Origin of the sequence: Salinivibrio proteolyticus (assembly GCF_001996165.1) — a bacterium.
GTDB lineage: Bacteria > Pseudomonadota > Gammaproteobacteria > Enterobacterales > Vibrionaceae > Salinivibrio > Salinivibrio proteolyticus.
On the sequence record NZ_MUFP01000009.1, the window covers coordinates 1 to 57,671 of the forward strand.

General features: G+C 49.4%; 53 protein-coding genes (1 of these 53 running past the window's edge). 20 read left to right on the forward strand and 33 right to left on the reverse strand.

The genetic code is table 11. The annotated features are described in order from the left end of the window. The first annotated feature begins 142 nt into the window (after nucleotides 1-142). Nucleotides 143-568, forward strand: coding sequence for an H-NS family histone-like protein (locus BZJ19_RS08550; RefSeq protein WP_077675313.1), 426 nt, complete (start codon nucleotides 143-145; stop codon nucleotides 566-568). 76 nt (nucleotides 569-644) lie between these two features. On the opposite strand, the gene BZJ19_RS08555 is transcribed toward BZJ19_RS08550, so the two are convergent. Beyond that, nucleotides 645-1,619 carry a lytic murein transglycosylase gene (locus BZJ19_RS08555; RefSeq protein WP_077675314.1) on the reverse strand — a complete coding sequence of 325 codons (975 nt, stop codon included), beginning with the start codon at nucleotides 1,617-1,619 and terminating at the stop codon, nucleotides 645-647. A 12-nt stretch (nucleotides 1,620-1,631) separates the two neighbouring features. Continuing rightward, on the reverse strand, nucleotides 1,632-1,907 hold the full coding sequence (locus tag BZJ19_RS08560) for a YcgL domain-containing protein (RefSeq protein WP_069588792.1): 276 nt from the start codon (nucleotides 1,905-1,907) through the stop codon (nucleotides 1,632-1,634). Nucleotides 1,908-2,181: 274 nt separating this feature from the next. Here BZJ19_RS08560 and minC point away from each other — a divergent pair, with 274 nt between their 5' ends. Genes minC through minE form a run of 3 tightly spaced genes read left to right on the forward strand, consistent with a single transcriptional unit; the run spans nucleotide 2,182 to nucleotide 3,945 of the window. Next, nucleotides 2,182-2,844, forward strand: a complete 663-nt coding sequence (gene minC / locus BZJ19_RS08565; protein ID WP_077675315.1) for a septum site-determining protein MinC — start codon at nucleotides 2,182-2,184, stop codon at nucleotides 2,842-2,844. Nucleotides 2,845-2,861: 17 nt separating this feature from the next. Beyond that, nucleotides 2,862-3,674, forward strand: a complete 813-nt coding sequence (gene minD / locus BZJ19_RS08570; protein WP_077455195.1) for a septum site-determining protein MinD — start codon at nucleotides 2,862-2,864, stop codon at nucleotides 3,672-3,674. 1 nt (nucleotide 3,675) lies between these two features. Continuing rightward, complete coding sequence (gene minE, locus BZJ19_RS08575; RefSeq protein ID WP_069588784.1) at nucleotides 3,676-3,945, forward strand: cell division topological specificity factor MinE; 270 nt, start codon at nucleotides 3,676-3,678, stop codon at nucleotides 3,943-3,945. Nucleotides 3,946-3,997: 52 nt separating this feature from the next. Here minE and rnd read toward each other — a convergent pair whose 3' ends face one another. From rnd to BZJ19_RS08610, 7 genes are all read right to left on the reverse strand, one after another. Continuing rightward, entirely contained in the window at nucleotides 3,998-5,134 is a 1,137-nt protein-coding gene (gene rnd / locus BZJ19_RS08580) for a ribonuclease D (protein ID WP_077675316.1), read from the reverse strand. An 86-nt stretch (nucleotides 5,135-5,220) separates the two neighbouring features. Next, nucleotides 5,221-6,912, reverse strand: coding sequence for a long-chain-fatty-acid--CoA ligase FadD (gene fadD, locus BZJ19_RS08585; RefSeq protein ID WP_077675317.1), 1,692 nt, complete (start codon nucleotides 6,910-6,912; stop codon nucleotides 5,221-5,223). A 121-nt stretch (nucleotides 6,913-7,033) separates the two neighbouring features. After that, nucleotides 7,034-7,978, reverse strand: coding sequence for an alpha/beta fold hydrolase (locus BZJ19_RS08590; RefSeq protein ID WP_235608175.1), 945 nt, complete (start codon nucleotides 7,976-7,978; stop codon nucleotides 7,034-7,036). A 3-nt stretch (nucleotides 7,979-7,981) separates the two neighbouring features. Continuing rightward, nucleotides 7,982-8,530, reverse strand: coding sequence for a Slp family lipoprotein (locus BZJ19_RS08595; RefSeq protein WP_235608181.1), 549 nt, complete (start codon nucleotides 8,528-8,530; stop codon nucleotides 7,982-7,984). 22 nt (nucleotides 8,531-8,552) lie between these two features. Beyond that, entirely contained in the window at nucleotides 8,553-8,852 is a 300-nt protein-coding gene (locus tag BZJ19_RS08600) for a hypothetical protein (protein ID WP_077675319.1), read from the reverse strand. Nucleotides 8,853-8,892: 40 nt separating this feature from the next. Further along, on the reverse strand, nucleotides 8,893-9,588 hold the full coding sequence (gene tsaB / locus BZJ19_RS08605; protein WP_077675320.1) for a tRNA (adenosine(37)-N6)-threonylcarbamoyltransferase complex dimerization subunit type 1 TsaB: 696 nt from the start codon (nucleotides 9,586-9,588) through the stop codon (nucleotides 8,893-8,895). After that, entirely contained in the window at nucleotides 9,589-11,553 is a 1,965-nt protein-coding gene (locus tag BZJ19_RS08610) for a DNA repair helicase YoaA (protein ID WP_077675321.1), read from the reverse strand. A 156-nt stretch (nucleotides 11,554-11,709) separates the two neighbouring features. Here BZJ19_RS08610 and purU point away from each other — a divergent pair, with 156 nt between their 5' ends. Continuing rightward, entirely contained in the window at nucleotides 11,710-12,543 is an 834-nt protein-coding gene (gene purU, locus BZJ19_RS08615; protein WP_077675322.1) for a formyltetrahydrofolate deformylase, read from the forward strand. A 39-nt stretch (nucleotides 12,544-12,582) separates the two neighbouring features. Here purU and BZJ19_RS08620 read toward each other — a convergent pair whose 3' ends face one another. Continuing rightward, nucleotides 12,583-13,158, reverse strand: a complete 576-nt coding sequence (locus tag BZJ19_RS08620) for a VOC family protein (RefSeq protein WP_157891171.1) — start codon at nucleotides 13,156-13,158, stop codon at nucleotides 12,583-12,585. Nucleotides 13,159-13,439: 281 nt separating this feature from the next. On the opposite strand from BZJ19_RS08620, the gene argS reads away from it, so the two are divergent. Next, the gene (gene argS, locus BZJ19_RS08625; protein WP_077675324.1) at nucleotides 13,440-15,170 is read left to right on the forward strand and encodes an arginine--tRNA ligase; all 1,731 of its coding nucleotides are present in this window, start codon (nucleotides 13,440-13,442) and stop codon (nucleotides 15,168-15,170) included. A gap of 63 nt (nucleotides 15,171-15,233) precedes the next feature. On the opposite strand, the gene BZJ19_RS08630 is transcribed toward argS, so the two are convergent. After that, entirely contained in the window at nucleotides 15,234-15,830 is a 597-nt protein-coding gene (locus BZJ19_RS08630) for a DUF924 family protein (RefSeq protein ID WP_077675325.1), read from the reverse strand. Nucleotides 15,831-16,010: 180 nt separating this feature from the next. On the opposite strand from BZJ19_RS08630, the gene BZJ19_RS08635 reads away from it, so the two are divergent. Continuing rightward, entirely contained in the window at nucleotides 16,011-16,442 is a 432-nt protein-coding gene (locus tag BZJ19_RS08635; RefSeq protein ID WP_077675326.1) for an HIT domain-containing protein, read from the forward strand. 327 nt (nucleotides 16,443-16,769) lie between these two features. Here the strand turns inward: BZJ19_RS08635 and BZJ19_RS08640 are convergent, their stop codons facing one another. From BZJ19_RS08640 to znuA, 3 genes are all read right to left on the reverse strand, one after another. Continuing rightward, entirely contained in the window at nucleotides 16,770-19,478 is a 2,709-nt protein-coding gene (locus tag BZJ19_RS08640) for an AraC family transcriptional regulator (RefSeq protein WP_077675327.1), read from the reverse strand. A gap of 116 nt (nucleotides 19,479-19,594) precedes the next feature. Continuing rightward, complete coding sequence (gene mepM / locus BZJ19_RS08645) at nucleotides 19,595-20,932, reverse strand: murein DD-endopeptidase MepM (RefSeq protein ID WP_077675328.1); 1,338 nt, start codon at nucleotides 20,930-20,932, stop codon at nucleotides 19,595-19,597. Then, on the reverse strand, nucleotides 20,916-21,815 hold the full coding sequence (gene znuA / locus BZJ19_RS08650; RefSeq protein WP_077675329.1) for a zinc ABC transporter substrate-binding protein ZnuA: 900 nt from the start codon (nucleotides 21,813-21,815) through the stop codon (nucleotides 20,916-20,918). The genes mepM and znuA overlap by 17 nt, the downstream gene beginning before the upstream one ends. Nucleotides 21,816-21,896: 81 nt before the next feature. Between znuA and znuC the strand changes: the two genes are divergently transcribed. Further along, a complete protein-coding gene (gene znuC, locus BZJ19_RS08655) occupies nucleotides 21,897-22,664 on the forward strand; it encodes a zinc ABC transporter ATP-binding protein ZnuC (RefSeq protein WP_077675330.1) in 768 nt (255 codons plus the stop codon). After that, nucleotides 22,657-23,445, forward strand: a complete 789-nt coding sequence (gene znuB / locus BZJ19_RS08660) for a zinc ABC transporter permease subunit ZnuB (protein ID WP_077675331.1) — start codon at nucleotides 22,657-22,659, stop codon at nucleotides 23,443-23,445. Before znuC ends, znuB begins: the two co-directional genes overlap by 8 nt. Nucleotides 23,446-23,539: 94 nt before the next feature. Here znuB and sucD read toward each other — a convergent pair whose 3' ends face one another. The 8 genes from sucD to sdhC all read right to left on the reverse strand — a co-directional run bounded on the left by sucD (nucleotide 23,540) and on the right by sdhC (nucleotide 33,080). Beyond that, nucleotides 23,540-24,412, reverse strand: coding sequence for a succinate--CoA ligase subunit alpha (gene sucD, locus BZJ19_RS08665; protein WP_077455210.1), 873 nt, complete (start codon nucleotides 24,410-24,412; stop codon nucleotides 23,540-23,542). 2 nt (nucleotides 24,413-24,414) lie between these two features. Continuing rightward, complete coding sequence (gene sucC / locus BZJ19_RS08670) at nucleotides 24,415-25,581, reverse strand: ADP-forming succinate--CoA ligase subunit beta (RefSeq protein ID WP_077675332.1); 1,167 nt, start codon at nucleotides 25,579-25,581, stop codon at nucleotides 24,415-24,417. 106 nt (nucleotides 25,582-25,687) lie between these two features. Further along, nucleotides 25,688-26,896, reverse strand: coding sequence for a 2-oxoglutarate dehydrogenase complex dihydrolipoyllysine-residue succinyltransferase (gene odhB / locus BZJ19_RS08675; RefSeq protein WP_077661742.1), 1,209 nt, complete (start codon nucleotides 26,894-26,896; stop codon nucleotides 25,688-25,690). Nucleotides 26,897-26,924: 28 nt separating this feature from the next. Continuing rightward, entirely contained in the window at nucleotides 26,925-29,735 is a 2,811-nt protein-coding gene (gene sucA / locus BZJ19_RS08680) for a 2-oxoglutarate dehydrogenase E1 component (RefSeq protein ID WP_077675333.1), read from the reverse strand. A gap of 116 nt (nucleotides 29,736-29,851) precedes the next feature. Beyond that, on the reverse strand, nucleotides 29,852-30,562 hold the full coding sequence (locus BZJ19_RS08685) for a succinate dehydrogenase iron-sulfur subunit (protein ID WP_069588383.1): 711 nt from the start codon (nucleotides 30,560-30,562) through the stop codon (nucleotides 29,852-29,854). Between the two features lie 14 nt (nucleotides 30,563-30,576). Continuing rightward, nucleotides 30,577-32,343: a succinate dehydrogenase flavoprotein subunit gene (sdhA, locus tag BZJ19_RS08690; protein ID WP_077675334.1), complete on the reverse strand. Its 1,767-nt coding sequence runs from the start codon at nucleotides 32,341-32,343 to the stop codon at nucleotides 30,577-30,579. Continuing rightward, nucleotides 32,344-32,694 carry a succinate dehydrogenase, hydrophobic membrane anchor protein gene (gene sdhD, locus BZJ19_RS08695; RefSeq protein WP_077455214.1) on the reverse strand — a complete coding sequence of 117 codons (351 nt, stop codon included), beginning with the start codon at nucleotides 32,692-32,694 and terminating at the stop codon, nucleotides 32,344-32,346. It lies immediately after the preceding gene. Then, a complete protein-coding gene (gene sdhC / locus BZJ19_RS08700; protein WP_077455215.1) occupies nucleotides 32,688-33,080 on the reverse strand; it encodes a succinate dehydrogenase cytochrome b556 subunit in 393 nt (130 codons plus the stop codon). The genes sdhD and sdhC overlap by 7 nt, the downstream gene beginning before the upstream one ends. A 400-nt stretch (nucleotides 33,081-33,480) precedes the next feature. On the opposite strand from sdhC, the gene BZJ19_RS08705 reads away from it, so the two are divergent. After that, the gene (locus BZJ19_RS08705; RefSeq protein WP_069588389.1) at nucleotides 33,481-34,770 is read left to right on the forward strand and encodes a citrate synthase; all 1,290 of its coding nucleotides are present in this window, start codon (nucleotides 33,481-33,483) and stop codon (nucleotides 34,768-34,770) included. Between the two features lie 60 nt (nucleotides 34,771-34,830). Here the strand turns inward: BZJ19_RS08705 and BZJ19_RS08710 are convergent, their stop codons facing one another. Continuing rightward, entirely contained in the window at nucleotides 34,831-35,589 is a 759-nt protein-coding gene (locus tag BZJ19_RS08710) for a Nif3-like dinuclear metal center hexameric protein (RefSeq protein ID WP_077675335.1), read from the reverse strand. Between the two features lie 109 nt (nucleotides 35,590-35,698). Next, nucleotides 35,699-35,896, reverse strand: coding sequence for a DUF2517 family protein (locus tag BZJ19_RS08715; protein WP_077675336.1), 198 nt, complete (start codon nucleotides 35,894-35,896; stop codon nucleotides 35,699-35,701). A 127-nt stretch (nucleotides 35,897-36,023) separates the two neighbouring features. On the opposite strand from BZJ19_RS08715, the gene BZJ19_RS08720 reads away from it, so the two are divergent. After that, complete coding sequence (locus BZJ19_RS08720; protein WP_077675337.1) at nucleotides 36,024-36,821, forward strand: DUF1853 family protein; 798 nt, start codon at nucleotides 36,024-36,026, stop codon at nucleotides 36,819-36,821. A gap of 76 nt (nucleotides 36,822-36,897) precedes the next feature. Here the strand turns inward: BZJ19_RS08720 and pgm are convergent, their stop codons facing one another. Continuing rightward, nucleotides 36,898-38,544, reverse strand: coding sequence for a phosphoglucomutase (alpha-D-glucose-1,6-bisphosphate-dependent) (gene pgm / locus BZJ19_RS08725; RefSeq protein WP_077675338.1), 1,647 nt, complete (start codon nucleotides 38,542-38,544; stop codon nucleotides 36,898-36,900). 28 nt (nucleotides 38,545-38,572) lie between these two features. Continuing rightward, on the reverse strand, nucleotides 38,573-39,115 hold the full coding sequence (seqA, locus tag BZJ19_RS08730; protein WP_077455219.1) for a replication initiation negative regulator SeqA: 543 nt from the start codon (nucleotides 39,113-39,115) through the stop codon (nucleotides 38,573-38,575). A 99-nt stretch (nucleotides 39,116-39,214) separates the two neighbouring features. Between seqA and BZJ19_RS08735 the strand changes: the two genes are divergently transcribed. The 3 genes from BZJ19_RS08735 to fldA all read left to right on the forward strand — a co-directional run bounded on the left by BZJ19_RS08735 (nucleotide 39,215) and on the right by fldA (nucleotide 40,923). After that, nucleotides 39,215-39,988, forward strand: coding sequence for an alpha/beta fold hydrolase (locus BZJ19_RS08735; RefSeq protein ID WP_077675339.1), 774 nt, complete (start codon nucleotides 39,215-39,217; stop codon nucleotides 39,986-39,988). Nucleotides 39,989-40,048: 60 nt separating this feature from the next. Continuing rightward, nucleotides 40,049-40,270, forward strand: coding sequence for a DUF2788 domain-containing protein (locus BZJ19_RS08740; RefSeq protein WP_077479111.1), 222 nt, complete (start codon nucleotides 40,049-40,051; stop codon nucleotides 40,268-40,270). Between the two features lie 125 nt (nucleotides 40,271-40,395). Beyond that, the gene (gene fldA / locus BZJ19_RS08745; protein WP_077455221.1) at nucleotides 40,396-40,923 is read left to right on the forward strand and encodes a flavodoxin FldA; all 528 of its coding nucleotides are present in this window, start codon (nucleotides 40,396-40,398) and stop codon (nucleotides 40,921-40,923) included. 46 nt (nucleotides 40,924-40,969) lie between these two features. On the opposite strand, the gene BZJ19_RS08750 is transcribed toward fldA, so the two are convergent. Further along, nucleotides 40,970-41,455 (reverse strand): DUF4442 domain-containing protein, encoded by a 486-nt coding sequence (locus BZJ19_RS08750; protein ID WP_077455222.1) that lies wholly within the window; start codon nucleotides 41,453-41,455, stop codon nucleotides 40,970-40,972. A 196-nt stretch (nucleotides 41,456-41,651) separates the two neighbouring features. Between BZJ19_RS08750 and fcrX the strand changes: the two genes are divergently transcribed. Then, entirely contained in the window at nucleotides 41,652-42,098 is a 447-nt protein-coding gene (gene fcrX / locus BZJ19_RS08755; protein ID WP_069588691.1) for a ferric iron uptake transcriptional regulator FcrX, read from the forward strand. A gap of 134 nt (nucleotides 42,099-42,232) precedes the next feature. Here the strand turns inward: fcrX and glnS are convergent, their stop codons facing one another. Both glnS and nagE read right to left on the reverse strand, forming a co-directional pair. After that, a complete protein-coding gene (glnS, locus tag BZJ19_RS08760; RefSeq protein WP_077675340.1) occupies nucleotides 42,233-43,900 on the reverse strand; it encodes a glutamine--tRNA ligase in 1,668 nt (555 codons plus the stop codon). Nucleotides 43,901-44,110: 210 nt separating this feature from the next. After that, nucleotides 44,111-45,622: an N-acetylglucosamine-specific PTS transporter subunit IIBC gene (nagE, locus tag BZJ19_RS08765; RefSeq protein ID WP_077675341.1), complete on the reverse strand. Its 1,512-nt coding sequence runs from the start codon at nucleotides 45,620-45,622 to the stop codon at nucleotides 44,111-44,113. A 301-nt stretch (nucleotides 45,623-45,923) separates the two neighbouring features. Here nagE and nagB point away from each other — a divergent pair, with 301 nt between their 5' ends. The 5 genes from nagB to asnB all read left to right on the forward strand — a co-directional run bounded on the left by nagB (nucleotide 45,924) and on the right by asnB (nucleotide 52,963). After that, a complete protein-coding gene (gene nagB / locus BZJ19_RS08770; protein WP_077675342.1) occupies nucleotides 45,924-46,724 on the forward strand; it encodes a glucosamine-6-phosphate deaminase in 801 nt (266 codons plus the stop codon). 11 nt (nucleotides 46,725-46,735) lie between these two features. Further along, the gene (nagA, locus tag BZJ19_RS08775; RefSeq protein ID WP_077675343.1) at nucleotides 46,736-47,872 is read left to right on the forward strand and encodes an N-acetylglucosamine-6-phosphate deacetylase; all 1,137 of its coding nucleotides are present in this window, start codon (nucleotides 46,736-46,738) and stop codon (nucleotides 47,870-47,872) included. Nucleotides 47,873-47,879: 7 nt separating this feature from the next. Beyond that, nucleotides 47,880-49,094, forward strand: coding sequence for a DNA-binding transcriptional regulator NagC (gene nagC, locus BZJ19_RS08780; RefSeq protein WP_077675344.1), 1,215 nt, complete (start codon nucleotides 47,880-47,882; stop codon nucleotides 49,092-49,094). Nucleotides 49,095-49,457: 363 nt separating this feature from the next. Next, the gene (locus BZJ19_RS08785) at nucleotides 49,458-51,044 is read left to right on the forward strand and encodes a cation:proton antiporter family protein (RefSeq protein ID WP_077675345.1); all 1,587 of its coding nucleotides are present in this window, start codon (nucleotides 49,458-49,460) and stop codon (nucleotides 51,042-51,044) included. 251 nt (nucleotides 51,045-51,295) lie between these two features. Continuing rightward, the gene (gene asnB, locus BZJ19_RS08790; protein WP_077455228.1) at nucleotides 51,296-52,963 is read left to right on the forward strand and encodes an asparagine synthase B; all 1,668 of its coding nucleotides are present in this window, start codon (nucleotides 51,296-51,298) and stop codon (nucleotides 52,961-52,963) included. Nucleotides 52,964-53,034: 71 nt separating this feature from the next. Here the strand turns inward: asnB and BZJ19_RS08795 are convergent, their stop codons facing one another. From BZJ19_RS08795 to htpG, 4 genes are all read right to left on the reverse strand, one after another. Next, nucleotides 53,035-54,336: an inosine/guanosine kinase gene (locus BZJ19_RS08795; protein ID WP_077675346.1), complete on the reverse strand. Its 1,302-nt coding sequence runs from the start codon at nucleotides 54,334-54,336 to the stop codon at nucleotides 53,035-53,037. 87 nt (nucleotides 54,337-54,423) lie between these two features. Then, nucleotides 54,424-55,398: a ferrochelatase gene (gene hemH, locus BZJ19_RS08800; RefSeq protein ID WP_077661754.1), complete on the reverse strand. Its 975-nt coding sequence runs from the start codon at nucleotides 55,396-55,398 to the stop codon at nucleotides 54,424-54,426. Between the two features lie 181 nt (nucleotides 55,399-55,579). Further along, complete coding sequence (gene adk / locus BZJ19_RS08805) at nucleotides 55,580-56,224, reverse strand: adenylate kinase (RefSeq protein WP_069588681.1); 645 nt, start codon at nucleotides 56,222-56,224, stop codon at nucleotides 55,580-55,582. A gap of 155 nt (nucleotides 56,225-56,379) precedes the next feature. Next, nucleotides 56,380-57,671: the 3' portion of a molecular chaperone HtpG gene (htpG, locus tag BZJ19_RS08810; protein ID WP_077675347.1), read on the reverse strand. The gene runs 604 nt beyond the window's last position; only the last 1,292 of its 1,896 coding nucleotides appear in the window; its start codon lies beyond the right edge, outside the window — the gene reads right to left on this strand; the stop codon is at nucleotides 56,380-56,382.

Sequence of the window (57,671 nt, forward strand, 5' to 3'; positions counted from 1 at the left end):
CCCTTAAATATGGGTAACAAATATTGCGAACAGAAAATAAATAATGAAAAATAGGCTCTAATTATTTTATGTAATATTGTATATTTCACTTATACTGTTACCATCCGTTCAATTAACATATAAATCAAATAGGAACCCAATAATGTCTGATGCAATGAAAGCGTTACTTAACCTACGCAGCTTACGTGCTGTCGCTAAAGAAATGACCGCCGAGCAACTTCAAGAAGCGTTAGAAAAGCTGCAAACTGTCGTTGAAGAACGTGAAGAGATTGAGCGTCAAGCGCAAGAAGAAGAAAAAGCACGCCTAGCGAAACTGGAAAAATACCGTGAAATGTTAATCGCCGATGGTATTGAACCCGATGAACTCATGAAATTATTAGGTGGTGCGAGCAAGTCTAAATCAACAGGCAAGCGCGCGGCACGCCCCGCTAAATATCAATACACTGACAGCGACGGCTCGGTAAAAACATGGACCGGTCAAGGTCGTATGCCGAAAGTAATCCGTGAAGCAACCGAAAATGGTAGCGCGAAATTAGAAGACTTCTTGATCCCAGGTCAACAAGCCTAAGTGTTGCGCATAAAGATAAAAAAGAGGCCGTACGGCCTCTTTTTTTATCTGATTCGTAGAACTCTACCATCACCCATTAACCAAACTTTATCCGATCTGCCAAATGACTGACCGCTAACGCAAAGTAGTGTGAACGGTTCCATTTCAACAAGCTTTGATAGTTGTTATAAACCAAATAAGCTCGTCCAAGTTCATCATCAGGCTGAATCAACCAAGCTTGAATATCGACATTCGGCAGCGCTTGGCCATTAAGACGCGTTACACCAAACGCTTGCCATTGACTTAATGACAGCGCCTTATTACTTTCGACACCAAGTTTATTCCTATCTATATGCTTTGGTAATTTAACTTGGCGTCCCCATGTGTACGTATCGTCCCAGCCAGCTTGTTTTAGATAGTTAGCCGCAGAAGCAAAGACATCGGCTTCCGTTTGCCAAATATCTTTTTTACCATCTTGGTTCCCATCAACCGCATAATGAAGGAARGACGTCGGCATAAACTGACTTTGCCCCATTGCACCGGCCCATGAACCTTTCATGTTTTCAGGCGTAATATGCCCTTCTTGCAATATGGTCAGTGCTGCCATTGTTTGTTGGCGGAAAAAGGCTTCTCGACGCCCATCATAAGCCAGTGTGGCAAGTGCTTCGATAACATTATAGTTGCCTTGCAGTTTGCCAAAATTACTCTCTACGCCCCACAAGGCCACAATGAAACGAGGCTGAACCTGATATTGTTCACCGACTTTTTTTAGCGCCGAATAATGTTTTTTATACAGTGCTTTCGCCTGAGCGACTTTCCAATCCGGTACAGCGCGGGGAATGTATTCATCCAAGGTTAAACGCCGCTCAGGTTGATTTCGATCGGCACTGACTGCCCGTTCATGATACTCAATACCAGCAAACGCGCGCACCAATATATCGTCATCAATCCCTGCTTGACGCGCTTCCTCTTTCAATGATTCGACGTACTGATCAAACCCTTCTTTTGCAAATAGCGGCCCCGAGGTAAGAACTGAGGCTGCAACCAATGCTGAAATCAAACCTTTGCGCATACGCTTCCCTAATTACAATTTTTCATTCTTGTTTCGGATAGCCTGCAACGCCGCATCCGGTGGCGGTGGTAATTGTAGAAAGAACCCTTCGTTTTGCAGACTTTGTTTCACTTTCTCAATATCAACAACCGCGAGTTTTTCTCGCTTACCGAGATCAATCATCATGGCAAACTCTGGTTGTCCAAAACTGTTCATTAATGCTTCTGGCACATCATCGAATTTATCTCTCCCCGGTACATAAAGATAGGTGCCTTCTTTCTTTTTGCTACGATAAATTGCGCAATACATCTCAATGTCCTCATCAGCATGCCATAACGATGGCGAAATAGTGTCATCGACGAGTTAAGGTTTGTTAGGCTTTGCCGCAAAATGTGTCACACGATGTTCGCTAAACGCGGCTCACATCGCGCACCATGACAAGAAATCGCCAAAATTAGGGGGCAATGTCCGCCGAATATCAAACCCTGCTTGCCGCATCGATGCTGTGAATATACCATGCTATCCAACGTCTGATAATGCGCGTCTAACTCGCGTTTCAACGATATAACCGGAATCAAACAACATGCACAAACACCCGGAGTTGAAAGGCTCAACTTTTACTTTGTCTGTTCTTCATCTTGTGGATGACAATTTTACTGAAGCGGCCACCATTTTGGCTGATAAGGTTTCCCAAGCCCCCGCATTTTTTGAAGGCGCGCCTGTGGTGGCGGATGTCAGCCGTTTAAAGCAATGCCCAGATCTCACCGCTTTAAAGCACTGTTTAAGTGAAACTGGGATGATTTTAGTCGGCCTTACTGGCGTCACGCATAACGATACCCGCCAAAAAGCAAAATCAGTGGGGCTTGCTGTACTGAAATCAAGCAAGCAATCTCGTGTTGCCGATCCAATTCAACCCCCCACTAAAGTGGTCACGAACCCGGTACGATCGGGACAGCAAATCTATGCCAAAAATGCTGACTTGGTGGTATTGAATCATGTCAGTGCCGGGGCGGAAGTCATTGCTGATGGCAGTATTCATATCTACGGCGTGCTGCGCGGCAGAGCCATTGCGGGCGCCAGCGGCCAGCAACAAGCGCGTATTTATTGCCAGAATTTACAATCAGAATTATTGTCAGTAGCCGGTAGCTACTGGCTAAGCGACAAAATTCCATCTGAATTTATTGAGCGCCCCGTCATGGTCTCGCTCAATCAAGAAAGCTTACAAATAGACCCCCTCACGCTATAACAGAATAAGGACGAGGAATGGCACGAATTATTGTAATTACCTCCGGTAAAGGCGGTGTTGGTAAAACCACGTCGAGTGCAGCACTCGCGACGGGACTTGCCATGGCTGGCAAAAAAACCGCAGTGATTGATTTTGATATTGGTCTTCGTAATCTCGATTTAATTATGGGATGTGAGCGCCGCGTGGTGTATGACTTTGTCAACGTGATCAACGGTGAAGCCAACCTCAATCAGGCGCTGATCAAAGACAAACGGGTTGAAAATCTATTTATTCTTCCAGCCTCACAAACTCGTGATAAAGATGCACTCACCAAAGAGGGCGTCGAACGGGTGTTAAAAGAGATGGATGAGCTTGGGTTTGAATACATCATCTGCGATTCGCCTGCGGGTATCGAAGCTGGCGCCCTCATGGCCCTTTATTTTGCCGACGAAGCCATCGTCACGACCAACCCTGAAGTCTCTTCGGTGCGCGACTCTGATCGCATTCTGGGCATTCTCGATTCAAAATCTCGCCGCGCCGAAAACGGTGAGGAACCGGTTAAGCACCACTTGCTCCTCACCCGTTATAACCCAAGCCGCGTGACCAACGGCGAGATGCTCAGTGTATCGGACGTTGAGGAGATCTTACGTATTCCACTGTTAGGGGTCATCCCAGAAAGCCAGTCAGTGCTGCATGCCTCAAACAAAGGTGAGCCCGTGGTTCTCGATCAAGAATCGGATGCGGGACAAGCGTATGAAGATGCCATAGCAAGATTGCTTGGTGAAGAGCGCCCATTCCGCTTTATTGAGGAAGAGCGCAAAGGTTTTCTAAAACGCTTATTTGGAGGCTAATGTGGCATTGCTAGAGTTCTTTCGGCCAGCCAAGAAAAAATCCGCCAACATTGCAAAAGAGCGCCTGCAAATCATTGTTGCGGAGCGACGCAGTGCAGATAGCCCTGCCCCAACCTATTTGCCACAGCTCAAGCAGGATATCTTAGATGTGATCCGTAAATATGTGGATATCGGTCCCGAGCAAGTCTCCGTGAGTCTCGAGCAAGGGGACGACGATCTTTCCGTCTTAGAGTTGAATGTAACTTTGCCTGAAGAAGGGAAAGAGAGCTAAAGCGTGAGCCTCGTTCGCTGATAGCGTAAAAGCGGTGCTGAGCACCGCTTTTTTAATGCGTCACGGGCGCTCTGGGAATCATCTCTATCAGCCGCTTGCCAATCAGAGTATATCGCCACCCTTGAGCGAGGTCTGGGCGTTTTTCTTCCGCTTTATGCTCTCGCCATACCCAACTGATCAACTGATTCAATTGCTTCTTGGAGCCAATAAACTCCGGTACAAAACCCTGCTCATCCGCACACTGTTGAACGCTTTCTTTGAGCGTCTTAATCACGGCTTTGTAACCCGGCTCATCGACTAAACGCGTAATGGGTTTTGGCCACTTCGCTTTAGGAAGCTTCTCAGCTTGCTTCGCCAGCGTGATCAAGGTTTGAGCATGATAACGAATCTCAAATTTATCAAAATCATGCGCTTGCATTTGCTCAACGCTACGAATTGCAAATCGCGCCATTTTCCAAAGGTGAAGCTCTTTCACAATGAAATTAAGCGCGATATCGCGACGTCGTGCCTCTTTCGCTCGCCACTTTGCAAGCGATTGAAGTACTGCTAATTGATTCGGTTGCAGTTGCCACGCATATTTAATATCAAGATATGCCAGCGAATCCTCTTTAGCTTGGCGCTTTTTGTCACATAAGCGGGCACACTCTTCTTGCAACGCCGCTTGCCACTGTGTTTTTGCCAAGGCTTTCTCAAGCGCTTGGTACAGAGGCATCAGATAATACACATCCGCCGCCGCATAATGCTTTTGCTTATCAGTTAGTGGTCGCGCGCACCAATCAGTGCGTGATTCGCCTTTATCAAGCGCCACTCCCACATAGGTATTCACCAAACTCGCAAATCCTTCTGATACACCGTGCCCTAAAAAAGCAGCCATCAACTGGGTATCAATCATAGGAGTGGGTAAGGTACCAGCATAGTGTTGGAACACATCCAAGTCTTCACTACTTGCATGCAAGACTTTGGTTACATTGGTGTCAGCCAGCAATGCCCACAACGGGGAAAGATACTCGATTTCAATCGGATCGATGAGTACAAGTTGCTCACCATCATACAATTGCACCAACCCAAGTTGCGCGTAAAACGTACGAGTACGCACAAATTCGGTATCGACCATCACAGCAGGTTTCTGGCGCATTTTTGCGCACACGTCGACAAGTTGTTGATGTGATGTGATTTGTTGATAATTCACAAGTTAGCCTATAAAGAAAATGCCGGCAAAGCCGGCATTTCGTGATTCGTTACGCTCCAGTTTACCCTTTTCGCGGGCAGCGCGCATCAAGCAGACGCTTTTTGCGGCGCCTTAGGGGCTTCATCGCGTAACTCTCGGCGCAAGATTTTACCTACATTGGTTTTCGGTAGTTCATCGCGGAATTCAACCACGCGAGGCACTTTATAACCAGTTAGATGTTTACGACAATGTGCCACCAGATCATCACGGGTTAGCGATGGGTCCTTTTTCACCACACAAATCTTGACGACTTCGCCTGAGTTTTCGTCTGGCTGGCCAATCGCGGCCACTTCCAACACCTTATCATGCAGGGCGACCACATCTTCCACTTCATTGGGATAGACGTTAAAGCCTGACACAAGGATCATGTCTTTTTTACGATCGACGATGTGTAAGAAACCATCGTCATCAAACTGCACCACATCACCGGTTGCCAACCAACCGTCTTCATCGATACTTTCACGCGTCGCTTCTGGGCGGTTCCAGTAACCTTTCATCACTTGTGGGCCACGCACCAACAATTCGCCCGGTTGGTTATCGGCGACATCTTCACGATTTTCATCCACAATACGGACCTCCGTGGATGGGACGGGCAAACCGATCGAACCGTTGTAATCACGCAAGTCATAAGGATACGCCGCCACAAGCGGTGAGCACTCGGTTAAGCCATAGCCTTCTAGGAGGTGCTTACCGGTCAGTTTTTTCCAGTTTTCTGCGACAGCACGTTGTACTGCCATGCCGCCACCGACGGTGAGGCGCAGGTTGGAGAAATCTAACTCATGAAAATCTTCGTTGTGTAGCAAAGCGTTAAAGAGGGTGTTCACCCCTGTAATCGCTGTAAATGGATATTTTTGTAGCTCTTTGATAAAGCCCGGAATATCACGCGGGTTGGTGATCAACAGGTTCTGTCCACCCATTTCAATAAACAATAGGCAGTTTACGGTCAGCGCAAACACGTGATAAAGCGGTAGCGCGGTCACCACCAACTCTTCGCCTACGTTTAGCACGGGTTGATAGGTGCCTTTCGCTTGGTAGACGTTGGCCAACATGTTGCGGTGCGTCAAGATAGCGCCTTTCGCCAATCCAGTGGTACCACCCGTGTACTGGAGGAAAGCGACATCATCACCTTTTAAGAAAGGTTTTACATACTGCATACGGCGGCCACGGCGGAGCGCATTACGCATCGACGTTGCGTCCGGCAAATGGTATTTCGGTACCATTTTCTTGACGTACTTGACCACAAAGTTCACTAACGTGCCTTTCGCTCGAGGGAGCTGGTCTCCTAAACTCGTAAGGATCACGTGCTTAACGGGTGTATTCTCTACCACCTTTTCCAAGGTGTGAGCAAAGTTGCTGACAATCACAATCGCTTTTGCACCTGAGTCAGTCAACTGATGCTCTAACTCTCGCGGCGTATATAAAGGATTGACGTTAACCGCCACACAGCCCGCTCGCAAAATACCGAACAACGCAATCGGATACTGCAGCAAATTCGGCATCATGATCGCCACACGATCGCCTTTTTGTAATTTCAGCTCGTTTTGCAGATACGCCGCAAATGCACGGCTACGCTCTTCGAGCTTTCGGAAGGTCATGACCTGGCCCATGTTAATAAAGGCTGTTTGGTCAGCGAACTTTTGCACTGAGTGTTCAAACATCTCAATCAAAGAGCGATGGGCATCTGGATCTATTTCCGCCGGCACATCCGACGGGTAACGATTAAGCCAAACCTTTTCCACTGGCTTTCTCCTATGTTTTAGCTTGCAGGCTATACTGCCCGCTTCGATCGACGCGAGATTCTATTCAAACAGGTGTTTAACCCGTCCACCATAGCGTTAACATTATTTTTACACGAGCATTTTAAGTGCGCGTTTGAATTTTGGTCACAAAATCTGTTACCCACGATGCAGCCTGTTGCGGTTGTTGAAGGTGACAGTGATGCGTGCCAGGGAGATCCACCACTTGTAATTGGCGAAACCCATGCATCCGTTGCTGAGCATCCTGCGAACGCAATGCAGGATAGCCATCCGTTCCTCGAATGGCGAGAGCAGGACAGTGAATTGCCCGGATAATCGATTCACAGTGCGCGGGCGACATCCGGTAAAGCGCATCTCCGCGCAAATGAGGATCGTGCCGCCAAGTAATACCTTGAGGAGTCTCCACCAATCCGCGAGCGACTAATGGCAAAAGCGGTTCACTCGCCACTTTATTGATGGACGCGCGTAATTGTAGCGCCTGAAATGCAGAATCAAAGTAGCGTTGGCGCTTTTGACGCTGCTTTAAGCGTTGTTCTAGACATTTCGCCAATCGGTTGGTTATCTGTTGAGCAGGTTCAGCCATCGGGCCGAGCGCTTCTATCATTACCAGTGCATCAATACGGTCTGGAAAAGCAGCGGCATAGCAACTCGCCACCAGCCCACCGAGTGAGTGGCCAACCAAGATCAGTGAGCCGGAGAAGCGCTGTTGATGGAGCACTTGGTGTAAATCATCCAAGTAGTCGTAGAAGGGGTAGTAGTAGTCGCCCGGTTTATGTGCTGACAGACCGTGTCCGGGCCAATCAAACAATAATAATCCCCACTCGCTGGGTAAATAAGGCACCAGAGCATGAAAACTGGCTAGGTTATCTTGCCAGCCGTGAAGCATGACCAAAGTAGGCGCACCGCTTGCCGCCGGACGGGCAGCTCCCGCGACACGCGTTGAGGCCAGTGAGAGCGTGAGTGGTTCCAATCCGCTCGACAGGCCGATCATCGCTGGATTTGCCTGAAGTGCCTCATCAAGTTGCGCCGACAGTGGAGAATGCATCATTGGTTAGGGTAAAGTGATCACGCTTTGTACTCGCCCAGTCCCGACGCCTACCCGAACGCGCGAGCAATATAGCCCATAACAATAGGGGCGGTCGTCATCGATAACCTTTTGCTCAATGTTCCACAGCTGGTGCCCTTTGACTGACAATACAGGGTAAGCATATTCATAGTCCCCGACTTTACCCATTTGCTGTTCAACAAATTCACCCAATACCGTAATAGGACGCCCTTTCGCATAGTCTGCAGGATCGACAAAGCCGCTAAAAACCGCCTTAAATCGACCCAGTGATGACGCACCTATATCGGGACGTCCAGCACTGGAGGTAGGCAACGCGACGATTTCGACCACCGAGTCCGCTTCGCGATTTTCAACACTGGCAATCATGCCGCCCATGCGCACTTCTTCCCCCTGATTGGCTGCAGTCATACTGGCTACGACTGGGTACTCGGTTACCGGCTGATCCATACGACCTTTTAAACTGTCAGGCAAGGTGCTGCAACCGGTTAACAGTAGAGCCCCGATCATCAGCAATCCGGTTGGCATTAACTTCATCACACGTACTCCTCTCTCGACGTCATACATAGATATCGACCCCGACGAGGTTCAGCAGTTCCTCTCGCCGCGCATGGTTAAGCACCGCTAAGTAAGACGACATCGCCTGACGACCGCGGCCATCGGGTAAATCATACTGAATATGTTGTTTAGCTTGCTCTGCCTCTGATATAGAGACGTGTTGCACCTTCTGCCGCACTGCCTTGGCAACTTGGCTCGTTTGCGGGGTTTGTTTACGCGACGCTTTCTCCGAGGATGAAGGGCGCCGCGTTTGATTCGGCCGGTTAGGCGGTGAAGAAGGAATTCCGTTAATCGATACCATACTTGCTTCCTATGCGAGGCAAACCGACCCAAACAGACTCTTACTCGCGTCCGGGGAGCTTCTTCCACGTGACCTTGTCACGCRAGTAGGTGGGCGTCGCGAGCTCAGCGGCGACAGCCTCACCACGCTGGTAGGCGTGTTTAGCGATAGCCAGCATGTCTTGTGCTTGTGGATACAACACGCCCGATTCAGTGGTGGTCAGATCCAACCCTTTCGCTAATTCAGGATAGGCAGGCCAACCGGTTCCCGCCAGTGCCCACGTACCATCGGTCGATTCAAGACGTAATGCGTCAGGCGCGACAACCACTTCATCAGCCAACGCATGCCAATCGCCATTTTCTTGACGTTGATACTGGGCAAAGTATAGCTCTCCCATTCGCGCATCAATCGCCGTGAGTACTTGCGTTGCGCCATGAGTACGGTGCGCTTGCTCTGCCATCGCCGCTAGCGTCGATACACCCAGCACGGGTAACTCAGCACCAAACGCTAAACCTTGTGCAATCCCAATGCCAATTCGCACGCCAGTGAAGCTACCTGGACCGCGACCAAAGGCGAGAGCATCGAGTTGCGTGAGTGATACGCCCGCCTCCGCGAGTACCTCATCGACCATGGGTAAGATTTTATTGGTGTGTTCACGCGGCGCAATGTCACTGCGCACCATCATCTGATCGCCGATAGACAGCGCAACAGAGCAGTTTTCCGTGGCCGTATCCACGGCAAGCATTTTTAGCGTCATTTAACCCTCAATCGGTGATTGCAATGCAGTCACATCTGCATCGGTATGGTCAGCATTAATGGCTGACAAAAAGTCGTCAATATTATTTAGATCGCGCGTGCGCGGTATGGGCGGTAAGCTGCGCAAAAAGGTGGCGCCATAAGGGCGCGTCACTAAGCGGTTATCACAAATGATCAACGCGCCTTGATCGCGCTTGTCACGAATCAAACGCCCGACCCCTTGCTTGAGCGTAATTACCGCTTCTGGTATCTGCACTTGCGAGAAAGGGTCACCGCCTTGCAACTTACAATCTTCAATACGCGCTTTAAGTAAAGGATCATCGGGTGAGGCAAACGGCAGTTTGTCGATGATCACGCAACTGAGTGCCTGCCCACGCACATCTATCCCTTCCCAAAACGCGCCGGTTGCTACCAGCAGCGCGTTCCCCAGTGATAAATATTCTGCCAACAGGCGCTGTTTAGGCATTTCGCCTTGCATCAGCACCGGGATCTCGAGCTGGTCGCGAAACAACGCCGTTAGGTCTCGCACCATTTGATGCGACGTACATAAAAAGAAACAGCGTCCTTGGTTGCGCTCAATCACAGGCCCCAACAAGGTTGCCAGCTTATCGGCTCGCCGATAGCTATTGGTTTCAGGCACATGGCGTGGCACACATAGTCGCGCTTGTGTGGGGTAATCAAAGGGGCTTTCTAATGTCATCTGCCGTTGTGCGGAAATGCCAAGTCGGTGACTAAAGTGGCTAAAATCACCTTCCACGGCAAGTGTCGCCGAGGTAAAAATCCATGCCCCACCTTGTTCATCCATTTGTTCGCGGAAACGATCGGCCACTGAGAGCGGCGTAATATTGAGGCTGAAGTGATGGCGCGTGCACTCATACCAGTAAGAATAGCCTGTGATCGACGTATCACGCAGGCGCGATAAACGCGCCTTAAATAAGGTGATGCGATCAAACGCTGCATCCAACAGTTGGCAGCGACCCAGTGACAGTTTGACCACGTCATGGGCCAACTCCAGTGCATCGGTTAAGCACACTAACTCTTTCTCGACAGCCGGTGAGGCCTGAAGCTCTCGCCAATTGCCACGAAAGCCGGGCTCTCCCATCACTAAGCGCATATCCATCGCTGCTTGCGATAAACGATCGGCGACTTTTTCCAACTGTCGGGTATCGCGCAATTCAGTACGATAAGCAATGTGGATGTCTTTCGYGGCATCTTGTAGCTGGCGACTGGACAGCGACTGACCGAAATATTGGCTGGCAATATCAGGTAATTGATGCGCTTCATCGAACACCATGATATCCGCCTCTGGGATCAATTCCCCAAACCCAGTTTCTTTGATCGCCACATCAGCCAAGAACAAATGGTGGTTCACGACCACTACATCCGCCTCCATCGCACGACGGCGCGCCTTGACCACATAGCAGTCTTCATAGCTTGGGCAGTCTTTGCCAAGACAGTTATCGTTGGTCGAAGTGATCACAGGAATGAGCGGACTGTCTTCCGCCAACGCGTCACATTCACTCAAATCCCCCGACTCGGTATACGAAGACCATTCGCGGATTTTGACCAGTTGACTCAGTTGGCTCGGATCGCTATCTGGGCGATGACACTCACTGATTTGACGACTCAAACGCTCTGGGCATAAATAGTTTACTCGCCCTTTCAACAGCGCCGTGGTACCAGTAAACCCCAACGCCGATTTCATCAAAGGCAAATCGCGATGATAGAGCTGCTCTTGCAGGTTCTTTGAACCCGTGCTGATGATGGCTTTTTTACCACTCAACAATACAGGGGCAAGATACGCATACGTTTTCCCTGTTCCTGTCCCGGCCTCGACCACCAACTGCCCTTGCTCGCGGATCGCGACATCGACCGCCATAGCCATATCGGTTTGCGGCTGCCGAGGCACAAAGCCATCAATTGCTTTTGCCAGCGCACCGGCATCAGAGAAAACCTTTCGGATCATTGGATAAATACACAGGGGAAAGCGGGCATTATGCCAAAGCCCCCAAGAGGATGAAACCACTTCCCCTCGGATGTTCGGCTAACAGGATAAATTCACTTTGACCTTGGGGTGTAGACAGGGTAAAACCGAAGGACTATTAAGCAACATAACATCAACATGGAACGAAAAACATTACTCACGGATTGTCCCGATGCCCAAGGCCTGATCGCCAAAATCACCAATATTTGTTACAAGCACCAACTCAACATCGTCCATAATCGCGAATATGTCGACAATGCCACCGGTCGGTTTTACATGCGCACCGAATTGGAAGGGATTTTTAATGACCACACGCTGTTGTTAGACCTCGATCAAGCGCTTCCTGCTGGGAGTCACCGTCAGCTTATCAGCTCGCGACGAAAGCGCGTTGTGATCATGGTGACCAAAGAGTCGCACTGTTTGGGCGACATTTTAATGAAAGCCTACGATGGCTCTTTGGATATCGAGATTGCTGCCGTGGTGGGAAACTATGACAAGCTACAGACGCTAACTGAACGTTTCGATATTCCTTTCCACCATGTTTGCCATCAAGATTTATCACGTGAGGCACATGAGCAAGCGATGTTGAAGGCAATCCAGCCGTACCAACCCGACTACATCATACTGGCCAAGTATATGCGCGTGCTCACGCCAGACTTTGTCGCGCAATATCCACACAGAATCATTAATATTCACCATAGCTTCTTGCCAGCATTTATTGGCGCACGCCCCTATCATCAGGCTTTTGAACGCGGCGTCAAAATCATTGGTGCAACCGCGCACTTTGTTACCAATGACTTGGATGAAGGCCCTATTATTGGTCAAGATGTGATTCATGTTGACCACAGTTTTAATGCGCAAGATATGGCCAAAGCCGGACGTGATGTGGAAAAAAGCGTGCTAAGCCAAGCGATTGCCCGAGTGGTGGATGACAAGGTATTTGTTCACGGCAATAAAACCGTGATCCTATAATCACATATCGCACTCCCGACAGCCCCATGAAGCCAGTGCTTAGTCACTGGCTTCGCTTGCAATAATCTCAGCCAGCGGAAAAGGGTGAAACTTCACGCAAACATCTTGATACTTAAAGGCGATGGTCGGATTAGGTAACCGCTCGCCTTTAACACAAGGTTCGCTGCTCTTCACCGTGATGGCATGTTGCTGTTCCGCGCGTTCAAATATACCCGGAAACGCTCGCTGCAATGCTTGCTTAAGTCCTACCATGTCAGGGTTAGCGCAGGGCAGCACAAACTCAACATGCTCCCAGCTTTGCCGCGGATAGCGTTTGTAGCTAGGAAACGGAAGCTCAACCCAATGCGTTTGCCATTGGCCAATGGTTAATGCCCGGTCCAGTGCATAAATGTGGATTGGCCGACCATTGACGATCGCCTCAGAGCACAATTTACCTTGCGACGCGAGCTCAATTGCCAAAGATGCGGTTACCGCAACCTCGTGGGTGCGTATCGCGACGTGATCCAGTGTCAGCCCCGAGCAATCGATCGCTAGCAAGTCAAGCAACTGATTGATTTTATCTGCAAAAGCTGCTTTATCTCGCATCAGGGTAGTTAGGTTCGTGGCATCATGCATAGTGACCTCTTTAAGGTTAAACGTCGCCCGTTTCATTTCAGCGCGTAAAGATATCAGTGTTGACGGTGAATAACTATTGCCAACCCCTGCTAGTTTATGGGTATCATTAGAGTTTACCCGCGTCAGTTGACGCCACGGTTCGCAACAATACAGCATCCCGCCAACACTGTGCTTGTACGCCCAAGGCTCAGTGCAGTGTTGGCGGATTCTTGTATCTGTAAGCTGGAAGCCCACACAACGGGCAGTTAACAATCGGCCCGGTTAGTAGTAAAGGTAAGCAAGTGAATATTCAAAGTCTTCTTAACGAGAAAGTTTCTGCCGCCATGGTTGCGGCTGGTGCGCCTGAAGGCACACCGGCGGCGGTACGTCAGTCTGCTAAACCTCAATTTGGTGATTATCAGGCCAACGGCGTGATGGGCGCAGCAAAAAAATTAGGATGTAACCCTCGCGAGTTCGCACAAAAAGTACTGGATGCCCTCGACCTTGGCGATATGGTCAGTAAAACCGAAATCGCCGGCCCTGGTTTTATCAACATTTTCTTAAATGACCAATGGCTGGCGAAGCAAGCAGACCAAGCGCTCGCGGATGCGCGATTAGGTGTCGCCGCTGAAGCGGCGCAAAACATTGTGGTCGATTACTCGGCACCAAACGTTGCCAAAGAAATGCACGTGGGCCATCTGCGTTCAACCATCATTGGTGACGCCGTTGTTCGCACCTTGGAGTTTCTGGGTCATCAGGTCACCCGTGCTAACCACCTCGGCGACTGGGGCACGCAATTTGGTATGTTGATTGCCAACTTGGAACTGCATGAGTCTCGCGGTGATGACATCTCGATGGAACTAGGCGATATTGAAAACTTCTATCGTGAGTCCAAGCGTCGTTACGACGAAGACGAAGAGTTTGCTGCCACTGCACGTCAGTATGTGGTTCGTCTTCAGCGTGGTGATGCGTACTGCAAAGAAAAATGGGAAAAATTAGTGAAAGTGACGTTGGAACAAAACCAACGTAACTACGACCGTCTTAATGTGTCATTGACTGACAAAGACGTCATGGGTGAAAGCCTTTATAACGATATGCTGCCGGGCATCGTCGAAGACTTAAAAGCGAAAGGCATTGCTGTTGAAGATGWCGGTGCACAAGTCGTGTTCTTGGATGAATACAAGAACAAAGACGGTGAGCCTATGGGTGTGATCATTCAAAAGCGTGATGGTGGCTTTTTGTACACCACCACCGATATTGCCTGTGCCAAATACCGCTACGAGCATTTCAATGCCGATCGCGTCTTGTATTTTATTGACTCACGCCAGCATCAGCACCTGATGCAAGCTTGGACCATAGTGCGTAAAGCTGGTTACGTGCCTGATTCTGTCAGCCTCGAGCACCATGCGTTTGGTATGATGCTTGGCAAAGATGGCAAGCCATTTAAAACTCGAGCAGGTGGCACCGTTCGTCTTGCTGACTTACTCGACGAAGCTGAAACCCGTGCCAAAGCACTGATCGCCAAGAAAAATCCAGACATGGATGAAGCTGAGCAGCGTGAAATCTCTACCACAGTCGCAATGGCGGCGGTGAAGTATGCGGATCTGTCTAAGCACCGCACCACGGACTACATCTTCGACTGGGATCATATGCTGGCATTTGAAGGCAACACAGCGCCTTATATGCAGTACGCCTACACCCGTGTTGCTTCTGTGTTTGCGAAATCAGGCGTTGACCGTGATGCCCTAGAGGGCTCAATGGTCATTGAGCATGAGAAAGAAAAAGCATTGGTTGCCAAGCTATTGCAATTCGAAGAAGCGGTTAAGTCTGTTGCTCGCGAAGGCCAACCACACCTGATGTGTAGCTACTTGTTCGATTTGGCGGGACTTTTCTCTAGCTTCTATGAAGCGTGTCCGATTCTGTTGGCTGAGGGTCAAACTCGTCAAAGTCGTCTGCGTATGGCGGCACTGACAGCAAAAACGATCAAACAAGGTCTTGCACTACTGGGTATCAATACCCTTGAGCGCATGTAACGTTGCCTTATTCGACCGATAGCTGATATGAAAGCCCACCCTAACCGGTGGGCTTTTTAATGGTTAGCCTTGCCCGAAACGCTGTTCGGTTTCGCTGAGCCATAGCCGCTCCTCAGGGGTGGATAAGCGTCCCATAACGGCATTACGATGTGGAAAACGACCAAACGTCTCAATGATGTCATAATGCTGACGCGCATAATCATAGCATTGTTCAAACCAAGCTTGATTCTCTGGTTCAACCGCTTGCCGAAGTTGATTGAAGCGAAAAAGAGCTTCTTGCTGATCGTCTTCTCCCTCTGCGTGCTCGAGCGGCATGTAAAAGAAAACACGCTGTAAAGGCGTCAGTGCCTGATCATCCCCTTTCGCTAACCCAGCCTTACAAATGGCTAATGCTAATGCATCATAACGATAAGCCGCCGCTAACCCTCGGTATAAATTGCGTGGGAATTGGTCCAGCAAGATAATCAATGCAAGGCGGCCTTGTGGGGTCTGCGCCCACGCATTTAATTCTCCCGCTCCCGCCACGCTAACCCACGTTTGAAACATTGCTCGAATCTGTTCATCGGTTTCTGGATTGCCACTAAACCACAACGCATTGCACTCTGGCACTTGCTCAGCGCTTTGACCAAACCAAAACGAAAGGACTTCTTGATAGTGCATCTTGCCTCCTACCCACAACCTAAACCGCTCTCACGATCAAGTCATTCAATATTCTTCTCTATTCAAGCGTACTTGGTTTTGGTTGTCCCCGGTTCAAATCAAACAATCTCATCGGTACTTTGTGACCCGTCAGCAAGTTGTGATGTAAGCTAGAGCAATACATTTCATTAAGGAGCCACCATGTCTTTTTCTCTTCATGATCGCCTCGCTGCAGATAGTGCCTACGTAGGCGACTTTGATTTATGCCAATTACGTCTTGCCCATGCAGATTTTGGCCCTTGGCTAATCCTGATCCCACGCAAAAACCATATCCACGAAGTGCATCACCTCAGTGATGAGGAGCAACAACAGCTGTGGCGAGAGTCGGCTGCTGTCTCGCAATGTTTGGAACACTGTTTCCGCCCCGATAAGCTCAACATTGCGGCGATCGGCAACCTCGTGCCACAACTTCATGTCCATCATGTCGCACGCTACCAAACCGATAGTGTGTGGCCGAACCCTATCTGGGGACATCTTAATGTGGGCCCTCGCGCTGACGATAAACAAACTGCTCTGATTCAAACCCTACGAACCACGCTGATGCCAGATGGATTGGATGTCAATCCGGCATAAAACGCTTCGTTATTTTCGTCAAAATGGAAAAGCGCAGCAATAAAAAACATAAATTTCAGACACTTAATGGTAATTGCACTTTTAACGAAAGATGGCGGAATTCTCCTAACTCTTCCTGACCCACACAGGCTACATTAGTGACTCTTTCATAACCTTTTCAACCGGGTGGAGTGTCCGCTCCGCCCCCGGCAGCAAGCGAAGGTGTCGTTGACACCCGTGGTATGGTCTCCCCGGTCATACCACGTTCCTTTTTCCTTTATATAAATTCCAATACCAGTCGCTGTCAGATATGTGCAGGCATGCATATGCCTTACTGGCGTAGCAGATTTAATCGGCTGGGCTAGTGAGTGCTTGAGGGAGGATGCGATCACGATACTGTGAGGGACTCACACCAAAGTATCCTTTAAATCGCTGACTGAAATACGCTGGATCACGATAGCCACACGCTTCGGCGGTCTCAGTAATACTCATCCCTTGTTTTAACAGCCCGCTCGCATGGGTCAATCGCTTTTGAGTGATATAGCTGGTGACCGTGATGTGAAAATACTGGCGGCATTTGCGTTGTAAGTTCCGCTCCGACATCGCTAACGCAGCAGCCAGCTCATGAGTAGAAAAGTCAGGATGGGTAAAGCCGCTTTCTACCGCTTGCATAAAACGCGAGATCCATGCTGAGCGCAGCTGTTGACACTGGGCACGGCGTTGAGCGTGATGCCCCTTCATAGTGACGACAACCGCTTCAGGCTGAGCCGCGATGGGATCAAAAACTGGCTGTGTTGTGCGAATTTGTTGAAGACGCTTGCTTTGTTGCCTAGCCTGATAGCGCTGTTTAAACGCTAATCCAACCGCTAACAACACAATACTCACGAAAACAGCAAGAACGGCCCCACTCATCATGTGTGGCAACATGGGAAGAGAGATATCAAGATTTAATACCGTATGCGAGGCACCATCGCGAGGAATGGCAATGCGCAGCTGATACTCTCCCCCTGCCATATTCGCCAGCGTAATCGTATCGCTGCTGGTTTGTTGCCATGCGGCAAGCTGGCCGGCCATTGGGTTCCCCGGATGACGCTTAGCAATCAACTGGTAGTGTACACGACTGACCTGTCTCTCGGGTGGCCAACTTCCCCACTCAAGTTGGGTCGGATTATTTTCCAGCAATGTCATGGACGTTTGCTGGCGAGGTGCAATACGCCAACGCCTATCCTGTTGCCATACCGCGCCAATCACAACCTTCGGCGGTTTTCGTAGTGAGAACGCAAGTTGATCGGTATTAATCACAAAGCGTTCAGCGCCGGAAAAAATGGTCAGCTGATGCGGGTTGGATACTCGACACTCCACCTGTCCCATTGGCGAGGGTAATCWGAATGTCCGCACGACACCTCTTGGCGCGATATGGACGATGGCTTGGTTGCTGTATGCCCAAACACCATCTTTGTTCCCGGTAATACAATGAAACTGCTCATTGTTTAACGACAGGTAGGCCGCCGACACTGTATCCGGCGTGGTATGATCATACTGATAAATGCCTTGCGCACTGGCTAGCCAAAGGCGGCCCCGTTCATCGGTATACAAATCAGACAGTGGCAGGAGAGAAACCGGTAATCGAATCGCCTGAAACTGTCCATCTCGATAACGCGTCAAACCTTGCTGCTGCCGGATCCAAACACTACCGCGACCATCATCATAAAAACCTTCAACGTCACCCTCGTCCACTTGCCATCCGGTTCCGTAGTCCACAACCGTCTCTGAATCCGGCCAGTAGCGGATTAACTGAGCCCCTTTTGCCAACCAAAGTGTCCTTGCCGCATCAGTATACAAGTGGTCAGCGGCGAAGTTAGCGACAGGTTCAGGGAGTATTAAACGCGCCCCTGTTTGAGTATCTAAGCCCGCCACACCATTTTCTGTCGACCACCACAACTGGGTCGCTTTTCGTGCGGCACTCTTGATCTTATCGCCGTTTTGATCGGGCATACGCGCCAACCAACGACCACTCAGATCGCGCCAATGACGACCTCTTAACAGCCACGGGTCACTCGCCTCAGAAAAACCATGAGTGATCGCTTGTGGAAAGGGACCATGATGATGCGCAATCCAGCGCTGCCCGGCAGCACGATAACGCAGAGATCGATCGGTGGAAAACCAAATCCCTCCTTCGGCGTCGGCACGTAAAAATGTCACCCTTGAACCATCAATTGCACTCTGACTCGGCGTCCATACCGGCGAAGCACTCCCATCGAGTGACAGGAGAAAAAGCCCTTGATCATTAGCAGCCCAAACGCCTCCCGCCCCTGAGGCAAGATAATGAAACCCACCCTGCTGCGTCAGTATATGCTGTCCCGTCACAGAGTGTTCATCGAGGGCAAGTAAATAGACCGCATTTTGGGTGCTGACCCAAGCCCTCGAGTCTTGCCCTGTGATCGCAGTTATCGCTGAATTGAAGCGATGTATCTGGCGAATACCTTGCTCATCCACTTGGTAGAGCCCCTGACCAATAGCAATCAAGCGATGCTCGTTCATCATCCAAGTTAACTCGGCTTGCCATTGTCCTGCGCGCCAAATAGAAAAGCTGTTGTCTTCCACCACATAACGGCTGAGTTGACCGTCACTAATATGCCAAAGCTCACCGTCTATCGTCGCAAGACGGGATTGTGCATCCGCTTGGCGCGCCAACACCGTCTGTGGCAGACGATAACGAGTGACAATATGCTGCCCCGATTGGTAGCGATAAATAAAGTTTTGCCCTGCCATCCAAAGGGCATCATGCGCAAAGGCAATCGCCGTTACTTTTTCTTCGGGCAGACTGAGAACATCACTGAGTGGGTGGGTTTGGTGGCCGTCAAAAAAGACAACCGCGCCTTGATGATTAAGCAGCCACACTCCTCCACCCGGCTGGTAGGCAATATCACGCACGTTCGCGACCGCCTGCAAGCCCGGATAGGCTTGGAACGAGGTTTCCAACCCATGATGTGCCTGCAAAGGCAGACAGAGAAAGGTGCTAATTACCCAAATCAGGCAGAGCAAAAGGCGTTTCATGCAACTAAGAGAGGAATAAGGGTCGCAAAATTAAGACGGGTATCATCCTGTGTAACCAAACAAAATGGAACCCTGCGACCCTCAATGTGAGCTGGGCCTCACATTCTTGAGATTTATTAGCTGTTCAGAACTTGAGACAGCTGCTGGTGAGCGCGTCTTGCTTGACGCTTGAAGTCGTCCTGCTCGCTACGCGGTACAGGATGCGCTTCAGGTAAAGGAACCTTCATCGCATTCACTGGATGGCCATATTTAATCAGCTCAAAATGCAAATGAGGTCCGGTCGAGCGCCCAGTGTTGCCACTCAATGCGATTTTTTGCCCCATAGAGACGTGATCACCCGGTTTCACTAAAATACGGTGAAGATGCAAATAGCGGGTCGAGTATTCGCGACCGTGTTTGATCACGACATAGTTGCCGGCTAGTGGGTGCTTGCGTGCTTTCACCACTACCCCATCGCCTGCCGCCAAGACGGGCGTACCCACCGGGGTGGCAAAATCGGTGCCATTATGCGGTGAAATGCGACCGGTGATCGGATGCTTACGATGTGGGTCAAATGGCGAGCTGATACGGTAACGCTTAGCGGTTGGGAAACGGCGCAAAGYACGATCCAGACTATGGCCCTGCTCATCGTAAAAGCGACCATCGGTGTGGCGGTAGACAAAGATATCTCGATCGCCCGCTTGATAAAGCATCGCCATCACGTCGCCAGACGATACCGCTTTACTATCGATAAACTCTTTGTTGACCAATACTGAAAAGCGATCGCCACGATGGGATTCTGCACCAAAGTCAAAACGCCATTGTAAGGCTGAGACTAAGTTCTGAATTTGGTTGGGCGTCAATCCTGCTTGTCGAGCTTGCTGGTAAAAGCTACTTGTGACGCGACCCGACAGAGTGACTTGTTCGTAAACCCCCGTCGTTTCGAGTTGCTCGTAGCTCACCCCCTCCGCACCGAAGACATACTGATCCCGATATTTAATCGATTGATAGACGGTGAGTGAGGATAGCTGCCCCTCATCATCAACTTGCCAATCAATTTTTTGCCCAAGCCGAATATCGCCCGCTTTCTGATTCACATCGAGGATCTGGTACATCTGACGGAGCGGTAGACCATACTGTGAAAAAATCGCACCCAAGGTATCACCAGAGGCAACCGTGTGGGTGTGAATGCGGGCCGCTTCTGAGGTGATATCTTGCTCGAGAGCATCCTCAGGTACTGTCAGTGCCGGATCATCGGCATCTAAGCCAACTTCAATCGGCTCACTGTTTTCTAGCGGCATAGATACGTCTTGCTCATCCATTAGCGGTAATGAGCGACGTTCATCGTGATGTGTAAAAGGATGTGGCTGCCACATGAGTGCGGCAGCAACGAGTAACGATAATGAGGCGAGCGCCAGCTTGTGCTGACGAGGTAGCCGAGCGGTCGCGGCTAACCAGTTAGTGAGTAGTTTCATGCTTTAAACAACGTGCGAAGCGGTTTCCCATATCTTTCAAAAAAACCTGATAGCCATCAGGCGCAACTCGAATAGCAGTTGCCAACGGATCCAAAGCAATCACAGTAACGTCATCGTTTCGGGTCACAGCATCGACCAGTGAGGGATTAAACTGCGGCTCGGTGAAGATACAGGTCGCGTCGTGATTTAGCAATCCTCTCCGGATAGTTACTAGGGTCTTTGCGCCCGGTTTTTGGCTAGGATCGACGGTAAAATGACCCGTTTTCTTCAAACCAAATGCTTGTTCAAAGTAACCGTACGCATCATGAAATACGAAATAGCCACTTTGCTGGCGTTGCGCCAATGCCGCATGAATATCGGTCACCGTCTCATCCAGATGCGCATTAAAGGTGGCTAATTTAGCGCGGTACTGGTCAGTCTTTTCAGGCGAGGTTTTTATCAAGGCTTGAGTAATCGCCCGCGCTGCGACGCGCGCCGACTCTGGGCCTAGCCAAATATGAGGGTCAATACCATGGTGGTCATGGTCGTGACCATGATGATGGGTTTCAGCTTCCCCGTCGTAATGACGAAGCGGGATCCCCTCTACTTGAGTGAGGGTTAGCACATTGGGTTGCTCTTGTAGCAGTTTACTCAAGAACAATTCAAGCTCTGGCCCCACCCAAACCGTCAAATCGGCCGCTTTCAAATTGCGAATATCAGAAGGTTTTAGCGCGTAGCCGTGTGGTGATGCGCCGGGCGGAAGTAACACCTCGACCGTATCGTCGTCTGCCACTAGCCCTTGTGCAATCAGCTGCACCGGCTTAATCGTGGTCATCACAGTGACAGCCTGCGCTGGCAAGGCCAATAACAGCGCAAAAAATAGTCCAATAACACGCACACCCATGGTTTACCCCAATTAATCAGTTTCATCAGCGATGCGAAATGTTATAATATAACAATTACAATTCACAATGCTTTTTTCACTATGACTGACTCGCTAGTCATCCTTGATGCGGTGACGGTGACCTATAACGGCCGCCAGGTTCTGGATCATGTGTCGCTAGACTTAAAGCGCGGCAATATCACCACATTGATTGGCCCTAATGGTGCGGGAAAATCCACCCTTGTAAAAACACTGATTGGCTTGGTTAAACCTAGCCAAGGCGCCGTGAGGCTTAAAAAAGGATTAAAGATCGGTTATGTGCCACAAAAGCTCCAGCTCAACCAAACACTGCCCTTGACGGTAGACCGGTTTATCCGCTTAGGGACTCGCTACACCAATGCGCAAATTACGGAAGCACTAAGCACAGTCAATGCAGGCGCACTGCAATTTTCTAACATGCATACCTTGTCCGGAGGGGAAACCCAGCGGGTGTTGCTTGCCCGTGCGATCCTGAAATCTCCCGATCTCTTAGTACTGGATGAGCCGGTGCAAGGCGTGGATGTCAGCGGCCAGCTTGAAATGTATAGCCTTATCGCGACGCTGCGCGACACACTCAGCTGCGCCGTTTTAATGGTCTCACACGACCTGCATTTAGTGATGGCGAAAACCGATGAGGTGATCTGTTTGCAGCATCATGTGTGTTGCTCGGGGGCGCCAGATGCGATTTCTCAACATCCGTCCTATGTCGCTATGTTCGGTCGCCAAACCAGCGAACAGCTTGCTTTGTATCACCATCATCATAATCACGATCACGATTTATCTGGACAGCCCGTTGATGGCTGCCAACATCAGGAACACCAGCATGATTGAGTTTTTAATGGCACCTATTCTAGGAGGGGTGCTGATTGCCGCCATTGCAGGTCCACTGGGCTCTTTTGTGGTATGGCGTCGAATGGCCTATTTTGGTGACACCCTCGCCCATGCGTCGTTGCTTGGGCTCGCCGTCGGCTTTTTGTTTCAAATTGACCTTAATCTTGCGCTTATCGCAACCTGTCTTTTACTTGCCATTGTTCTGGTTGGTTTACAGCGCCAGCACTTGGTCGCCACTGATACTCTGCTCGGTATTTTGGCGCACAGTGCTTTATCGTTAGGGCTCGTCGCGGTAAGTTTTCTTGATACAGTACGTGTGGATTTAATGGCGTATCTGTTTGGGGACTTATTGGCCGTGACCTATACCGATTTAACTTGGTTAGCAATTGGCGCTTGCTTCACATTTGCTGTGTTGGCTTATTACTGGGAGCCCTTACTCTCAATGACCGTCAGCGAAGAGTTGGCTCAAGTTGAGGGCATTGATGTGGAACGCTTACGGCTGCTGCTCATGTTACTTATCGGGCTTGTGATTGCACTGGCGATGAAATTTGTCGGCGCATTGATCATTACGTCAATGCTGATCATTCCCGCAGCAACAGCACGACGTCTCTCGGCTACGCCCGAACAAATGGCGTCATTGGCGAGTTTAATTGGCATGGGCGCTGTTTTTCTCGGTATGGCGGGCTCTTGGTTTTACGATACGCCAGCTGGTCCATCGGTCGTGGTTGCGGCGGCAGGCGTATTTATGCTGAGCCAGCTGATCCCGATTCGAAGCCGCTAGCGACTCATCCATACGGTTAGCTTGTGCTCATACAAAACAAGACAAAAAAAGCCGCTCACAGTGAGCGGCTTTGAATCATGCTACGACTGCGTTTTTACCATCCGGTTTTATCGCGCAGTGCTTGACCGATTTCTGCCAAGCTTTTTACTGTGGTGACGCCTGCCGCTTCAAGTGCTGCAAACTTGTCATCGGCTGTTCCTTTACCACCAGAGATGATCGCACCCGCATGACCCATGCGTTTACCCGGAGGAGCAGTTACTCCGGCAATATAAGAAACAACAGGTTTGGTGACGTTTTCTTTGATGTAAGCCGCCGCTTCCTCTTCAGCGGTACCACCGATTTCACCAATCATTACAATCGCTTCAGTGGCTGGATCTTTTTCGAACATTTCGAGGATGTCGATAAAGTTAGAACCTGGAATAGGATCACCGCCAATCCCGACACAGGTTGACTGGCCAAAGCCTTCATCCGTAGTCTGCTTCACCGCTTCATAAGTCAAGGTACCTGAACGTGACACGATACCGACTTTACCCGGTTTATGGATGTGACCTGGCATGATGCCAATCTTACATTCACCTGGAGTGATAACACCTGGGCAGTTTGGACCAATCATGCGAACGCCAGCTTCATCAAGCTTCACTTTCACTTCCAGCATATCCAGCGTTGGGATCCCTTCGGTGATACACACAATCAGCTCGATACCCGCATCAACTGCTTCGAGAATCGCATCTTTACAGAATGGTGCTGGCACGTAGATCACCGACGCTGTTGCACCCGTCGATTCCACGGCTTCTGCCACTGTGTTAAACACCGGCAAACCGAGATGGGTAGTTCCCCCTTTACCAGGTGATACCCCACCAACCATTTGCGTTCCATATTCGATCGCCTGCTCAGAGTGGAAGGTACCCTGTCCACCCGTAAAGCCCTGACAGATGACTTTGGTGTCTTTATTAATCAGCACTGACATTGTTATTTACCCTCCGCTGCAGCAACGACTTTCTGTGCGGCTTCTGTGAGTGAGGTGGCCGCGATGATGTTCAAGCCGCTATCGGCTAGTTTCTTCGCACCTACTTCGGCATTATTGCCTTCTAGGCGAACGACAACAGGCACTTTCACGCCCACTTCTTCCACTGCGCCAATGATGCCGTCGGCAATCAAGTCACAGCGAACGATGCCGCCGAAGATATTCACCAATACTGCCTTCACATTGCTGTCAGACAGGATAATCTTGAATGCTTCAGTCACACGCTCTTTCGTCGCGCCACCGCCGACATCCAAGAAGTTAGCAGGGCTACCGCCGTGCAGATTAACAATATCCATGGTGCCCATCGCAAGACCTGCACCATTGACCATGCAGCCAATGTTTCCATCGAGGRCAACGTAGTTCAGTTCCCACTGCGCCGCATGCGCCTCACGGGCGTCTTCTTGGCTTGGATCGTGCATCGCGCGAACCTGTGGCTGGCGATAGACCGCATTGCTATCAATCGACAGTTTTGCATCCAAGCAGTGCAGGTTGCCCTGATCAGTGATCACCAATGGGTTCACTTCAACCAATGCGACGTCTTTGTCAAGAAACAGCTGTGCAATCCCCATGAAGATCTTGGTGAACTGCTTAATTTGCTCACCTTCAAGGCCCAATTTAAATGCCAGTTGACGGCCTTGATAAGGCTGAGGACCAACTAAAGGATCAATCGATGCTTTGTGAATTAATTCAGGCGTTTCTTCCGCCACTTTCTCAATTTCCACACCGCCTTCTGTTGACGCCATGAAAACCACGCGACGTGAGCCACGGTCAACGACCGCACCGAGATATAGCTCTTTGGCGATATCAGTGCAGGATTCAACGAGAATTTTACTAACCGGTTGGCCGTTCGCATCTGTTTGGTAAGTAACGAGGTTTTTACCTAGCCATTGTTGTGCGAACTCGCGAATTTGTTCTTTAGAAGAAGCCAGTTTTACGCCGCCCGCTTTACCGCGACCGCCCGCGTGGACCTGACATTTGACGACCCATTTGTCGCCACCAATTTTGTCGGCTGCTTCGGCAGCTTCTTGTGGTGTGTCGCAAGCATAGCCCTCTGAAACTGGTAGACCATATTCAGCGAACAGCTGCTTTGACTGATATTCGTGCAGATTCATGATGTTCTATCCGTGTTAATGTCCATTATTGTGTCTTTGTGCTTTCCAAATGAGGGGACTCCGTCCCCTCGACTGATAGCCAGCACATCACGTACTGGCCCATCAGTTAAACGTCCAATAGCAGACGTGTTGGGTCTTCAAGAAGCTCTTTGATGGTAACAAGGAAGCCAACCGATTCACGGCCGTCAATCAGACGGTGATCGTAGGAAAGCGCCAAGTACATCATTGGTAGAATCTCTACCTTGCCATCTACCGCCATTGGGCGGTCTTGAATTTTGTGCATGCCAAGAATGGCTGCCTGAGGTGGGTTAATAATTGGCGTCGACATCAGCGAACCAAATACCCCACCGTTGGTGATCGTAAAGTTACCCCCGGTTAGCTCATCAACGGTTAGCTTACCGTCTCGGCCTTTGACCGCGAGATCACGGATCCCTTTTTCGATATCCGCAAAGCCTAGCTTATCGCAATCACGCAGCACTGGCGTGACCAAGCCGCGTGGTGTTGATACCGCCATGCTCACATCGAAGTAGTTGTGATAAACGATATCATCACCGTCGATAGACGCATTCACTTCAGGATAACGCTTGAGCGCTTCAACCACTGCCTTCACGTAGAAGGACATAAAGCCGAGGCGGATATCGTGGCGTTTTTCGAAGCTATCACGGTACTGCTTACGCAGTTCCATAATCGGCTTCATGTTGACTTCATTGAACGTGGTCAACATCGCGGTGCTATTTTTCGCTTCTAACAAGCGCTCAGCAACACGCTTACGCAAACGTGTCATTGGCACACGTTTTTCACCGCGCTCAGCCACAGCAGGGACGTCTTGGGCAGGTTTGCCTTGCTCGCCACCTTTTGGCTTGTTCTTCAGGTAAGCATCAACATCTTCTCGGGTAATACGCCCACCCACGCCTGTGCCTTTCACCGCATCAGGAGAGATATCATGCTCAGCCAGCAAGCGACGCACGGCTGGACTCAATGCATCATTGGACTCTTCTTCCAGTGACGCTGTATGGCGCTTATCCGGTGACGCTTCTGATTCAGCAGGCACGTCTTTGGTCGGCTCTCCTGCCACAGCGCCTTCTTTCAACTTCGCGATGGCTTGTTTCGCCAACACGGTTGACCCTTCATCTTCAATGATTGACTCCAACACGCCATCAGCAGGCGCGGGCACTTCCAGTACCACTTTATCCGTTTCAATATCAACCAGTACTTCGTCACGGGTTACCGAGTCACCTGGCTGTTTGTGCCATGTGGCAATCGTTGCGTCAGCCACAGATTCGGGTAAATCGGGAACCAGAATTTCGATTGTCATATCGTAGTTATCCTTAATGTTCTAGTTCTTACTTGAGGGTCAGAGCGTCTTCGACTAACGCTTTTTGTTGTTTCTGGTGTACGGACATATAGCCTACCGCTGGCGATGCTGATGCCTCTCGTCCTGCGTAAGTTAAGGTAGCATCATCTGGAATCGCCGCACGGAAATTGTGTTGGCTGCTATACCAAGCCCCTTGGTTTTGAGGCTCTTCTTGGCACCACACAAAGTCTTTCGCATTGGTGTAAGGGGCGATAGCGTCTTTCACTGCATCCAATGGGAACGGATAAAGCTGCTCAATACGGATAATCGCCACATTGTCGATTTCCGACTTGCGACGCGTTTCCAGTAGGTCGTAATACACCTTGCCTGCGCACATGACGACGCGTTCAACCTTGTTCGCATCCAGCTCATCCATCTCGCCAATTGCGGGAAGGAAATCACCATCAGACAAATCTTCAAGGCTCGACACACACAGTGGGTGACGCAGCAGCGACTTAGGTGACATCACAATCAATGGACGACGCATGGGGCGAACCACTTGGCGGCGCAACATGTGATAGACCTGTGCAGGCGTTGAAGGTACGACCACCTGCATGTTTTGTTCTGCACAGAGCTGTAGGTAGCGTTCAAGACGAGCCGATGAGTGCTCGGGGCCTTGTCCTTCATAGCCGTGAGGCAACAGCATGGTTAATCCGCACATACGGCGCCATTTTTGTTCCCCAGAGCTGATGAACTGATCAATCACCACTTGCGCGCCATTGGCAAAGTCACCGAACTGTGCTTCCCAAAGGGTGAGACCACCAGGCTCTGCCGTTGCGTAGCCATATTCGAACGCGAGAACCGCCTCTTCGGACAACACAGAGTCAAACACTTGGAATGGCCCTTGTTTGTCGTGGATGTTCGCCAGTGGCAAATAGGTACTGCCGTCAGTTTGATTGTGCAAGACCGCATGACGGTGGAAGAAGGTACCTCGCCCAGAGTCTTGGCCGGTAATACGGATACGTTTACCATCATCCACCAGCGTGGCATACGCTAAGGTTTCCGCCATACCCCAATCTAGCTTTTTCTCACCTTCCACCATGGCTTTACGATCGTTATAGAGCTTGGCGACACGGCTATGAAGCTTGTGGCTTTCAGGCAACTGGCAAATCCGATGGCCGAGCTCTTTCAGGCGCTTAGCATCAAACTTATTCGCCCACTCTACGGTCCAATCGTGCCCAAGATAAGGGGTCCAATCGACCGAGTGTAACGCCATCGGGCGCCATTCTTTGACCACACACTCACCGCGGTCAAGCGCATCACGATACTCGTTGATAAGCTCGGTCGCTTTCTCAAGATTCGCAACACCCTGCTTATCAAGAACGTCCGCATAAAGCTTACGCGGTGTCGGATGCTTCTTGATCTTTTGGTACATCATAGGCTGTGTCGCGTTAGGCTCATCCGCTTCGTTGTGACCGTGACGGCGATAACACACCAAGTCAATGACCACATCACGCTGGAATTCATTACGGAAATCAAGCGCTAAGCGAGAAACAAAGGCAACGGCTTCAGGATCATCCGCGTTTACGTGGAAGATTGGCGCCTGCACCATTTTGGCAATATCAGTACAGTATTGCGTAGAACGAGAATCTGCTGGGTTCGAGGTGGTAAAACCAATCTGGTTATTGATGACGATACGTACCGTGCCACCAACTTGGAAACCACGCGCTTGAGACATGTTAAAAGTCTCTTGCACAACCCCTTGGCCGGCAATCGCCGCATCACCATGAATCGTGATCGGTAAGACACTCGAACCGGTGGCATCTTCGAGACGATCTCGACGTGCTCTAACTGAGCCCATAACCACAGGGTTGACGATCTCAAGGTGAGATGGGTTGAAGGCAAGCGCTAAATGCACATCACCACCTGGCGTGGCAAAATCAGACGAGAAGCCTTGGTGATATTTCACATCACCGGTGCCCCAGGTTTCGTCTTGTTTACCCGCAAACTCGTCAAACAGTTCTGACGGTTTTTTACCCAGCACATTCACCAACACGTTCAAGCGGCCACGGTGAGCCATACCGACCACTACTTCACGAGCCCCTTTACCGCCAGCGTGACGGATAAGCTCTTTAAGCATCGGGATCAGTGCATCCCCTCCTTCGAGAGAGAAGCGCTTTGCACCTGGGAACTTCGCGCCCAAATAGCGCTCTAGCCCTTCAGCCGCGGTCAGCTCTTCTAGGAAAGTCAGCTTTTCTTGTTCGTTGAATTGCGGCTGCCCAACCACAGACTCTAAGCGGCTTTGGATCCAACGTTTCTCTTCCGTGTCAGTGATATGCATATATTCAGCACCGATAGACCCACAATAGGTCTTCTGCAGTGCTTCATAAAGCTCGCCCAGCTGCATATTGTCTTTACCAATTGCAAATGAGCCGACATTGAAGTTTTCGTTGAAGTCCTGCTCGTTAAGCGAGTGGAAAGCAGGTGACAGATCGGGTACTTGATTACGCTTCCATAAACCCAGCGGGTCAAGATTGGCCTGCTGATGGCCGCGGAAACGAAATGCGTTAATAAGTTGAAGGACTTTGACTTGTTTCGCGTCTACGTCGGGGTCATTGACTGAGGCATTTGCACGCGCTGTCTCGGTAGCTAAGCGTCGAAAGTAATCACGAACGCGAGAGTGGGGTTGTTCTACCGCGGTTTCATTCACCGCTGGTAGTTGGTCAAAGACCGCTCTCCATTCTTGATCAACTAACTCCGGGTCACTGAGGTACAGTTCGTAGAGGTCTTCTACGTAAGTTGCATTGGCGCCAGCCAAATGAGAAGACTCCATCCAAGCCTTCATCACGCCATTTTGCATTGTTATCCCTTAACCACTAGTTATTTATCCAAACACCGGTTCTAAGCCGGGTTACCTGTTATTTAGCCCCGTCCGTGGACGGGGCTTTATAGTTCACGTTAATGTACGAAAGCGTTTTAAACGCCACGCTGAATCAGCATCGACTTGATGTGTCCAATTGCTTTCGTTGGGTTTAATCCCTTAGGACACACACTGACACAGTTCATGATACCGTGGCAACGGAAGACACTAAAAGCGTCGTCCAGATCAGATAAGCGCTCTTCGGTCGCGGTATCACGGCTATCTGCTAACCAACGATACGCAGCGAGCAGCCCTGCCGGCCCCACAAATTTGTCTGGGTTCCACCAGAAAGAAGGGCAAGAGGTGCTGCAACACGCACACATGATGCACTCATACAAGCCGTCCAACTCCGCGCGGTCTTCAGGGGCTTGTAAATTCTCCCGTGATGGCGGTGTGTCATCGTTGATTAAGTAAGGTTTAACCCGCTCGTAGTTCTCATAGAACTGACTCATATCGATGATAAGGTCACGCACAACCGGCAAACCTGGCAATGGGCGGATCACAATTTCTGATTTATCCATCAATGATGAGAGTGGCGTGATACACGCTAATCCATTCTTACCATTCATGTTTACACCGTCCGATCCGCACACACCTTCGCGGCATGAGCGGCGGAATGCTAACGTCGGATCTTGCTCTTTTAGTTGAATGAGCGCGTCCAATAGCATCATGTCCGACCCTTCAGGCACGTCGAGCGTGTAATCCTTCATATATGGCGCATCGTCCACATCTGGATTGTAGCGATAGACTGAAAACTTAACGTTCATCGTTTTCGACCCCCTTAGTAAGTACGCGCTTTCGGTGGGAAAGCGTCACGATGCACTGGCGCCATGTTGACGTCGCGCTTCGACATAGATTCCGTTTCTGGATTGTAGATGGAGTGGCATAGCCAGTTCTCATCATCACGCTCTTGATAATCAAAGCGTGCATGAGCGCCACGGCTTTCGGTACGATAGTTTGCCGCTACCGCCGTTGAATAAGCGGTTTCCATCAGGTTCTCCAGCTCCAAACACTCGATACGTTGGGTGTTGAACTCAGTCGACGTATCGTCCAATCGTGCTACTTTCAAACGTTCACGGATTTCTTGCAGTTCTTTGAGGCCTTTTTCCATCGCCTCACCTTCGCGGAATACCGAGAAGTTTTCTTGCATACACGCTTGGAGATCTTTACGGATTTCTACAGGGTCTTCGCCTTTTTGCGTGCTATTCCAGCGGTTCAAGCGCGCTAAAGAGGCTTCAATATCAGATTCGCTTGCATCACGCGCTTCAACTTGCGCGGCCAAGGTTTCACCAAGGTGTAGACCAGTTGCACGGCCAAAGACCACCAAATCAAGCAATGAGTTACCGCCCAAACGGTTTGCACCATGGACAGACACACTAGCGATCTCCCCACAGGCAAACAGGCCTTGTACTTCAACGTCGTGTCCCATTGGATCTTGTTTGATCGCTTGACCAGACACTTGCGTTGGAATACCGCCCATCATGTAGTGGCAAGTTGGAATGACCGGAATTGGCTCTTTGATCGGATCCACGTGCGCAAAGGTACGAGAGAGATCCAAAATGCCTGGCAAGCGTGACTCAAGGACATCTTTACCCAAGTGGTCTAGCTTAAGCTTGATGTGTGGACCCCAAGGGCCATCACAACCTCGACCTTCTCGGATTTCGATCATCATAGAGCGTGCGACCACGTCACGACCAGCCAGGTCTTTTGCGTTAGGCGCATACCGCTCCATAAAGCGTTCGCCATCTTTATTAAGCAGATAGCCCCCTTCACCACGGCAGCCTTCAGTCACCAAGACACCGGCGCCAGCAATCCCTGTTGGGTGGAACTGCCACATTTCCATGTCTTGCATCGGAACACCTGCGCGCAACGCCATACCGACACCGTCACCCGTGTTGATGTGCGCATTGGTGGTGGATTGATAAATACGCCCCGCACCGCCCGTTGCAAGCACGGTAGCTTTCGATTTGAAATAGCAAATCTCACCAGTTTCCATGCACATCGCGGTGGCACCAACCACAGCACCGTCTTGGTTTTTCACCAAGTCGAGGGCATACCATTCAGAGAAGATAGTGGTTTTGTTCTTGATGTTTTGCTGGTACAGCGTGTGAAGCAATGCATGACCGGTTCGGTCTGCCGCTGCGGCTGTACGCGCCGCCTGTTCACCGCCAAACTCTTTCGATTGGCCACCAAACGGACGCTGATAGATAGAGCCATTTTCAAAGCGCGAAAACGGTAGGCCCATTTTTTCGAGTTCAATGACCGATTGTGGGCCGGTTTTACACATGTACTCGATGGCGTTTTGGTCTCCGATATAATCCGACCCTTTCACCGTGTCATACATGTGCCATTGCCAATTATCCTTATGTGAGTTACCCAGTGCTACCGTAATACCACCCTGCGCAGATACAGTGTGAGAACGAGTCGGAAAGACTTTTGATAACAACGCACAAGATAGGCCTTGTTCAGAAATTTGCAGGGCGGCGCGCATACCTGCACCACCTGCGCCAATAACGATTGCGTCAAATTCGCGAACTGGAATACTCACTTACACACCCCACAGTACAAAGAAACCGGCAAACACATAGATCAGCAGCAAGGCAACTACACCCAATTGAAGAAGGCCACGCAGCAAGGCAGGCTTGATGTAGTCAGTTAACACTTGCCACATACCGATCCATCCGTGAATGAGAATCGACACCAGTGCTAGCATGGTAAAAACCTTAGTGCTGGTTTGGCCGAAAAAAGCTGTCCATGAGGCGTACGTAATATCCGGCCCAAACGCAGCAAATCCGACCATATAAAGTGTGTAAAGTGTGATGATAATCGCAGTGGCCCGAATGAGTACAAAATCATGTACGCCATTACGCCCCACCGATGAAATGTTTTTCGTTACCATACCAAAATCCCCGCCAGTACAGACAACACGCCGGTCAATGCAAATGCCACCTGAGCGCTTTTCGCACCCGTTTCTAACTCTTCAAAATAACCGATATCCTGCATTAGGTGGCGGATACCACCTACGATGTGATAGGCAAGCGCCGTGAGGATGCCCCAAAGGACAAACTTGACGAAGAAGCTATCGACGATGGCAGACGCAGTTTCAAAACCGCTAGGTGAAGAGAGAGACAGGCTAAGTAGCCACAATAGGATGGCGATCGAGACGAAGGTGATGACACCTGCTACTCGATGCATGATAGACGCAATCGCTGTGATGGGAAAACGAATGGTCTTAATGTCGAGGTTTACGGGTCTTGACTTTCTTTCTTTCACGATATTGCCCACTCAGCTCCATTGAGCATTTATAGTTATTTACACTCTCTGAACCTCAGTACTCAAAGCGTAAGACCTGCAACATCTGTGTAACGTGCTTTGCGTACCTTATTGCTATTAACTGCAACTTTTAGCAAATGGATCACGTCAATTTAGAAAGGTGTTTGAGCCCCTAAACGCCCTAGGATACTGATATGCCCAGAGACCTCGCAAAAGTATACGCGGCGTAACAAGCAATTACAAACTCTCAAAATTGACAGGAATCTCACAACAGATATTTAACCCGCATTGCAAATAAGTTATTAACTCGCGCACACATCGTTAGGTTAAAAATTGACATCACCTAGGCCGATCGGTAAAACGGTCGGGTCCGTATCCTGGATGGGATTATAAAATAACAAAGGAGATTGTTATGGCAGAGAAGAAAGCTACCCTACATATTGAAGGGCAAGCACCAATCGAACTGCCGATCATGGGGGGCACTGTCGGGCCAGAGGTCTTGGACGTACGTGCATTAGGTGCAAACGGATATTTCACTTTTGATCCGGGCTTTGTCGCCACGGCATCATGTGAATCGCAAATCACCTACATTGATGGCGCTGCAGGCGTTTTGCTGCATCGCGGTTACCCTATTGATCAACTCGCCAATAACGCTGATTACTTAGAAGTCTGTTATATCCTTCTTTACGGTGAAGTCCCTACGAAAAAGCAATATGAAGAATTCCGCTCGTTAATCGTGCGCCACACCATGGTACATGAGCAAATCGCGAGTTTCTTCCACGGGTTCCGTCGTGACGCTCACCCTATGGCCGTCATGGTCGGTGTCGTCGGTGCACTGGCTGCTTTCTATCACGACTCACTGGATATCAATAACGACCAGCACCGCGAAATTACCGCCTTCCGATTGCTCTCTAAAATGCCGACACTCGCGGCAATGTGTTACAAGTACTCGATTGGCCAGCCATTTATCTATCCGCGCAACGACCTAGATTACGCAGAGAACTTCCTCCACATGATGTTTGCAACGCCTTGTGAAGAATATGAAGTTAACCCAGTGGTCGCACGTGCGATGGACAAAATCTTTACGCTGCATGCCGATCATGAGCAGAACGCATCCACCTCGACGGTCCGCCTAGCCGGCTCTTCAGGCGCTAACCCATTCGCGTGTATTGCCGCGGGGATCGCGTCACTTTGGGGGCCAGCTCACGGTGGTGCCAATGAGGCCTGCTTGCGCATGCTGGAAGAAATCGGTCATGTCGATAACATTCCTGAGTTTATTGGCCGAGCAAAAGACAAGGATGATCCTTTCCGTCTGATGGGCTTCGGACACCGGGTTTACAAAAACTACGATCCTCGCGCCACTGTGATGCGCGAAGCCTGTCATGAAGTATTGGAAGAACTGAGTATCCAAGACCCACTGCTCGATGTGGCGATGGAGCTCGAGCGTATTGCGCTATCTGATGACTACTTTATCGACAAAAAACTGTACCCAAATGTGGACTTTTACTCGGGCATCATCCTCAAAGCGATTGGTATTCCAACGTCAATGTTTACCGTGATTTTCGCAATGTCACGAACCATTGGTTGGATTGCGCATTGGAATGAAATGCACTCCGATCCCAACAATCGCATTGGTCGTCCGCGTCAGCTCTACACCGGCTACACGCAACGTGAATTCACACCAATGAAACAGCGAGACTAATACCTTGCTTGCAGAAAAACGCCGCCTAAACGAGGCGGCGTTTTTGTTTTCGTCAACCACTTATACCGGGTTGTCGATATCAATAAAATCAACCGTTAGGCCATATTGTTCAGCCAACCACTCACCCAGCGCTTTAACACCATAACGCTCTGTCGCATGATGGCCTGCAGCAATATAGTGGACACCCTGTTCGCGTGCTGAGAACGTCGTCCGCTCTGAAACCTCACCTGAAAGATAGGCATCCATATTCTGGCTTGCCGCTAAGTCGATAAAGTCTTGCGCACCGCCCGTGCATAAACCGACCGTTTCAATACGACGGGTGTGGCCGCCGTCAATAACCAAAGGGGCTCGGCCTAGAACCGTCGCTACTTGATGTTCAAACTGGGCTAAGGTCATCGGCGTCGAGAGCTTTCCGTAGACAGGAATCGACACGGGATTTCCGGGCTCTAACCCGCCGATCAACTCAATCCCCAATCGCTTAGCCAGTTGTGCGTTATTTCCCATGGTAGGGTGAATATCCAACGGCAAATGGTAGCCATATAAATTAATGCCATTTTCAATCAACGCTTTGATCCGTTGATACTTCATACCACGAATTTGCTGTGCTTCACCGCGCCAGAAGTAACCGTGGTGTACCAAGATGGCATCCGCATTCTGCTCAATCGCCGCATCAATAAGATCTTGGCAAGCCGTGACACCGGTAATCACTTTCTGTACTTGCTCACGTCCCTCAATTTGTAACCCATTCGGGCTATAATCTTTGATTTGGTCGGGCTTTAGCTCTGCGTTTAGGATTGCTTCGAGTTCGAGGTTATTCATGATGTCTCTTTCGTCGCTTTGAGATGTTGTATGTTAGTGTAACGTGCGGAATCGACATAAAAAAGCGGCTAACGTTTCCGTTAGCCGCTCAACCAGTAAGGCGTGATGTTTATAAAAAACCGCCCGCTTTTTCAGACTCAGCCAGCCAGACCGGCTTAGTACTATCTTTTAACCAGACTTGATGAAGATGACTATAAATACGCGATGCCAAAGGCGGCATTACTAATGTAGGCGCACATACAATACCTGCAACCACAACAGCGCTGCGACGCAAAACGACTTGGGTTTTATCGAACGGTTTATACATGAATAACCTCACTCATCTGACCAGTTGTGGGAAGAGTATATCATTCGTTTGGTATGTTTACTACATATTAGTGCATAAAACGTCCAGCCACGGCGATACAATCGATTAACAAGGTAATAAAATTACAATGATGACATCACCACTGTTTGCCCGTCGACAGCAAATCGCAAAGGATATGGCTTGGATTCGCTCCCAACCGCCTTTGTTATCCTCAGCGGATTTCCCTATGGTCAATACCTCGACGTGGCAAGTCGCTGATAACACCCTGGCAGATATGTCTTATCACGGACCTCATCGTATCGGCTTTTACTACCAATGGTTATTAGGAAACCTGATTGCGCAACAACCTCACCTTAATGTGGTTGCTGAAGAAATACAGATTAATGATGCGGGTAAAACCGTTGGCGCAGTGGATTTCTTGATTGAAAATGGTGATCAGCTTGAACACTGGGAAGTCGCAGTAAAGTTTTATCTTGCCCATCAAGGTCGCTGGCTAGGCCCAAATGCTAAAGATGCATTAGATATCAAAGCCGCGCGTATGATGAACCATCAGCTTGCTATGTCCAATCATCCCCGCTTTTTAGCCGATCACCCACAATGGCGACCGCAAAAGAAGCGACTTTGTATCCATGGCCGTTTGTACCAACCGTTTCACCAAAACGCACCACTCCCAGATGCACCCTGCGTCAATCTCGATTGTATTACTGGTTGGTGGTGCTGGCCTGATGCCTTACCCCAAGACCGTCGTTATGCGTCTTTATCACGCGATCAGTGGTTGAGCATCCCTGATTTTCATACTTTACCCCGCTTTGATACAGCGGCGCTGGCTTCGCTGACACGCACTTGTCATTTGGTTGATGAGTATCTCACGCCCTGGTTTGTCGTCACCCCGGACTGGCCTCAAACTCAACCGCCTAAAGTATAGTGGCCGCCAGACGTACATAAAAAAGCCGCACCTTAACGGTACGGCCTTTACAACGCGCGAGGGGATATTTGGCGTTTTATACCCCTTGCTCAGCAAAAACGTTATCCACGATCTGTTGCGCTTCTTTTTCGATCATGCGCAGGTGCGCCTCACCTTTAAAGCTCTCACAATAGATCTTGTAGATCTCTTCCGTACCAGATGGGCGAGCAGCGAACCATCCAGAGTCAGTGACGACTTTTAAGCCACCAATCGCTTCACCATTGCCTGGCGCGTGAGTCAACTTTGCAGTAATGATATCGCCAGCTAACGTCTCCGCGGTCACCATTTCAGGGCTCAACTGACTGAGCACTTGCTTTTGTTGCTTGTTCGCTACCGCTTGTAAACGGTTATAGGCGGGATCGCCATGCTTATTCACTAGTGTTTGATAGTAAGCATGAGGTGTCATGCCAGTCACCGCGAGGATCTCAGCTGCCAGTAAACACAGAATAATGCCGTCTTTGTCGGTCGACCAAGGCTGTCCATCCAAGGTTAAGAAAGAGGCACCCGCACTTTCTTCGCCACCAAAGCCAAGCTGGCAGTGATGCAGGCCATCAACAAACCATTTAAATCCAACCGGAACTTCCACCAGCTTTCGATCAAGATCCGCAACTACTTTGTCAATAATGGCACTCGACACGAGTGTTTTACCCACACCTAAGCGACTCGGCCATTGCTGACGATGGCGGAAAAGATAATCAATACAAACCGCTAAATAATGATTAGGGTTCATCAAGCCATCTGGTGACACAATGCCGTGGCGGTCAAAATCAGGGTCATTCCCAAAAGCAAGATCATAGTGGTCTTTGTGTGCTAACAATCCCGCCATCGCATAGGGTGAGGAACAATCCATGCGGATCACACCGTCGCTGTCGAGAGGCATGAAGCCAAAAGTCGGATCGACTTTCTCATTCACGAGGGTAATATCGAGCTGATAATGTTCAGCGATTTTTTGCCAATAGCGAATCCCAGCACCACCCAGAGGATCAACAGTCAGTTTTAATCCTGCCGCTTGAATGGCTTTAATATCCACGACACGCTCGAGCCCAGCGACATAAGGGGTCACTAAGTCTTGCTCTTGGTAGTAAGCGCTTGCCCGTGCTTCGTCAATAGCCAACCGTTTCACGCCTTCTAAGCCAGCATCTATATAATCGTTGGCTCGTGCTTCAATCGATTTTGTGATGGCCCCTTCTGCTGGGCCGCCATGCGGTGGATTGTATTTGATGCCACCATCTTGCGGCGGGTTATGTGAGGGGGTGATCACAATCCCGTCCGCTTGCTCAGCATGATCACGGTTATAAGCCAGAATTTGTTGGGAAATACCCGGCGTTGGCGTATAGCCCTGATCTGCTTGCGCAATAACCTTAACCTGATTGGCCGTCAATACTTCAACCACAGCACCGAAAGCGGGTTCAGACAGCGCATGCGTATCTTTGCCCACAAAGACAGGTCCCGTGATACCAAGCGCACAGCGCTCATCACAGATGGCCTGAGCGATCGCATGAATGTGATCACGGTTGAATGTCGTGTTTAGTGCACTGCCACGGTGGCCTGACGTTCCAAACGCAACGCGCTGCGCCGGATTACCGGGGGTTGGCTGGGCCTGAAAAAAGCGCGTGACTAGCGCAGGAATATCGCATAAATCAGCCGCGTCTGCGCGCTGCCCTGCTTGGGGATGCACTGCCATAAATCTCGTCTCCCATGAGTGGCATAGATTAAATCGCGTTGACAACCTTTTCGATCAAATCGCTGGGGAACTGCATTTTTTCCATCAGCTGCTCCACCATTTGGCGCTTGCGGCCGGTGTTGGTATTGGTGATCACCCAAAAAGGCGTCTCTGGAATTTGTTTCGGCTTGGTGGTTTTGCCGCTTTCTAACAAGGTTTGCTGGTTGTCAGCAAAATACAGACGGGTGCGTCCTTTTAGTGCCATCCCATCGGCAAAACCTTGCTGGTCCACACGATATAGAGTGGTCAAAACGAGCATAAAACGCCCGATTGCACGCTCTTGCGCTGCAAACTCATCCGAGATCAATAGCGATCGCATCGCTTTAACGCGATCAACAGACGCACTGCGTCCTGCATCTTTACTCACTACGATGCCGCTAGAACGAGAGGGTGTCGGTGCAGGCTGTGTTGACTGCTGCGCCGAATCCGACAGCAATAAGCGGCGCAAAATATCTGATGCGCTCTCACCAATATGCTGCGTTTGGCTGGCAATGTACCGGTATAGCTCCTCGTCAACCTCAATCGTCTTCATTGTTTTTCATCGAGTCCTGTTTGTCGTTTAACGGGGCGATTATACAGAGATAGATAGGTATACTCTACGCCAAAGCCAGTAATCTGAGAGAAAAGCAACGTGTTATTAAACGAAAAGTCTCGCGGTGAGGGCTCGCCGCTCGTATTGATCCACGGTTTATTCGGCAATCTCGACAATCTAGGCGGATTAGCAAAAACCTTGGCTGATCACTTTTGTGTTTATCAAATTGATCTACCTAATCACGGCCAGTCCTATCATACTAAGCAGGCTGATTATCAGGCACAGTCAGATGCGGTTGTCGCATGGATGGATCACCATCAACTCGACAAGGTGACATTAGTCGGTCACTCAATGGGCGGGAAAGTTGCTATGGCTATTGCACAACGCTTTCCTAAACGCGTAACACAGTTGGTGGTCATGGATATTGCCCCCGTCGACTATCAAGTTAACCGGCATGACGCGGTGTTTACGGCGCTAAAACGCACCCAAGACACTCCCCTGACCAGTCGCCAACAAGCACAATCCATCATGGATGAGACGATTGAAAACCCAGGCGTGACACAATTTTTATTGAAATCACTCTATAAAACCGATCAAGGTCACTACGCCTGGCGCTTCAATATTGATAATCTTTATCACGGTTATCGCGATATTATGGGCTGGCAGGCATTCGGACAGTATTCAGGCCCGACTCTGTTTGTAAAAGGTCAACAATCTGAATACATTTTGCCCGAGCATCGTGATGCGATTATAGAACAGTTCCCGCATTCGAAAGCGCACATGGTGGCAGGAACAGGCCATTGGCTACATGCTGAAAAACCTGCCGTGGTTGCCAACGTTATTGAGCGCTTTTTAATGCCGGGGGAGCGTTAACAGGTCTGTGACCCTTGTGGTATATTGCGCCGCATATGTCGGTGCTCAATGGAGGCACGCATGCTTTACGAGCACTTTCAATTGCTCGAAAAAATTGGCCTAGACCTCGTTTTTGCTGCCATTTTCTTTTTTATCGGAATGGCAATCAAAGACGTACTAAAAGAAGGCAATGTGCCAGTTTTTGGTCGACGTATTGTCTGGTTTGTTCTCACACTAGGCTGTGTTGGTTTTATTACAAAAGGGGTTATTCAACTGTTCTGGGAAGGTGTTGGCATCGGCTAACATCCCTAAACGGAGAATGATCCCACGTACGCTCTAGCGTATAGGAGTGTGAAAAAGCACCGCTTTTTCTTTAATTCGAGTTAGTTGCAAACAGCAACCCACTGAAAAAAACGGGTATTTTTTATATGGCGAGTGTAGGTCTCTTCTTTGGTAGTGACACAGGTAACACTGAAGCAATTGCAAAGAGCATTCAAAAGCAACTGGGCAAACAGATGGTCCATGTGCAGGATATTGCGAAAAGCAGTAAAGAAGATATCGATAACTTCGATCTTCTCCTGCTGGGTATCCCAACTTGGTACTATGGCGAAGCACAGTGTGATTGGGATGACTTCTTCCCAGAACTTGAGCAAATTGACTTTTCAACCAAATTGGTCGCCATCTTTGGCTGTGGTGATCAGGAAGATTATGCAGAATATTTCTGTGACGCAATGGGCACGGTACGTGACATTGTTGAAGCAAAAGGCGCGACCATCATTGGCCATTGGCCAACCGAAGGCTATGAGTTTGAAGCCTCTAAAGCCTTGGTAGACGACAATCACTTTGTCGGCTTGTGCGTCGATGAAGACCGTCAACCTGAACTGACCGATGAGCGTGTCAGCAAATGGGTGAAGCAAGTCTACGAAGAAATGTGTTTGGCGGAATTAGAAGACTAACTCGTCAATGAACCACCAAAACGCCAAGACTCTCTTGGCGTTTTTTCTATGCGGCGTCTTGGGTTAGGTCACGGTATTGACGTTTTTTTCTCACATATAAGGTGCGCTTCACTTCAGCCACCACCTCCCCCTTCGCGTCTTTGACATGCACAACAAACTCGGGTAACACTTTCTCCCCTCTTCCAGCCTGTTGCTGAATGTCTTGCAACACCGCATCGCTAATCACAAAATCGGCAAATAAGTCGGTGGTGCCCGGTTTGATGAAATTAATATCCGCTTGTTTATCCCACACATGGTACTGTGGTCCGAGTATGCCCATTAACATCAAGGCATAAACAGGATCAGTCAGTGAAAAGATACTGCCACCATATTGTGTTCGATTCGCGTTTTTGTTCCACCAGCGCAGTTTTAACCGCATATTGACGCACTTAAAGTCGTCACTGATAGACTCAATATGGATCCCCGCTCCCCAGAAGGGAGGCCAACTATTTAATGCCCACTTCACAATTCTTGGTTTATAGAACCGATACATAACTGATTGACGTCCTTATCTGGTCTTACCACACAATATTTACATCTCGAAAACATTGTTGCAACCAAGAATGATCAAAATTCGTTCGTCTAAACGTTCCTTGCTGTGGCGAGCGCCGAGCAATTTTGATAGTCTTAATAAATATTTTCCTTGCTAATCAAACTGTCTCTCGCAGGCAGAAAACAGGTAGATACACATGTCAGACAATAACCAGGCGTTGAAGCAAGCTGGGCTAAAAGTCACGCTGCCACGGCTCAAGATCCTAGAAGTGCTGCAACAGCCCGATTGCCAGCATATCAGTGCCGAAGACCTGTATAAGAAGTTGATTGATCTAGGCGAAGAAATTGGCCTAGCGACGGTATACCGTGTCCTCAACCAGTTTGATGATGCCGGCATTGTCACCCGTCACCACTTTGAAGGTGGAAAATCGGTATTTGAGTTAGCGACTCAGCACCACCATGATCACCTCGTCTGTCTTGACTGCGGTAAAGTCATTGAGTTTTCGGATGATTTGATTGAAGAGCGTCAAAAGGAAATTGCCGGTCGTTTTAATGTTCGTCTTACCAACCATAGCTTGTATCTCTATGGTCACTGCCAAGAAGGCGACTGCAAAGCAGATCCATCGATTCACAATGATGACTGAATGATCAAGGCTTGAGTGACTTGATGTTGTCGTAAAGGAGTCCTCTTTATGTCAACGTATTTCAGAACGGGATATAAACCTATAAAAAAGCCGGCAATACATGCCGGCTTTTTTTCGTTGCGTAAAGACAAAGGTTACTTACCTTCAATCTTCGCCCATGTGTCACGTAAGCCTACGGTACGGTTAAAGACTAATGCCTCCGCACGACTGTCTTTGTTATCCGCACAGAAGTAGCCCGTGCGTTCAAATTGATAGCCAGCTTCAGGCTGCGCGTCTTTCAAGCTAGGCTCAACGTACCCGTGCATCACTTGCAAAGAGTCTGGGTTAATCGTCTCTACGAAGTTTTCTGCACTKGCAGGATTTGGCACAGTAAAGAGGCGATCGTACAAGCGGAACTCAGCCGGAACAGCTTCTGCCGCGGATACCCAATGGATTACCCCTTTTACTTTACGGCCATCTGCAGGGTCTTTTCCTAGCGTCTCAGGATCGTAGCTACAATAGACCGTAGTGATGTTTCCGTGCTCATCTTTCTCGCAACGCTCGGCTTTTACTACATAAGCATTACGCAGGCGTACTTCTTTATCCAACACCAAACGCTTATATTTTTTGTTAGCCGATTCACGGAAGTCTTCGCGCTCAATCCAGATCTCGCGAGAGAAAGGCACCTGACGCTGTCCCATCTCTGGTTTGTTTGGATGGTTAGGGGCACTTAGCCACTCAACGTCATCCGCTTTGTTTTCAATCACCAGCTTGATCGGATCCAAAACGGCCATCGCTCGCGGTGCGCGTTCATTCAGATCATCACGAATACACGACTCCAGTGCACTCATTTCGATGATGTTATCTTGCTTGGTGACACCAATACGTTTGCAGAACTCACGAATAGACGCTGGGGTATAACCACGACGACGTAGACCAGAAATCGTCAACATACGTGGATCATCCCAGCCATTGACGAGCTGCTCTGACACCAGTTGGTTGAGCTTACGCTTGGACATCACGGTGTATTCCAAGTTTAGGCGACTAAACTCGTACTGATGCGGAGTGCAATCGATGGTGATGTTTTGCAACACCCAGTCATATAAGCGGCGGTTGTCTTGGAACTCCAGCGTACATAACGAGTGAGTGATCCCTTCCAATGCATCCGAGATACAGTGGGTAAAATCATACATCGGATAAATACACCACTTATCACCCGTCTGGTGGTGATGAGCAAAACGTACGCGATAGATAACCGGGTCGCGCATCACCATGAAAGGTGACGCCATATCGATTTTAGCGCGAAGACATGCAGTGCCCTCGGCAAATTCGCCCGCGCGCATTTTTTCAAATAACGCGAGGTTTTCTTCCACCGCACGATCACGATAAGGGCTCGGCTTGCCCGGCTCTGTCAACGTACCTCGGTACTCGCGGATCTGCTCTGGGCTTAATTCGTCGACATACGCCAAACCTTTTTCAATCAGTTCAACCGCAAAGCCGTACRACTTATCAAAATAGTCTGATGAATAGCGCTCTTTACCTGCCCACTCAAAGCCAAGCCATTGAACGTCGCGCTTGATCGAGTCAACGTACTCAACGTTTTCTTTTTCTGGGTTGGTATCATCAAAGCGCAAATTGCACTCACCTTGATAATCCTGCGCAATACCGAAGTTCAGGCAAATAGACTTAGCGTGACCGATATGCAGATAGCCATTAGGCTCCGGCGGGAAACGGGTCACGACTGATGTGTGTTTTCCCTCCGCCAAATCTTTATCAATGATTTGACGAATAAAATTGGTTGGACGAGCTTCAGCATCACTCATCAAGGTTACCTCGTATCAAAACAGTGCGAATTTTACAGCTACATGGATACTATGATCTCTTATTCCGGCACTTTACTCAACCAGTTGTTGTTAAACTCGCCCTCGCATGCCCCTAAATGCGCTTTTTTTGTTCACCCCACCTCCCGAGCATAAAAAACGCCCAGCGTTAGCTGGGCGTTATCGAGTTTAGATTTTCTCTATGGTGGTCGCTTATGGCAATTTCACTGCAGACAAATCTTCATTATCCGGGATTTGTTTCATCTCTCCGGCAATGATTTCGGCCAATGGACCAAGAATGACCTGCAAGTTGTTATCCCCTAACTTCACGACACCCATCGCGCCAATGGCTTTGAGTTTCGCTTCATCGACGATTTCACGGTTTGCCACTGATAGGCGCAAGCGTGTGATACAAGCGTCGATAGATGTCAGGTTTTGATGTCCGCCTAACGCTTTGAGGTACTTACGTGCAAGCTCACGGTTGTCGCTGGTTTCATTCGTATTCGCGTTTCCGGCAGATGCGCCTTCAATACTGTCATCTTCACGACCCGGGGTTTTCAAGTTCATGGCCATGATCGCCGCACGGAATGTCGCGTAATAAAGCACGAAGAATACCAAGCCCATTACCGGTAGCATGTACCACTCGTTGGCTACGGGGTTTTTTGACGACAACACTAAGTCGACAAGACCTGCAGAGAAGCCAAAGCCGGCAGTCCAGTTAAAGGTGGCAGCGATGAACAAAGAGATGCCTGTCAAGAACGCATGCAACACAAACAGCACAGGTGCTACGAACAGGAAGGCGAACTCGAGAGGTTCAGTTACACCGGTAAAGAACGAAGCAAAACCGGCTGCAATCATGATCGATGCCACACGTGCTTTGTTCTCTGGACGTGCAGTGTGGTAAATCGCCAGTGCCGCCCCCGGTAGACCAAACATCATCACAGGGAAGAAGCCGGCCATGTACATGCCTGTGGTTCCCTTAATCGCTTCACCTGTTTCAAGACCTTGCGCGCCCATCCAGAAACGACCCAAGTCATTGATACCCACAGTATCGAACCAGAATACCGCGTTAAGCGCATGGTGAAGACCGACAGGAATCAACAGACGGTTGAAGAATCCGTAGATACCTGCACCCGCGGCGCCTAAGTTAGTGATACTTTCACCGAAGTGAACCAAACCACCAAATACGACGGGCCATACAAACATCAGCACGAACGAAATCGCAATGGCGACAACAGACACAAGAATGGGAACCAGACGTTTGCCACTGAAGAAAGCCAGTGCTTTTGGCAGCTCTACGCCGCTATAACGGTTGTAAAGCTCTGCCGATACCACACCAATTAAGATACCGATAAATTGGTTGTTGATTTTGCTAAACGCCAGCTCATTGTTGTCTAGTGCAACATCCACGAGACCGATTTGGCTTACTGCACCAGGCGCACAAAGCGTGGTGATCACCATAAAGCCGACGAAACCTGCTAAGGCAGCCGCACCATCTTTATCTTTTGACATGCCGTAAGCCACACCAATGGCGAACAGTACCGACATATTGTCAATGATCGCTGCCCCTGATTTAATCAAGAAAGCAGCAAGGGCGTTATTCCCACCCCAACCTGTTGGATCAAGCCAGTAGCCGACCCCCATCAAGATCGCTGCGGCTGGTAGTACCGCTACCGGCACCATCAGCGCACGACCTATACGTTGCGCGTATCCAAGAATATTCACCTTCGTTCCCCCTATGTGTTCTCAGAGCCATACCACAGTATTTGTTGTTTTCTGCGTCTGGCGTATCGCGTGAGATAATGACCAAAGCACTTTTTTTGTCAAACAATGTTAGTCAATTGCAGTTTATGTCAATAAATTCGCCTCGCAAATTAAAACCCCCTTATTTGTGAGATTTATCACCGATCCACACCAAAAACAGAGAAATATGTTAGCCAGATCATAAAACTTATTTTATGATGAAAATAAATGAGCATATTCGTTATGCTGTACCCGTAAGCCCACTGATTTATCGAGGTGTCCTGTGCGACTCATTCCATTACAAACCAGCCATCAAGTCGGCCTATGGTCGGCCAGATATATCGTTGATACTATTAATAAATTCTCCCCAAGCGCCGAACGCCCATTTGTGCTCGGATTGCCTACAGGCGGTACACCACTGAATACTTATAAGCAACTGATCACCCTGTTCAATCAGGGCGAAGTGAGCTTTGAGCATGTGGTAACCTTCAACATGGACGAGTACTGCAATATCCCAGCCGATCATGACCAATCATATCGCACCTTCATGTATGAAAACTTCTTTAAGCATATTGATATTAAAGAAGAAAACATCAACTTACTGAACGGAAATGCGAGCGATGTTGATGCGGAATGCAAACGTTATGAAGACAAGATCAAATCCTACGGCAAGATCCATCTCTTTATGGGCGGTGTGGGTAACGACGGTCACATTGCGTTTAACGAGCCAGCCTCTTCGCTGGCCTCTCGGACACGGATCAAAACCTTGACCGAAGATACCCGTATGGCAAACTCTCGCTTCTTTGATAATGATATCAACCAAGTACCTAAGCACGCGCTTACCATTGGCGTCGGGACGCTACTCGATGCTGAAGAGATCATGATTTTGGTCACTGGCCACAATAAGGCACAGGCACTTCAAGCAGCCGTGGAGGGGTCGGTCAATCACTTGTGGACTGTTTCCGCACTGCAGCTGCACCCTAAAGCCATGATTGTGTGCGATGCGCCTTCAACTGCCGAACTAAAAGTAAAAACAGTGAAGTATTTTCAGGAGCTTGAAGCCCAGAACATTCATAATTTATAAGGAATAACAGCATGTATGCGTTAACCCACTGCCGGATTTTTACTGGTCATGAAGTGCTTGATGACCACGCTATTGTCATCCGTGACGGCGTGATTGAGGACATTTGCCCGCAACATGCGCTGCCGACAGAGATAGAAAAACGCTCACTCGACGGAGCTTACGTTAGCCCGGGCTTCATCGATCTGCAGCTTAATGGTTGTGGTGGTGTCATGTTCAATGACGCGATCACTGCGGACACCATTGAGACCATGCATCAAGCAAACTTGAAGTCTGGTTGTACCAACTTCTTACCGACCCTCATTACAAGTTCAGATGATGACATGCGTGCTGCGGTGAACGCGATGCGCGAGTACAAAGCCCATCATCCGCATCAAGCCTTAGGCTTACACTTAGAAGGGCCTTACTTAAACAGCGCGAAAAAAGGGATCCATAGTCTCGACTATATTCGCCCCAGTAACGACAAGATGATTGCGTACTTGTGCGACAACGCAGACGTGATTACCAAATTGACGCTGGCGCCCGAACTCGCTCCAAAAGCGCACATTCAGGCGCTCACCAAAGCAGGCATTATCGTCTCCGCTGGCCACACTAACGCAACCTATGAGCAAGCACGCGAAGGCTTTGCTAATGGGATTGGGTTTGCGACCCACCTGTTCAATGCAATGACGGCGACTACCGGTCGAGAGCCCGGCATGGTTGGCGCGATTTATGATACGCCCGAGGTTTACACCGGCGTCATTGCTGACGGTTTCCATGTGTCTTACGCCAACATTCGTCTTGCACATAAAGTAAAAGGTGAGAAATTAGTGCTAGTTACTGATGCTGTGGCACCAGCAGGAGCCGACATGGATCACTTTATTTTTGTAGGCAAGAAAGTATATTACCGTGACGGCAAGTGTGTTGATGAGAATGGTACACTTGGCGGCTCTGCACTGACGATGAACGAAGCAGTTCGTAATAGTGTTGAGCATATAGGTATCGCCTTGGATGAGGCTCTGCGCATGGCAACGCTGTATCCTGCGCGCGCTATTGGTGTCGATCAGCTTTATGGCAGTATTCGCCCGGGGAAAATTGCGAATCTTGCTATTTTTGATCGCACACTCAACATCCGAGCGACGGTGGTTAACGGACAATATACACATAGCTAGGACATTTATGACTGGCGGACAAATCGGGAATGTCGACTTGGTAAAGCAGCTCAACGGGGCTGCCGTTTATCGGTTGATCGATCAACAAGGGCCCATCTCTCGCATACAAATTGCAGACGTGAGCCGTCTAGCACCCGCAAGTGTGACAAAAATAACCCGCCAATTGCTCGAACGTGGCTTGATCAAGGAAGTGGCTCAGCAAGCGTCAACCGGCGGTCGCCGAGCTATTTCTTTGACCACAGAATGCGCCCCATTCCATACCCTTGCGGTAAGACTGGGGCGTCATTTTATCGAGCTTTCACTCTATGATTTGAGTGGGACATCGCTTGCTGAACACGGGGAAGCTTTTCACTATCACGATCAAACCGAGTTAGTGAACGGCCTGATTCAGATTCTGAGTCAGTTTATTGACACCCACCAACAATCCATCAAAGAGCTGATTGCCATATCGGTCGTGATGCCCGGCCTGATTGATCCTGAGTCTGGGGTCGTCGAATACATGCCTAACATCACGATTCAACAGCTGGCCCTTGCCGACACACTCCGTGAGGAGTTTGGTGTGCAAGCGTTTATTGGTAACGATATTCGCGGGCAAGCATTGGCGGAGCACTACTTTGGCGCCAGTCAAGCCTATTACGACTCGATGCTGGTCAGTGTTCACCATGGCACTGGCGCTGGGATTATCGTAAACGGACAAATTTTCTTGGGCCATAACCGCAATGTGGGCGAATTGGGCCATGTGCAAATTGACCCTTTGGGTAAAAAGTGCCAATGCGGCAATTTTGGCTGTTTAGAGACCGTTGCCTCTAACGAAGCCATTATCGAACATGCACAACAGCTACTGGCTCAAGGGCACCCGAGCACGCTCAAACACGATGATAGTTTGACGATCGAAGCCATTTGTGAGGCCGCCGAGCAAGGCGATGAACTGGCAAGACAGGTATTGGTAAAGGTTGGCAATCATCTTGGCAAAGCCATTGCTATGACCGTTAACCTGTTCAATCCTCAACTTGTGGTCATTGCTGGTAAGATCACGGCAGCAAAAAGTGTCGTCTTCCCCGCCATTCAGCGCTGTGTTGAAAACCAGTCACTGCCTAGCTTTCATCAAAAGCTAGACATTGTAAGCGCGAAGCTAGCAGAAAAACCTACCATGGCCGCTTTCTCGTTAGTTAAACGCGCCATGCTCAACGGCGAACTGTTACAAAAACTGCTCGAAGAGTGATCGTTTAACGGGTTTGACGTCTTGCTACGCAAACCCGTTTTCTCCGCAAATAAAATCTCACACTTTCCCTATCTAGCGTGTACATTATATACCCAAGCTATGGTGCGCTATAAGCTGGCAACGCGTCACGGGCCTATCTCTTTTCTCAAAGTCGCGTAGGCATCAAAGCGTCTTGCTCCTTATCGCTTAACCTCAGAAGAACTAAGCTCAAACAAGCTATTACTAAGGAGACCCATCAATGTCTCAAATTCATATCTTTAGTTGATTCAAAACTTTAAGATAAGTGTCGATGCTGTGTTTATTGGCTTTTGCACAAAAACACGGATTCTGTTTGCTCGCTAACTCACATAATAAGCATACGATATGGAACTGGTTTACATCTCAGCAGCCTTCATCAGCGGCTATATTCTGATGCGTTGTCACTTGCCACCTCTCGTTGGCTTTTTGATTGCTGGCTTTGCGCTACATGCGTTTGGCTACGAATCCACCCCGGTGATCTCTGATCTGGCCGATTTGGGTGTCACCTTGCTGCTTTTCTCGATTGGATTGAAGTTGGATGTCAAAACCCTACTTGCCAAGGAGATTTGGTTTGGCGCGACCGCCCATAACCTGCTGACTACGGGGTTGTTCACGCTGTCCTTGTTCGGCTTGAAAGCCCTAAGCGTTCCAATGCTTGCCGGTTTGAGCTTGTCAGAGTTGGCCCTGTTGGGTTTTGCCCTATCTTTCTCCAGTACCGTCTTTGCCATTAAGGCACTCCAAGAGAAAGGGGAGCTTAATGCCACCTATGGTACTCTGGCGATTGGCATTCTGATCATGCAAGATATCTTTGCGGTGGTCTTTATCACCGCCACGTCCGGAAAAACGCCCGAACTCAGTGCATTATTGCTCTTTGCATTACCTCTGCTTAAGCCAGTGTTCAACAAAATACTGGACAACGCTGGGCACGGTGAGATGTTGGTGCTCTATGGCATTTTCCTAGCATTAGTGGCGGGTGCAGGCTTGTTTGAGCTTGTTGGCGTTAAACCAGACTTGGGGGCGTTAGTTTTAGGGATGCTGCTGGCAAGCCACCCTCGCGCCTCGGAAATGGCCAAATCGCTCTTTAATATGAAAGAGCTTTTCCTCGTGTGCTTTTTCCTCAACATTGGCTTATCCGAGCAGCCTACTTGGCAAAGCTTTGGCTTTGCATTGATCCTCATGTTGCTTTTGCCTATCAAAGGGGTTCTCTATTACTGGATTGTCAGTGGCTTCCGCTATCGCGTGCGGACTGCTTTATTCACCACACTAACCCTATTTAACTTCAGTGAGTTTGGCTTAATCGTGGGGGGATTTGCGTATAAAGCTGGCCTTATGCCTGGCCCTATATTAGTGTCCATCGCTATTGCAGTGTCATTGAGTTTTGCGTTTTCCGCACCGCTCAATACATTCAGTAATCAGCTCTATACTTGGGCGTCGCAGTGGTTGAAAGATAGAAACCCCGAGCAGCTACATCCCAGTGATCAGCTGATCAATCTCGGTGATGCCTCGATTCTGGTACTTGGAATGGGTCGAATTGGTTCAGGGGCGTATGACGAGCTCTCTGCCACTCATCACCAACCCATTATTGGCATTGACAACCGAGAAGATTCAGTGGCACGCCATCAAGAGGAAGGACGACGCGCGATTCTTGGCGATGCCACCGATCCTGACTTTTGGTCACGCGCCATTTCTGATGGACAGATCAAGTTAATCTTACTAGCAATGCCTCACAGTCAGGCCAATATGCTTGCACTAGAGCAAATCAGGCAAACCAACTTTGAGGGCAAGGTCGCGGCAATTGCAAAGTATGAGGATGAAATTGAGCAACTCAAAGCGCTCGGCGTTGACGAAGCGTTCAATATCTATCAAGAGGCCGGTAGTGGATTTGCTCGACATGTGCGAGAGCAGTTTACCACGCCAGCCAACAACGCCTAACCCACCGTTATTCCAGTACCCAGGCCGCTCTTTCGAGCGGCTTTTTTCATCGATGCATAGTCATTTTGTACACACACTGCACTGCACTTATATTTTATTCACTTAAATTGCCTTTATTTTAAATAAAATTCACACAAAGTGGATTTTTGATAAAGAAATGCTTTTTGAGGCTTGTCTATCCTGACCGTGCAAGGCAGAGTGGTTGTCAACCTATTATCGCCTTGTTGGCTAGAAGAATTTGAGAGGAAAGTATGTGTTCAGTGTTTGGGGTGCTTGATATAAAAACCGACCCACAGCAGCTCCGTGAAGTGGCTTTAAAGATGTCCAAAACCATGCGTCACCGTGGTCCTGACTGGTCGGGCATTTACTCATCCGAGAAAGCTATTTTGGTCCATGAGCGTTTAGCGATTGTCGATCTAAACAGTGGTGCCCAGCCTTTATATAACCAAGATAAAACCCAAGCATTAGCGGTCAATGGCGAAATTTACAACCACAAAGAATTGCGTGCTGAGTTTGCTCCTGACTATCCATTTCAAACCGAGTCAGATTGCGAAATCATTCTAGCTTTGTATCAGCAAAAAGGACCTGAGCTGCTTGACTACCTCAACGGTATCTTCGCATTTATCCTTTATGATGAGGAGCAAGATGCCTACCTGATTGGCCGTGACCACATTGGTATTATTCCGCTTTACCACGGTCATGATGAACACGGCAACTACTACGTGGCCTCGGAAATGAAAGCCTTAACGCCTGTATGTAAGAGCATCAGTGAGTTCCCTCCGGGCCATTTCCTGTGGAGTAAACAAGGCGAGCCGGTGCGCTATTACAAGCGTGATTGGATGGATTATGACGGTGTGAAAGAAAACACAACCGATAAAGCGGCGTTGAAAGAAGCACTCGAAGCCGCGGTTCACCGCCAACTAATGACCGACGTTCCTTACGGCGTGTTGCTTTCTGGTGGACTCGACTCGTCCGTGATTTCTGCCATCACCAAACAATTTGCGGCCAACCGCATCGAAGATGACGATCAAAGCCAAGCATGGTGGCCTCGTCTTCACTCGTTTGCTATCGGCCTTGAAGGCGCCCCCGATTTGAAAGCCGCCAAGGAAGTGGCGGATCATCTTGGCACGGTTCATCATGAGTTTACCTACACCATTCAAGAAGGGCTGGATGCGATTCGTGACGTGATTTATCACATCGAAACCTATGACGTCACCACAATCCGTGCCTCCACGCCGATGTACCTGATGTCTCGTAAGATCCGCGCGATGGGGATCAAAATGGTGCTCTCCGGTGAAGGCGCCGATGAAGTCTTTGGCGGGTATTTATACTTCCATAAAGCGCCAAGTGCGAAAGAGTTTCACGAAGAAACGGTGCGTAAGTTACTTGCTCTCAACATGTTTGACTGCGCACGTGCGAACAAATCCATGGCAGCATGGGGCGTGGAAGCACGCGTACCTTTCCTCGACAAAGCCTTCTTAGAAGTGGCGATGCAGATCAAGCCAGACGATAAGATGTGTGGCAACGGAAAAATGGAAAAGCACATTATCCGCGAATGCTTTGGAGACCTACTTCCTGATTCGGTAGCATGGCGCCAAAAAGAACAATTCAGTGATGGCGTTGGGTATGGCTGGATTGATACCTTAAAAGCGATCGCCGAAGAGAAGGTGACGGATCAGCAGCTCGAGACAGCGGCTTTCCGGTTCCCTTATAACACGCCAACCACTAAAGAGGCGTATATGTACCGCGAGATCTTTGCAGAGCTCTTCCCGCTCGACGATGCGGCGAAATGCGTACCAGGCGGCCCGTCGATCGCTTGCTCAAGTGCCAAAGCGATTGAGTGGGATGAATCTTTCAAAAACCAAGCCGATCCGTCTGGTCGTGCCGTACGCACGGTACATGAAAAAGCGTATCAATAAGCTCAAAATGATGGGCACACCATAGATTAGAAACAAAAAAACCGCCGATTGGCGGTTTTTTTACTAGAGGCTTATCGCTCCCAATACGCCTCTTCAAGGCTATCCTCTCGCTCAGGCAGCCCACGTGATAAACGCGGTGAGTGCTGCGCCAACACTTCATAGCTGACACGGTTCGCATACTTGCACACTTGCGAGAAAGAGGAGTAGGTCATAAATGGGTATTGGTGCTTACTCGAATTGGGCACGTTATCACGATGATAGCGATTAGCAGACATATCATGCAGCAACGCTGATAGAGCACCATCTCCAGCACCATTGGTGTTCTTAATCCGCTCAGGCCCCCCCATATAGGGAGCAATGTGAGAGTAAATTTTAATCGGCGTTTCACAGTCCGCTTTCATCATCGGACGGCTAAATTCATACATGTTGAATTCAGGGATCGCACCTGGCAGCAACGGCAAGGTGGTTTGACGTTTCGACTTATCCTCAGTGTAACCGGCCATATACAAACCAATTGGTCCTGCAGTACACAACACCATATCCACCCACTGCAGTGTAGCATCGGCCGCTAAGAGCGGATCGCTCTCACCGGTTAAGGCTTCACCCTCATCTTCATTCATCGCCACGACGCTAACGTGCTCGGAAAGAAAGTCACGCCACCATTGTGGGTTTTGCTCAATCACAAACTTGGTGCCGAGCGTCATAACCACTGGCACGTTGTGCTTTTTCGCATATTCAATGGCGCGCATGGTCGCTTGCGGCATTGGGTCGCCTTCTTTGCAACGAACCAAATACGCAGTGAGTACCAACGCAGAGGCGTTTTCAAAGATATGCTCAGGAATTGAATCAGGGTGGAGTTGGTTCATCAAGCCTTCATTGATGGCGAACGTACGTTCACCACAATCGCCAATCAAGGCGTAACAACGTCCAATTGGGCCCTGCACTGGCTGCAGGTAGTTAAGATCCATCCGGCTTGAGGTGTTGCACAGGTAGCGGTAAGAATAGCTACCAATTCGAATATCTTGGCTCATCACCCCTAGCAAGATAGATTGATCATCCGCCAGCGCTGAATAGTTGTGTAAGGTGTTACCGATGGTGCCACCCGCAAACTCATGAGTGACAAGATTGTTGTCTTTCAATTCTTGATACAGTGCTTCTGCACGCTCATCGTCGATGACGAGCGAGTGCCCTTTACTTAACTGATACCGCTCCAGAAATTCATCAGGCACTTTTGCTTCAATGTCGACCAAGGTTTGGTCGATACCAATCACGTGCGGGCGCTTAAAGCCTCGTTCGCTGGCTGGGTTGAGCAAAGGATCACGGGCGTGAACCGGAAAATAGTGCTTAGACTTGCGTTGTCCTGGAAATTTCATGGTTCGTGTAACTAGCTAATGGAAGGGAGGCGCGAATTCTATCACAGAATTCGCGCATGCGTAGCGTCTACACGATGAAATATTGCCCTACCAACCTTGTGTATGTTGGGCCACCAGCGACGCCATCAGGTGAATATGAGCCTCATCGTCGTTTAAGCATGGAATAAATCGGAAGCGTTCGCCACCTGCCTCGAGGAAAGTGTCTCGACATTGCTCAGCAATTTCTTCTAGGGTCTCAAGGCAGTCAGCCGAAAAAGCTGGGGTCATAATATCGAGAGTTTTCACCCCTTTGCTGGGTAACGTCTCTAAGGTCTTATCGGTGTAAGGCTTGAGCCACTCTTCTCGTCCGAAACGGGACTGATAGGTCATCATGATCTCGTTATCCGCAAGCCCGAGTTCCGCTTGCAGCAGCGATGTGGTTTGCTCACAGTGCCGAGGATAAGGGTCGCCATTATCGGCAAAACGCTGCGGTATGCCGTGATAAGAACAAAGTAGCAAGTCACCTTTTCCATGCGCTTGCCAATGCTGCTTCACCGAGTGGGCTAACGCGGCTTGATAAAGCGGGTGATCATGATAGTGGTTCACGTACCGCAACGCAGGGATCACTGGGCGCCCTTTCAATGATTTAGCCACTTTATCGAAAACCGCGGCGGTGGTGGTGGCAGAATATTGTGGATAAAGCGGTAAAACCAACACCTTATCGCAGCCCTTTGCTTGCAGCTCATCAAGCCCTTGGGCAATGGACGGATTACCGTAGGTCATTCCAAGCGCAACCGGAACCGACACCTGTTCAGCCAGCGCTTTTTGCTGACGTTTGGCATACACCATCAGTGGCGACCCCTCCTCCATCCAAATACTTTGATACAGCTTAGCCACTTTCGGTGAACGAATCGGCAGTATCACGCCATGTAATAATGGGCACCATAACCAACGGGTTAAATCAACCACACGATGATCATGTAGAAATTCAGAAAGAAAGGCTTTCACTGACTGTGAGGTCGGCGCTTCTGGGGTTCCGAGGTTGACCAATAGCACACCGACTTGATTGTGTTTTTCCGTCATTTTGATTGTATTCCTTGGCGGCAATCTTAGAACAGACTGGCGTATAAACGATTTACCCGAACCAGTACGGTAACAATTTGATTTTGGGCTAGCTTGCCATAAAAAAACCGGAGCGACTAATCGTCTGCTCCGGTTTCTGCAATCGATATGCTCAATCTTCTCCTTGGGAGAACATCCAGTGTTAGCCTAGGGCTTTTTCAATCTCAACACTGACGTCTGCCACCGCTTGGGTGCCGTCAAAGGTGAAGTACTGCGTATTGCCTGCATCTGCTTCTTTTTTGTAGTAAGCAATCAAAGGCGCGGTTTGATTATGGTAAACCTTCAGACGCGCACGCACTGTTTCTTCTTTGTCGTCATCACGAACAACTAGCTCTTCGCCAGTCACATCGTCTTTGCCTTCCACTTTTGGTGGGTTATACACCACGTGGTAGGTGCGGCCTGAAGCCAAGTGAGCACGACGACCACTCATACGCTCCACAATCACATCGTCTGGCACGTCAAACTCGAGCACGTAATCAATCGCAACACCGATTTCTTTTAGGCCATCCGCTTGTGGAATTGTACGTGGGAACCCATCTAGCAAGAACCCTTTGGCACAATCATCTTGCGAGATACGCTCTTTAACCAGACCCAGAATGATGTCATCCGACACCAGCTCGCCAGCATCAATAACCGCTTTGGCTTGTTTGCCCAGCTCAGTGCCCGCTTTAATCGCGGCGCGCAGCATGTCACCGGTAGAAATCTGCGGAATCCCGTATTTTTCCATGATGAACTGCGCTTGCGTCCCTTTACCCGCGCCCGGTGCACCCAACAGAATGATGCGCATAGTGATCCCCTTTTATCGTTTTTGGAGTTTCGTAAAACTGCGTCTATTCGCAAAGACCCGAAACATACACGCTTCACGAAACGCTATCAAGCCCGGCAATCCGGCCGGGCTTGTTGGTCGCTGTTCAGTATGTCGCTTTCACAGCGCGTTGTCGATTATACCTTAGTCAGAAGCTTGTTCACCGACGCCAAGAACTCAGACGGATCATCCATGCTTCCTTTTTCTGCCAGCATTGCTTGGCCTAGCAGCATTTCTACCCAAGTACCAAACTTCTCTTCATCGCTCTCATCCGCCATACGCTTGACAAGATCATGCTCTGGGTTGAGCTCGAAGATATATTTCACTTCCGGCGCTTGTTGCCCAGCCGCTTCGAGCAGTTTCGCCATCTGGGTGCCCATCTCAAATTGGTCGGTCACCACGACCGCAGGCGTGCCGGATAGTTTGAACGTCGGACGAACATCTTTCACGCGCTCACCTAAATGAGACTTCACGCGCTCGACCACAGACTCAAACGCTTTTTCGGTTTCTTCACGCTTGGCTTTGGCTTCTTCGTCATCAAACTGGCTAAGATCGAGGTCTGCTTTGGTAATCGCTTGGAATTGCTTACCATCAAACTCAGTGAGGTAGCTCATCAGCCACTCATCGATGCGATCGTACATCAAGATAACTTCAATGCCTTTCGCCTTGAATTGCTCAAGGTGTGGGCTGTGCTTCGCAGCGTTGTAGCTATCTGCAGTGATGTAGTAAATCTTCTCTTGCTCGTCTTTCATGCGCGACACGTAGTCCGCCAATGAAACGGTTTGCTCCGCACTGTCTTCGTGCGTCGAGGCAAAGCGCAACAAGCCCGCAATTTTTTCCTTGTTGCCAAAGTCTTCAGCCGGACCTTCTTTAAGTACCAGACCAAACTCACGCCAGAAAGTTTGATACTTCTCCGCGTCGTTTTTAGCCAACTTCTCGAGCATAGATAGCACGCGCTTAGTGCAAGCACTGCGCAGTGATTGGGTGATCTTGTTATCTTGCAAGATCTCACGAGAGACGTTGAGCGGCAGATCATTCGAGTCAATCAGACCACGGATAAAGCGCAAGTAACTTGGCATAAATTGCGACGCATCATCCATAATAAACACGCGTTGCACGTACAGTTTCAAGCCGTGTTTGTGTTCACGGTTGAACAGATCCCACGGCGCTTTCGACGGGACGTATAGCAAGCTTGTGTAGTCATTTTTACCTTCGACACGGTTGTGGCTCCATGTCAGTGGCTCCGCGAAATCGTGTGAGACGTGCTTATAAAACTCTTTATACTCGTCCGCGCCAATGTCTGATTTAGAACGGGTCCACAAAGCTTGTGCTTTATTGACCTTTTCCCATTTTCCCTCGCCAGTTTCCTTGCCTTCGTCGTCTTTTTCGACGGTCCACATTTCAACCGGAATACCGATGTGATCAGAGT

Excerpts from the sequence above, each read along its gene's own strand:
- sucA (WP_077675333.1), bottom strand. The coding sequence starts at position 29,735 with ATGCAAAATGGCGTGATGAAGGCTTGGATGGAGTCTTCTCATTTGGCT.
- znuC (WP_077675330.1), top strand. The coding sequence starts at position 21,897 with ATGACTGACTCGCTAGTCATCCTTGATGCGGTGACGGTGACCTATAAC.
- znuA (WP_077675329.1), bottom strand. The coding sequence starts at position 21,815 with ATGGGTGTGCGTGTTATTGGACTATTTTTTGCGCTGTTATTGGCCTTG.
- asnB (WP_077455228.1), top strand. The coding sequence starts at position 51,296 with ATGTGTTCAGTGTTTGGGGTGCTTGATATAAAAACCGACCCACAGCAG.
- hemH (WP_077661754.1), bottom strand. The coding sequence starts at position 55,398 with ATGACGGAAAAACACAATCAAGTCGGTGTGCTATTGGTCAACCTCGGA.
- BZJ19_RS08590 (WP_235608175.1), bottom strand. The coding sequence starts at position 7,978 with ATGATGCATTCTCCACTGTCGGCGCAACTTGATGAGGCACTTCAGGCA.
- minD (WP_077455195.1), top strand. The coding sequence starts at position 2,862 with ATGGCACGAATTATTGTAATTACCTCCGGTAAAGGCGGTGTTGGTAAA.
- BZJ19_RS08630 (WP_077675325.1), bottom strand. The coding sequence starts at position 15,830 with ATGCACTATCAAGAAGTCCTTTCGTTTTGGTTTGGTCAAAGCGCTGAG.
- sdhD (WP_077455214.1), bottom strand. The coding sequence starts at position 32,694 with ATGGTAACGAAAAACATTTCATCGGTGGGGCGTAATGGCGTACATGAT.
- BZJ19_RS08785 (WP_077675345.1), top strand. The coding sequence starts at position 49,458 with ATGGAACTGGTTTACATCTCAGCAGCCTTCATCAGCGGCTATATTCTG.
- BZJ19_RS08705 (WP_069588389.1), top strand. The coding sequence starts at position 33,481 with ATGGCAGAGAAGAAAGCTACCCTACATATTGAAGGGCAAGCACCAATC.
- BZJ19_RS08600 (WP_077675319.1), bottom strand. The coding sequence starts at position 8,852 with ATGGTATCGATTAACGGAATTCCTTCTTCACCGCCTAACCGGCCGAAT.
- nagA (WP_077675343.1), top strand. The coding sequence starts at position 46,736 with ATGTATGCGTTAACCCACTGCCGGATTTTTACTGGTCATGAAGTGCTT.
- fldA (WP_077455221.1), top strand. The coding sequence starts at position 40,396 with ATGGCGAGTGTAGGTCTCTTCTTTGGTAGTGACACAGGTAACACTGAA.
- BZJ19_RS08715 (WP_077675336.1), bottom strand. The coding sequence starts at position 35,896 with ATGTATAAACCGTTCGATAAAACCCAAGTCGTTTTGCGTCGCAGCGCT.
- nagC (WP_077675344.1), top strand. The coding sequence starts at position 47,880 with ATGACTGGCGGACAAATCGGGAATGTCGACTTGGTAAAGCAGCTCAAC.
- purU (WP_077675322.1), top strand. The coding sequence starts at position 11,710 with ATGGAACGAAAAACATTACTCACGGATTGTCCCGATGCCCAAGGCCTG.
- odhB (WP_077661742.1), bottom strand. The coding sequence starts at position 26,896 with ATGACAATCGAAATTCTGGTTCCCGATTTACCCGAATCTGTGGCTGAC.
- BZJ19_RS08720 (WP_077675337.1), top strand. The coding sequence starts at position 36,024 with ATGATGACATCACCACTGTTTGCCCGTCGACAGCAAATCGCAAAGGAT.
- BZJ19_RS08685 (WP_069588383.1), bottom strand. The coding sequence starts at position 30,562 with ATGAACGTTAAGTTTTCAGTCTATCGCTACAATCCAGATGTGGACGAT.
- BZJ19_RS08550 (WP_077675313.1), top strand. The coding sequence starts at position 143 with ATGTCTGATGCAATGAAAGCGTTACTTAACCTACGCAGCTTACGTGCT.
- BZJ19_RS08560 (WP_069588792.1), bottom strand. The coding sequence starts at position 1,907 with ATGTATTGCGCAATTTATCGTAGCAAAAAGAAAGAAGGCACCTATCTT.
- BZJ19_RS08635 (WP_077675326.1), top strand. The coding sequence starts at position 16,011 with ATGTCTTTTTCTCTTCATGATCGCCTCGCTGCAGATAGTGCCTACGTA.
- BZJ19_RS08795 (WP_077675346.1), bottom strand. The coding sequence starts at position 54,336 with ATGAAATTTCCAGGACAACGCAAGTCTAAGCACTATTTTCCGGTTCAC.
- BZJ19_RS08740 (WP_077479111.1), top strand. The coding sequence starts at position 40,049 with ATGCTTTACGAGCACTTTCAATTGCTCGAAAAAATTGGCCTAGACCTC.
- minC (WP_077675315.1), top strand. The coding sequence starts at position 2,182 with ATGCACAAACACCCGGAGTTGAAAGGCTCAACTTTTACTTTGTCTGTT.
- BZJ19_RS08620 (WP_157891171.1), bottom strand. The coding sequence starts at position 13,158 with ATGCATGATGCCACGAACCTAACTACCCTGATGCGAGATAAAGCAGCT.
- BZJ19_RS08750 (WP_077455222.1), bottom strand. The coding sequence starts at position 41,455 with ATGTATCGGTTCTATAAACCAAGAATTGTGAAGTGGGCATTAAATAGT.
- BZJ19_RS08710 (WP_077675335.1), bottom strand. The coding sequence starts at position 35,589 with ATGAATAACCTCGAACTCGAAGCAATCCTAAACGCAGAGCTAAAGCCC.
- znuB (WP_077675331.1), top strand. The coding sequence starts at position 22,657 with ATGATTGAGTTTTTAATGGCACCTATTCTAGGAGGGGTGCTGATTGCC.
- BZJ19_RS08595 (WP_235608181.1), bottom strand. The coding sequence starts at position 8,530 with ATGAAGTTAATGCCAACCGGATTGCTGATGATCGGGGCTCTACTGTTA.
- fcrX (WP_069588691.1), top strand. The coding sequence starts at position 41,652 with ATGTCAGACAATAACCAGGCGTTGAAGCAAGCTGGGCTAAAAGTCACG.
- adk (WP_069588681.1), bottom strand. The coding sequence starts at position 56,224 with ATGCGCATCATTCTGTTGGGTGCACCGGGCGCGGGTAAAGGGACGCAA.
- seqA (WP_077455219.1), bottom strand. The coding sequence starts at position 39,115 with ATGAAGACGATTGAGGTTGACGAGGAGCTATACCGGTACATTGCCAGC.
- sucD (WP_077455210.1), bottom strand. The coding sequence starts at position 24,412 with ATGTCAGTGCTGATTAATAAAGACACCAAAGTCATCTGTCAGGGCTTT.
- pgm (WP_077675338.1), bottom strand. The coding sequence starts at position 38,544 with ATGGCAGTGCATCCCCAAGCAGGGCAGCGCGCAGACGCGGCTGATTTA.